We start from the raw sequence: 57185 nt of genomic DNA, 5'->3' as shown, positions 1-57185 counted from the left end.
CGAAAGTAGCAGCAGCAGGAGCGCGTGAGCCGCCACCGCAGCGGGTATGCCGCCGAACCGCTGAACGCGTGAGGGGAAGGCACCGCCATGCTCAGCAAAGAGGATCAGCGCAGGTTCGAACAGATCACCCGTCAGCTCCGGGAGAGCGACCCGGAGTTCTTCGCCCGCCTGGACCATCGGGCCCGGGCCCGTCGCGGCCGGTACCTGATGCTGTTGACCGTCGTGCTGTGGGCCTCGCTGCCGGCGGCGACCGTCCTGGCCGGCCGACCGGCCGGGGCGATCTTCGCGGCGGTGCTGCTGGCCAACGCCGCCGTCATGTGGCGGTTCCGCCGCCGCTGGTGGTAGCCGCCCCGTCGTCGGCGACCTCTGGGCGGTCGGCCTCTGGGCGGTCGGCCTCCGGACGGTCGGCCTCCGGACGGTCGGCCTCCGGACGGTCGGCCTCCGGACGGTCGGCCTCCGGACGGTCGGCCTCCGGACGGTCGGCCTCCGGACGGAACCGGCCGAACTCCCGGTACGCCCGGCCCAGCCGTTCGGTCAGGCCGGGGCCGCCGAGCCCGGCCGCCGGTGCGCCGAGCTGCCGCAGCAGCAGGTCCGGCGCGGCCGCCAGGCTCGGCGGCCGGTCCGGCAGCGGCACCGGCGCGACCCAGAACCGGTCGACCGCGTCGGCGAGCGGCGCGGCGGGCAGCGGGGCGAGCGCCCGCGCGGCGCCGACGGCCGGCACGGCCCGACCGTCGCCCGTGGACGGTGCGCCCGGGCCGTCGGACGTGCGCGCCGCGTCCAGGCCGTCCCCGGTGGACACCGGCGCGGCGGTCCCGCCGCTGCCGTCGTCCCGCCCCGGGTTGGAGTCGTCCCGTGCGGGGCCGGTGGCGGCGCGCAGGGCCCGCAGCCGGTCCAACAAATCGGCGCGGCGGCGGCCCCGCCAGTGCAGCAGCTCGAACGGGTCCGCGTCGAACGCCTCCGCGAGCAGGTAGAACGTCGCGGCCAGGTGCTTGCACGGCACCGCGTGGTCGGGGCAGGAGCAGTGCTGGTCCAGCTCGTCGACGCGGGCCGGGAACAGGGGCGCGCCGGTGGCCGCGAACACCTCCTCCAGCTCGGCCGGCAGGTCGCCGGCGAGCAGCCGGGCGGTGAAGAACGCCTGCGCCGCGAGCGCCGCCTCCAGCCGTTCCCAAAGCGCCGCCGGGAACGGCTCCACCGCGATCCGCACCTGGTAGGGCCGGGGACGCGAGCCCTGCACCCGGGCGGTCACCACGCCGGGGGCGACGTGGAGGTCGAGCACCTGGCCCGCCCGCGCGTACGACCGGCCCCGGGTGAGCCGGGTGCCCAGCGCGAAGGACTCCAGCACCTCCAGGAACCGGCGCGCCCACCAGGACCGGCCGATCGCGCCCCGGGTGCTGCGGGCGCGCAGCCCGCCCTCGACACGACGGGGCGGCCCGTAGTCGGCGAACGGGCCGGTCACTCGACCACCGCCCCGGACTCCAGGGCGAACAGCTCGCGCAGCCGCTCGGTGGACAGCTCGGTGACCCACTGCTCGCCGGTGCCCACCACGGACGCGGCGAGGCTCCGCTTCTCGGCGATCATCGCGGCGACCTTCTCCTCCACGGTGCCGGCGCAGACGAACTTGCGGACCTGCACCCGCCGCCGCTGGCCGATGCGGAACGCCCGGTCGGTGGCCTGGTCCTCCACCGCCGGGTTCCACCACCGGTCGACGTGCACGACGTGGTTGGCGGCGGTGAGGGTGAGCCCGGTGCCGCCGGCCTTGAGGGAGAGCACGAACAGCGGCGGCCCCGCAGCCGACTGGAACCGGGTCACCATCGCGTCCCGGTCGGCCTTGCCGACCCCGCCGTGCAGGAACAGCACCTCGCGGCCGAACCGGGCCGAGAGGTGGCCGCGCAGCATCCCGCCGAACTCGGCGTACTGGGTGAACAGCAGGGCCTTCTCCCCCGCCGCGAGCACCTCGTCGAGGATCTCCTCCAGCCGGGCCAGCTTGCCGGAGCGGCCGGGCAGGGCGGAGCCGTCGTGCAGGAGCTGGGCGGGATGGTTGCAGACCTGCTTGAGCCGGGTCATCGCCGCCAGCACCAGGCCGCGCCGCTCGATGCCGTCGGTGGACTCGATGCGGGCCAGCATGTCGTCCACCACCGCCCGGTAGAGCGCCGCCTGCTCGGCGGTGAGGTTGCACAGCACCTCCATCTCCAGCTTCTCGGGCAGGTCGGAGATGATCGAGGAGTCGGTCTTGAGCCGGCGCAGCACGAACGGGCCGGTCATCCGGCGCAGCCGCTCGGCGGCGTCGGCGTCGCCGTGCCGCTCGATCGGTTCGGCGTACGCCTTGCGGAAGCTGGCGGCCGGGCCGAGCAGGCCGGGGTTGGCGAACTGCATGATGGACCACAGGTCGGCGAGCCGGTTCTCCACCGGCGTGCCGGTGACCGCGATCCGGTGCCGGGCCGGCAGCGCCCGCACGGCCTCCGCCTGCCGGGTCGAGGCGTTCTTGATCGCCTGGGCCTCGTCGACGACGACCCGGTGCCAGTCGATGCCGGCGAGGTCGACCGCGTCGCGGGCGGCCACCGAGTAGGTGGTGAGGACCAGGTCCGCCGCGTGCACGGCCGCGGCGAAGTCGTCGCCGCGCGCCCGCTCGGCACCGTGATGCACGTGCACGCGCAGCTTCGGGGTGAACCGGGCGGCCTCCCGCTGCCAGTTGCCGACCAGCGACATCGGACAGACCAGCAGGGTCGGGCCGGCGTCCGGCGGGTCCCCGGCGAGCAGCGCGAGCAGCTGCACCGTCTTGCCCAGCCCCATGTCGTCGGCGAGCACCCCGCCCAGGCCGAGCGACTGGAGGAACGCCAGCCAGGCCAGCCCGCGCCGCTGGTACGGCCGCAGCGTCCCGGCGAAGGCCGGCGGCGGGTCCAGCGGGACGAGGCGGCGCTCGGCCTGCCCGGCGAGCAGCTCGCCCAGCGCGCCGTCGGCGACGACCTCCAGCACCGGCAGCGTGTCGGCGGAGTCGGCCTCGGCCAGCCCGAGCCGCAGCAGGTCGGCCACCGTCAGCTCGCCCGCCGAACGCAGCAGCCGCAGCCCGGCGGCCAACCGCCCCGGGTCCAGCTCGACCCAGCGCCCGCGCAGCCGCACCAGCGGGGTCTTCAGCTCCGCCAGCGCGGCCAGCTCGGCGGCGGAGATCGACTCGTCGCCGAGGGACACCTCCCACCGGTAGTCGACCAGGGCGTCCAGGCCGAACCCGCCGTCGGCGGCGGCGACCGTGCCGGGGGCCGTACGGCTGCGCGCCTGCAACCGCGCGCCCAACCGCGCCGACGGCCGCCGCCACCAGCCGGGCAGCAGCACCCCGAACCCGGCGGCGTGCAGCACCGGCGCGCCCTCGCGCAGGAACCGGTGCGCGCCCTCGACGTCCAGCTCCAGCGCCTCCGGCGTCGCAGTACGCAGAGCGGTGTCCAGCTCGGGCCAGAGCCGGCTGGCCCGGCCCAGCTCCGCGAGCAGGGTCTCCTGTGGCGAGTCGAGCCGGCCGGCGAGGCCGGGCGGGGTACGCGGGGACCGCCAGACGTCCCCGGCGTCCACGACCAGTCCCGGCTCGTCGGCGGCCTGGAGCCCGAACTCCACCCGCCAGCGCCCGGCGTCGGAGCCGGTCTCCGCGCCGCCGCCCGGACCACCGGCGTCGTCGCCGGCGGTGACAGCGGTGGCGGTGGCCGTGGCAGCGGCGGCGGTGGCAGCGGTGGTGACGACGGAGGTGGCGGTGGCAGCGGTCGGGTCCAGCGCGGCGGCCAGGGCGTCGGCGACCGGGTCGACGGCTGGCTCCACCAGGCGGAAGCTGGCCCGGACCGCGCCGCCGGCCGCGTCCCGCTGCCAGTCGTCCAGCTCGGCGCGGAGCGCGGCGAGGGCGGCCCGCTCGGCGGCGAACCCGCCGTCCGGCGCGGTGAGCGCCGCCAGCCAGGCCGGCACCGCGCCGCTTCGGCGGCCGCCCTGGGTCAGCACGGTCCGGGTCAGCGCCGCCCGCGCGGCGGCGTCGGTGAGCGCGTCGAGGGCGTCGGCGACCAGTTCCCCGGCCGGCACGTCGGCGGCAGCGGCCCGCCCGGCCGGGGGCAGGGCGAGGGCGAGCGACCGGGCCCAGGCGGCGTCGGCGCCGGTGAGCAGGGGCCGCCACACCGCCCGAGCCCCCACCTCGCCGGCCCGACCCGGGCCGGCGGCGCGCACCCCACCCGCCCCGGTTCCCGGATGCCGGGCGGCCCGACCGGCGAGCCGCGGCGCACCGGCGGTGTGCGGCGCGGCGGAGGCACCGTCGAGTGGGCGGAAGGCGGTCGGTCGGGGCTCGGGTGCTCCGGCCACGCCGGGCAGGACCCGGCCCCGGCGGACCAGGTCGACGGCGAACCCGGCCAGCTCCGCGAGGTGCCGCAGCGTCGCGCCGGGCACCCCGGCCCGGTCACCGGCACCGCGCAGCAGCGCGAGCGCGTCCGCCGGGGCGTACCGGAGGGCGGGAGCGCGCCAGCCGGCGAGGGTGACCGGCCCCCGGACCGGTTCGGCGACGGCCGGGCGGACCAGTTCCGGGGAGTCGGCCGGCGAGCCGGCCCGGGTGGGCAGGCGCAGCAGCACCGACCCGGGCTCGGCGGGAGCCGGGGCCTGCGGTCCCGTGCTCTGTGGCGGTGCGCTCGGCGACCCCGGGCGCTGTGGCCCGGCGCTCGCCGGGCGGGCCGAGGGGGTGCCGGTCCGCGGCACGGCGCTCGCCAGGGCGGCGGCGAGGGCCGCGTGGTCGGCGGCGAACGGGTGGGGGCGCTCGCGGGGGGCCCGGCCCGGCCGGCGGGGCGCCTGCGGGGGCAGGGCACTGTCCTCCGCCCAGACGACGAGCCCCGCGCCGGGCAGCCACGCCCCGTGGACGACCAGCACCGCTCCCCCTCCGCCGACGACCCCCGAGGATAGCCGGGCCCGGCGGTGCCACCGGGGCACCCGTGGTCAGATCGCGCCGGTGGCGCCGTCGGTCAGCTCGCGCAGGATGTCGGCGTGGCCGGCGTGCCGGGCCGTCTCCTCGATCATGTGGGTCAGGATCCAGCGCAGGGAGACCTCGCCGAGCTGCGGCTGCGGCACCACGTGGTCGAGGTCGAAGCGCGCCGCTACCTCCCGGGACCGGGCGCACGCCCGCTCGTAGTCGGCCACCAGGGACTCGACGGTGTCGGACCCGTCGAGGGTGAAGCTGTCCGCCGCATCCGCCTCGCCGGTGACGTGGACATCGCCCGGCCCGGGGGCGAGCAGGGCCGGGAACCAGTTCCGCTCCACCAGCGTCAGGTGCTTCACCAGGCCGGCGAGGGTGGTGCGGGAGGGCACCAGCCGGCGACGCGCGTCGGCGTCGGAGAGCCCGGCCACCTTGCGCAGCACGATGCCCCGGTGGAAGTCGAGGAAGGATTCGAGCACCGCGCGCTCGTCGCCGGTGCGCGCCAACACGGGGCCGAGGGTCGGGTCGATCTTGATCTCCGCCATCCCCGCACCCTACTTGTCCGATTCTGGTCGCGCTGTCCCGCGCACGCGGCCCCCGTCGGGCGTAGATCTCGGTACGAATGTGCCCCCAGAGGAGCCGAAATCACCAAGATCTCCGGGGGACGGCCCGGCGGGGCGTCCGGCGCCGGGGCAGGATGGGCCCATGGCAGCAACGGCAGAGATCCCGCTGACGGGCGGCACCGCCGACGGGCAGACGGTCAGGGTGGAGCTGGACAGCAACGGCCGGCCGCCGCTGACCCACCACCACCTCGGCGGGCACGGGCTGGCCGAGGCCGAGATCTACGAGTTGGAGTCGACCGTCGGCGGGGACCCGGGGTGGCTCTACCGGTGGCGGGGGCCGGCCGTCTGACCCGCCGGCCACCCCTGCGACGACGTCGCGGCGGGCCGACCCGGCCAGCCTCACCGTCAGGTCACGCGACTCGGGTCAGGCCGCCCCGGCGCGGGTCAGGGTCCGCGAGCGCAGGCTCTCCAGCACCGCACCCGTGACCTGGGAGGTGCCCCGGGCCTGCTCGCAGACCTCCGCCACCCGGCGGGCGGTCTCCGCGGCGCGCGCCTGCCGCTCGTCCCACAGGCGGTCGACCTCGGCCAGCAGCGGCCCCTCGACCTCGCGTTCCACGCCGCGCAGCGCGGGCACGCCGAGCCGCTGGGCGAGGTCGAAGACCTTCCCGGCGTACGGCAGGGGCAGGAACGGGGTGCCGACCATCGCCGAGAAGATCAGGAAGTGCAGTCGCATGCCGACGGCGAGGTCGAAGTGCCGCATCAGCCCCAGCACCTGCCGGGGCGAGTAGTCGCCGTGCAGGATGCGGCCCCGGTCGGCGGCCGTCATGTGCGACATCACGCCGTGCGAGTGCCGGATGTCGTCGCGTTCCATCGGCACGAAGAGCACGTGGGCGTCGATCCGGTGGATGAGGAAGTCGGCGATCTGGGCGATCAGCCGGTGGTAGCCGTCGACGTCGAGCCGCTCGGCGGCCCGGCCCGGCTCCCGCACGCTGAGCCCCACCAGCCGCTTGCCGTTCGGCACGCCCTCCTCGCGCAGGAGGTGCTCAGGGAACTCCTCTGGCTCCAGCAGGAACGCGGGGTCCGCGGTCACCGTGATCGGGTTGAGCAGTCCGGCCTCCTCCAGCACCATCCGGGACTCCTGGTCCCGCACGGTGACCTCGGTGGCGCCGGCCAGGGTCTCCCGCACCATGCCCGTGTCCACCCCGTCGCTGAGCGGACCCACCCCGACCGCGTACGTGAGCAGGGGCAGCCCCCGCTCCTGGGCGACCCGCACGACCCGCAGGTAGCGGCGCGCCTCCCGGTCGTAGAGGATGCCGCCGCCGCCGAGGATCAGCAGGTCCAGCTCGGCCAGCACCTCGGCCGAGTCGACCCGGCTGACCCCCTCCCACGGCACCGCCTCGACGTCCGGGTGGGCCCGGGCGGTGTGTGCCGGATTGCGGGAGAAGACGATGATCCGCGCGTCGGGCTCGTGCGAGCGCAGGTCGGCCAGCAGTCCGCTCAGGATCGCCTCGTCGCCGAGGTTGCGACCGCCGTACGAGCCGAGCACGCCGATCGTCGGTGCGGTGCGGTCCCTCATTGGTCTCGCTCCTCCCCGCAGGATGCGCGTTCCGGGTGGGTTTCCCGCTGGCTGCGGGGGCACACGTCCCGTTCCGCGAGGGGTCGGCGCGGTCCTGCGCGGGGTCAGCGCGGCGGTGGCAGCGGCTTGACCATCTGCTGGGCGGTGACCCGGAAGCCGAGGCTGTCGTAGAGCCGGATCGCCACGGTGTTGTGCCCGAACACGTTCAGCCCGAGCCGGTCGACGCCGAGCCGGGCGAGTTCGGCCTCGGCGAGCCCGATCATCCGCCGCGCGTGCCCTCGTCCCCGGTGGGCGGGGTGCACCTCGATGTTGTGGATCCAGGCCATCGTCGGCCGGTCGGCGTCGGGCAGGGTGAGCCAGATCCAGCCGACCTCCTCGCCGTCGACCAGGGCCACCCGCAGCAGGACGCCCGGGCTGGCCACCCCGGCGGGCAGCAGCCGGCCGATCTGGGCCAGCGCCTCGGCCCGGGCCGCCTCCAGCGACAGTCCCCGGGCCTCGGCGAGGTTCTCGGCGTACGACTGTTCGAGCCCGACCCGCAGGCGGGCGAGCTGGTCGTCGGTCATCGGGGCGAGGGTGAGCGGCACGCGGCTCCTTCGGTTTCTTCGGGACGGCCGGGGGCGCGCCGCCCGCCGGGCCCGGGCGGGCCGCCGTCAGTCGCCGGCGGCCCCGGGTCGCGGGGCGGCGCCGCCGACGAGGCGGGACACCAGGGCGGAGACCACCTCGTCGGCGTCGAAGCCGGCGTCGATCGACGTGGTGAGCAGGTCGAGCAGCAACCCGTCCACCGCATAGTGGAGCAGGGCGATCTCGAACGCGCCACCCGGTAACCCGGCGGCGGCGTGGAAGGCGACGTCGTCGGCGTACCCCCGGCGGAGCACCTCGGCCAGGCCCCGGCCCAGCTCGGGGTGGCGGGCCGCCTCCAGCCGCAGCTCGATCAGCGCCCGGGTGACGTACGGCTCGCGGGTGGTGCGCTCGACGATGTAGCGGACGTAGTCGGTGGTGAGGTCGACCGAGGGCTCGCGGGCGGCGAGCCGGGCGAGGACGGCCTCGTCGGGGGCGTACCGCTCGAAGACCCGCTCGCCGAGCGCGCCGAGCAGCGCGTCGCGGGTGGGGAAGTAGTTGGAGGCGGTGCCGGTGGGCACGCCCGCCTCGGCGTCGACGGCGCGGTGGGTGAGGCCCCGCGCTCCGGCGGCGGCGAGCACGCGCAGCCCGGCGTCGGCGAGCAGGGCGCGTCGTTGGGGGTTCCGGGCCATGGTGCACACGGTAGCAACATCCACGACAGGTGTAGTACGTTCCAACCACGACAACAGTAGTGGTTGATGGGAGTCCCCTTGCGCAAGCTCGTGTACTACGTGGCCAGCACCCTCGACGGCTTCATCGCGGCCCCCGACGGGTCCTACGACTTCCTCCCCCTGGAGCCGGACGTCGCCGCCCACCTCACCGCCGGATGGCCGCAGACCTTCCCCACGTTCAGCCACCCGCAGCTCGGCATCGACCGGCCCACCGGCCGCTTCGACACGGTGCTGATGGGCCGCGCCACCTACGATCCGGCGCTGCGCGCCGGCATCACCAGCCCGTACGCCCACCTGCGGCAGTACGTCTTCTCCCGGTCGCTGCCCCCGTCGGCCGGCACCGGGCCGGAGGTCGTCGCCGGCGACCCGGTGGCCTTCGTCCGCGAGCTGAAGGGGCGGCCCGGGGGCGACATCTGGCTCTGCGGCGGCGGGCAGCTCGCCGGCCAGCTCCTGCCCGAGGTGGACGAGCTCGTCGTCAAGCTGCACCCGGTCGTGGCCGGCAGCGGCATCTCGCTGGCCACCCGGGGCTTCGCGGCGCACCGGTTCACGCTGACCGGCACGCGGGCGTTCGACAGCGGCCTGGTCCTCCTGCACTACGCCGCCGCGCCGGCCCCCGCGCCCGTCCCCGCCCCGCCGTCCTCGGCCCCGTCGGCTTCGTCGGGCGTCACTGTGGAGGGCGCACCGGGGCGGTGAGGAACGGCAGCACGGCGGCGGGCAGCGCGGGCGAGTCGAGCATCTCGTAGTGGGTCAGGCCCGGCAGGACGGCCAGCCGCGACGCGGGACGACCGCTGCCGTCCCAGCCGGCGTCCCGGTGGCCGCCGCCGAGCAGCCCGAAGAACTCCGCCACGTGGCCGGTCGGGACCGAGTCGGCGTCGGCGAAGACCAGCAGGGTCGGCTTCGCCAGGGCGGCGACCTGCGCCGACCAGTCGTAGTCGCGGCGCAGCAGCTCCCCCGTCTTCGCCCACAGCGCCGGCCAGTCCTGCGGGCGGGGGGCTACCCGGGCGTACCGCTCGTGCGGCGGGGTGCCGCGCATCCGCTCCCCCGTCGCCGCGTCCTGGGCCGCCATCGCGGCCAGCACCTCCGGATACCATCCCCCGCTGCGGCACGGCGCGGAGACCACCACGAGGCGGCGCACCAGCGCGGGATGCTGGACCGCCATCCGCAGCGCCACCCCGCCGCCCAGCGAATAGCCCAGCACGTCGGCCTCGCCGAGGCCCAGGTGGCGGATCAGCGCGGCGACGTCGTCGGCCATCGTCTCGAACCGCAGGGGGCGGTCCACGTCGGCGGTGCGGCCGTGCCCCTGGAGGTCCACCGTCACCACCCGCCGCCGGCCGGCGAACGCCGGCAGGATCGGGCCGAACGACTCCGCCGTGCCGTAACCCCCGTGCAGCAGCACCAGCGGGCGGCCCGAGCCGCGCACCTCGTGCCACAGCCGCAGGCCGTTGACCTCCGCGTAGCTCACCCCGGCCACCTCCGGCTCCGTCCGCCCCTCCCGCTCCCGATCCGACCCCGGCGGCACGCCGGCCCGGCCCGGAAGAACTTCTCCGCGATTTTCTGTTGGCGTCCCGGCCCCTCGTGTCTCCCACCGGTGTCAACGCGCCAACCCTCGGCCGGACACCCGCCGCGCCGAGCTTTCCCGACAAGGGGTCAGACACATGCGAGAAGGATCGAACCGGAGCCGCTGGACGCGTCGCACGGCCGCCGTGGGCGGGGCGACGCTGAGCGCGCTCGTGCTCGGCCAGTTGGCCCTCACCGGGCCCGTGGCGGCGGTGCCCGGCCTGAGCCTCAGGACGACCACCGGGCCGAGCAACTCCGTCGCGAAGTCGCAGGCCGCCACCTGCCCGGCGGGCACCACCGTCATCGGGGGCGGCGGCGCGGTCACCGGCTCCGGCCTCGGGCAGGTCGGCATGGACATCATGCGTCCGCTGGTCGGCGGCGGCGCGTTCTCGGTGACCGGCCGCGAGGACGGCAACGGCGTCGCCGGCGACTGGGCGGTCACCGCCAGCGCGGTGTGCGCCCCGGCCCCCAGCGGCCTGGTCACCGTCTCCGGCAGCTCCGCGCCCAGCCTCGGCACGAGCAACTGGTTCGAGAAGTCCTGCCCCGCCGGCAAGCACGCCATCGGGGTCGGCGGCGCGGTCGTCGGGGCGTCGAACAGCGAGGTGATCCTGGAGGACCTGCGCATCCAGCAGAGCAGCGTCGTGGTCGCCGGCGCCGAGGACGACACCGGCTTCGCCGGCACCTGGTGGCTCGACGCCACCGCCATCTGCGCCGACCCGCTCCCCGGCGAGCAGCGCGTCGTCGACGACAGCGCCTACAGTTCCGCCGCCGTCCAGTCGGTGGTGGTTACCTGCCCCGCCGGCACGCGCGTGCACGGGGTGGGCGGCGAGATCGTCGGCGGCGAGGGCCAGGTGCGCCTGACCGAGATGCGGGCCACCTCCTCGACCACGGTGACCGTCCGGGCCATGGAGGACGAGAACGGGTTCAGCAGCAACTGGAAGGTGCGCGCGTACGCGGTCTGCGCGAACTGACCCGCCCGCGGCGGGCCGCCGGTCACCCCGGCGGCCCGCGCCGTCGTGGCGGCGGGCAGGTAAACCGCTTGCCGTACGCCGTGGTCGCGGCACGATGACGGGTGGACCCGCCGTCCGACGGCGTCGTGACTTCGTCCACCAACCGGGGAGCAGCACACCATGACGGGCAAGACGTACCAGGTCATCGTGCGCGGCAGGTTCGCGCCGCTCGACGCCGGGCAGCGGGCCGCGCTGCTCGCCCGGGCCGACGAGCACGACGTGTTCGCGGCGCGGTTCACCGAGGAGGGCACGGTGACCTACGAGCGTGCCCTCCTCGGGTTCACCTTCCGCTGCGTCGTCCGGGCCACGGCCGACGACGCCGAGGACGTGGTGACCGGCCGGGCGGAGGCCCTCGCCGCAGCCGCCGTCCGGGGGCTGGGCGCGGGCCACCGCGACCTCACGTCGGTGGCGACGGACCTCGACAGCATCAAGGTCCGCCAGCGGGGCCGCTGACCGCGACGACGGTCGTCACGACCCGGCCCGCTCCGAGGCGACCGGAGCGGCGAAGAACTCGGCGAGCGCGTCGACCAGGTGGCGCGGGGCACGGTTGAGCGCGTCGTGACCCGCGCGCGGCACCACCAGGGTGCGGGCGTGCGGCAGGGCCCCCGCCAGGGCCTCGTTGGTCGGCCGGTAGTAGGGCGGCCCGGCCCCGCCGCAGGCGAGCAGCACCTCGGCGTCGACGCCGGCCCACTGCTCGGGCGGGCCGTCGTGGCGGAAGATCAGCGTGGTCTCGTCGAGGGTGGTGGGCAGCAGCTCGGCCATGGTGCGCCCGATGGGCGTACGGATGAACAGCCGGCACATGGCGACCTGGAGGCCCAGCGGCAGGCGCGACGTGGCCGACTGGGTGTTGAGGCCGGCGCCGGTGAGGGCCATCGCGCGGGCGAGGTCGCCGGCCCGCGCGGCGTCCCGGGCGGCCGGCAGCCACGCGGCCGGGAACCGGCCGTCGACCTGGACCGCCGCGTCGTAGAGGGCGAGCCGGCCGATCGGCAGCCGCCGCGCGGCGGCGCGCAGGGCGATGAAGCCGCCGCCGCTGTGGCCGATGACGTTGCGGGCCCCGGTGTGGGTCAGCAGCGCCGCGAGGTCGTCGATGTCCTGCTCGCCGTCGTAGGGCTCGGCGCGGGCGGCCGCGTCGGCCCGGCCCCGGCGGTTGTAGAGGTGCACGGTGAAGCGGTCCGCCAGCCGGTCGGCCAGCCGTCGGTAGATCTCGATGGTGACACCGCCGCCGTGCACGACGACGATGCCCGGCCCGACGCCGGTGGAGTGGAGCACGATCTCGGCCCCGTCGGCTGCGGGCACCCGTTGCACGGTCCAACTCTGTTCCACGTCACCCTCCCCTAAACCGCGAACGTCGTTCGCAGTTTAGAGTGTAGCGGTGACCTCATCCGCCGAACCAGTGCGGCCGTCGATCTGGTCCCGCCCGACCCGGGGCACCCGGGGCCCGGCGCCGACGCACACCCGGGACGAGATCGTGGCCGCGGCGATCGCGGTGGCGGACGCCGTCGGCATCGGCGCGGTCTCGATGCGGGCCGTCGCCACCGCGCTCGACACCGGCGCGGGATCGCTCTACCGCTACCTGACCTCCCGCGACGACCTGCTCGACCTGATGGCCGACCGGGCGGCGGGCGAGCTGCGCCCCTACCCGGAGGCCACCGGCGACTGGCTGGACGCGATGCTGCGCATCGCCCGCCGGCAACTGGAGCTGTACCGCAGGCACCGGTGGCTGGTGGAGATCCTGCCCCGGCCGACCGCCTTCGGCCCGGAGAGCCTGGCCTTCTTCGATCACTGCCTGGCCGTCCTGCGACCGGTGCCGGCGGCGGCCACCACCAAGTTCGAGGCGATCGCCATGACGACCGGCGTGGTGTCGCTGTTCGCCCGCAGCGAAGCCGCCGGCCCGCCGGCCCGCCTCGACGGGATCGACCTGGCGGCGTTCCCCCACCTGGCCGCCGCCCTCACCGCGCCGCAGGCGCCGCCGGCACAGCGCGACCTCTTCGAGGCGACCGTACGCGGCGTCCTGCGCGGACTGCTCGGCCACGCCGGGGGGCCTGAGGGGCAGCCCGGAAGCTGAGCCGGGGCGCAGCGGGCCGCCGGCCCGTCGCCGGCCGGCCTCGGCTCGCACCGTTCAGCCCTGTCGCCGCCATCTTGCCGCGCCATCGACAACGCCCTATGGTTACCGGAAAGCGCTTTCCCCTACCGGTGCTCATGATTGAAAGGCGAATCAGATGAGAGGCAAAGTCGCTACCCGGTGGCTGGCCGGCGGTGCCGCTGCGGTCGCAGGTGCCGTCGCCGCGCTGGCGCTGCAGATCCCGCACGCCTCGGCCGCCACGAACCTGAGCATCGGCGCCGGCGCCGACGGCTCCAGCAAGGCCAGCGGCACCAGCTACGGCAACGTCATCGACGGCAACACCAGCACATTCTGGTCACCGAGCGGCTCGACCGGCACGATCTCGGTCAAGTGGGGCGGCGCCACCACGGTGTCCTCGGCCGTCATCGTGCAGGCCTCGGGCGGCGGCTCGATCAGCGGCTGGCAGCTCACGAACCACGACACGGGCACCGTCCTGGCCAGCGGCAGCAGCGCCCCGGGCACCGTCAACTTCTCCTCGACGTCGCTGAAGAAGATCTCCTTCGTCATCACCAGCGCGTCCGGCGCCCCGCGGATCGCCGAGTTCGAGACGTACGCCAGCGGCGGGTCGACCCCGACCACCAGCCCCACCACCAGCCCCACCAGCGGCCCGACATCCGGCCCGACCAGCAACCCCGGCACGCCGACCGGCGCGTGGCCGTCGTCGGCCGGCTCGGTGAGCATCTCGGGCACGGTCAACGTCTCCGGCACCTTCGACGGCGGGATGAAGACCTACTGCTGCATCGGTGACGGTGGGCAGGGCGAGTCGCAGGACCCGATGTTCAAGATCGCCAACGGCGGCACGTTGCAGAACGTCATCCTCGGTTCGCCCGCCGGCGACGGCGTGCACTGCGAGGGCACCTGCACGTTGCGCAACGTGTGGTGGAACGACATCGGCGAGGACGCCGCCACCTTCAAGCAGACCAACGGCGGCACCTCCTACGTCATCGGCGGCGGCGCGCGCAGCGGCAGCGACAAGACCTTCCAGCACAACGGCAACGGCACGGTCAACATCTCCGGCTTCTACCTCAAGGGGTCCGGCAAGCTGTACCGCGGCTGCGGCAACTGCACCACCTCGTACACCCGCCACGTGCGCATCGACAACGTCCTCGTCGACGACATCGACATGCTCGCCGGCATCAACAGCAACTGGAACGACACCGCGACGATCACCCGCGTGGTCGTCATCGGCTCGGCCACCATCTGCGGCAAGTACCAGGGCGTGCCCAAGGGCAGCGAACCCAGCTACCTCGGTGAGGGCTGGAACGACGCCAACTGCAAGGTCAACAGGAGCGACGTCACCTTCCGGTAGTCACTGCCGGCGGCCGGGTGCTCGATCCTCGGAAGAGTTCCCGCGCTGGTGGTGATGGGTGGGCGCGGCAGGTTTCGAACCTGCGACCCCTCGCTTGTAAGGCGAGTGCTCTCCCACTGAGCTACGCGCCCCGAACGCCCGCGCGGCGGGCCGGAGTCCGGCAAGCTTACCCTGCCGGTTCCGGTCCGCCGCGTCGGTGTGCCCGTGGTGGGATCAGGCGGCGACGGCGTCCGCCAGCGCCTTGCGCCAGCCCTGCTGGTCGCGCGCCTCGCCCGGCATGTTCATCTCGGCGAACCTGACGACGCCGGCCTTGTCGATCACGAACGTGCCGCGGTTGGCGATGCCGGCGACGTCGTTGAAGACGCCGTACGCCTGGGCGACCGCGCCGTGCGGCCAGAAGTCGGCCAGCAGCGGGAACTGGTAGCCCTCCTTCTCGGCCCAGATCTTGTGGGCGTAGACCGAGTCCACGCTCACGGTGAGCACCTGGACGTCGTCGTTGACGTACTCGTTGAGGTTGTCCCGCACCTCGCACAGCTCGCCCTGGCAGATGCCGGTGAAGGCGAGCGGGTAGAAGACCAGCAGCACGGTGCGCTTGCCGCGGAAGTCCGACAGCCGGACCTCCTGGTTGTTCTGGTCCTTGAGCACGAAGTCCGGCGCCTCGGCGCCAACCTCGATCGGCATGCGAGCTCCTTGGGTCGATTCTGGAGGTGGCATCAGCCTGCCACACCCGAGGGCCGGGGCCACCGAGTGTGGCCGGCCCCACGGGCGGGGGCAGGTTCGGCTACTTCTTGCCCTTGGCCCCCCGGCGCAGCACGAGGCGGGCGCCGCTCCAGTCCCGGCCGGCGTTGACCGTGGACGTCTGTTGCAGGCCGGCGGTGGGCGCGGACTCCGCGATCTCGCTCGGCTCGACGTGGCCCTCCCGCCCGGCCTTGGGGGTCAGCAGCCACACGACGCCGTTGTCGGCCAGCGGGCCGAGGGCGTCGACGAGCAGCTCGAAGAGGTCACCGTCGCCGTCTCGGTACCAGACCAGCACCGCGTCGACCACCTCGTCGGTGTCCTCGTCGACCAGCTCTCCACAGCGGTCGGTCAGGGCGTCCCGGAGATCCTGGTCGACGTCCTCGTCGTACCCCATCTCCATGACGACCATCCCCGGCTCGATACCGAACCGGTCCGCCAGGCTGCGTACCCCGTCGGCGGCCTGACCAGCGGTCGCGCTCACTGTCGCGTGCCTCCTCATCTCGTCCCTGCTCGCGGCGTCGCGGCGACGCCGTCAGGCAAAGTCCACACACTTGCAGCCCCCCGCGCAAGTGGCGCACCGGGTGGAACGGAATTTACCGTGCCAGCAGCGTACGGGCACCCTGGGTGATGGCATCCTCGGTGACCAGCACCGCACGCGTTGCCGGACCTAATGGTACAAACGAGTCAATTGCGGCCACCCGGCGCGCCGCACCGACGTATCCGCCGTCGACCAGCGCCGCGAGCACCCCCTCGCCGACCCCGCCGGAGCGGCGCGTCTCGTCCACGACCAGCACCCGGCCGGTCACCGACGCCTCCCGGACGATGTCGGCGACCGGCAGCGGGGCGAGCCAGCGCAGGTCGACGACGCGGCTGCCGACCCCCTCGTCGGCGAGGGTGGCGGCGGCGCGCAGCGACATCGGCACCCCGTTACCGAAAGTGACGATCGTGACGTCCTCGGCGGAGCCGACGCCGTACACCCGGGCCCGGCCGATCGGCGCGTGGCCGGCGGCCCACGCGCCCGGCTCGGCGTAGTCGGACAGCCACTCCCCGTCACCTTCGGCGTAGAGGTCGCGGGTGTGGTAGAGCGCGATCGGCTCCACCAGCACGCAGACGCTGCCGTCGACCGCCGCGCTCGCCAGGCAGGTACGCACCATCGCGGCGGCGTCGTCCGGCCGCGCCGGCACCGCGACCACCAGCCCGGGCACGTCCCGCAGCACGGCCAGGGAGTTGTCGTTGTGGAAGTGCCCGCCGAAGCCCTCCTGGTACGCCAGCCCCGGCACCCGCACCACCATCGGGTTGCGGAACGCCCCCGAGGAGAAGAACCGCATGGTCGCCGCCTCGCCGCGCAACTGGTCCTCGGCGTTGTGCAGGTACGCCAGGTACTGGATCTCCGGGACCGGCAGCAGCCCGGCCAGCCCCGCGCCCAGCCCGAGCCCGAGGATCGACGTCTCGTCGAGCAGCGTGTCGAAGACCCGGGCCGCGCCGTAGCGGTCCCGCAGCCCCTTCGTCACCCCGTACACCCCGCCCCTGGCGGCGACGTCCTCGCCGAAGACGACCATGCCGGGGTGGTCGAGCATGCCGTCGGCGAGGGCGGCGTTGATGCTCTGCGCCAGGGTGAGCGGGCCGGCCGCCTCGGGCAGCCGGCCGCCGAACGTGTCCGCGCGGACCGCCGCGCCGGGTCCGCCGGCCCGGACCGCCGCGTCGGCGACCGCGCGGGCCACCCGGGCCGGGCGGCGGGGCGCGAGCTCCGCGACCACCTCGGCCGCGGAGGCGAGCTTCGGTTCGCCGAGCACCTCCTCCGCGATGCGGCGCACCTGCCAGCCGCGCTCGTCGTAGCGGGCCAGCAGCTCGCCGGTCGTCGCGACGCCCGCCGCCACGAGCAGCCGGGCGGTGGCCAGCACCGGGTCCCGGTCCAGGTCCGCGGCGATCTCGCCGGCGCTGCGGTACGCCGTCTCGGCGTCCGCGCCGGCGTGCCCCATCAGCCGTACGGTGCTCAGGTGCAGCACCGCCGGCCGCCGGTGCCGGCGCACCCAGCCGGCCGCCTCCACCGCCGCCGCGTACGTCTGCACCGGATCGGTGCCGTCGGCGGAGAAGTAGCGGATGCCCGGCTTGGACCGCAGGGTCGCCTCCACCCACCCCTTCGGGGACCGGACGCTGATGCCGAGGCCGTTGTCCTCGCACACGAACAGCACCGGGATGCGCAGGCCGGTGTGGTCGTACCAGCCGGCGGTGTTGAACGCGGCGGTGGCGCTGGCGTGGTTGACCGAGGCGTCGCCGAACGAGCAGACCACGATGGCGTCCGGCGGCCACGGCGAGCGGGGCGGCTGCCCGACGTCGCCGAGCGGGTCGGCCCCGGCCCGCCGCCCGGCCGGGTCGCGGCGGCGCAGCCGTTCCAGGGCCAGCCCCGCGCCGACCGCCCGGGGCAGGTGCGAGGCGATGGTGGAGGTGGTCGGGACGATCGCGAGGTCGGCCCGGCCGAAGACCTTGTGCCGGCCCCCGGCGATCGGCTCCCGCGCCGAGGCGACCATCCCGCGCAGCACGTCCCGGGCGGCACCGGCGTACGCGTCCTCCCGGACGGCCTCGCCCTCCCCGGCGGACGCGTCCTGTCCGACGGCCGCGTCGTCCCCGACGGCCGGGTGGTCGCGGCCCGCCGCCGGGCCGCCAGCCGCACCGGCCCCGGCCCCGGCCTCCGCCCCGGCCCCGGGCTCGGCCCCGGGCGACGTGGTCCCGGTGCCGGACGGCGCTCCCTGCGCCCCGGGGGGCGGGGCCCCGAGCTCGGGCGTCCCGACCTCGGGCATCATGGCCCCGGGCATCCCGGCCCCGGGCTCCGACGGCGTGGACTCCGCCCCGGGCGGCGTGGACTCCGCCCCGGACGCCGGTGCGGCGGCCTCCTCCTCCGGCACGGGGAAGGCGACCTCCCCGGCGGCCTGGGCGGCGCGCAGGCAGTAGAACGCGCCCGAACGGTAGTGCAGCAGGGCCGGGTCGCCGGGACGCAGCGCGGCGGCCACCGCGGCGTTGCCCTCGTGGCCGGCGGAGCCGATCGTGTAGAAGCCCTCGCCGAAGCTGCGCAGCCACCGCCCGGCGAGGTCCAACTGCCGGCTGGTGACCTGGGCGTCGAAGAGGTCCAGCAACTGCGCCCCGGTCAGCGGCGCGTCGTCGTGGACCGGCTCGGCCGGATCACGTCGCCGGGGCGCGGCGGCGAGCCCGGCGAGGGCCTCCCGGAACCGGTCATCGAGATCTTGCGGGGTGGTCACGTCCGACAGCATTACCGACGCGGCGGCCGGTCGCCCACTCAGACACGGTCCGCCCGGGACCGGTCACCGCCGCCACCGGCCCCGGCGGCGCGTCAGCGCACGGCATGCTGCTCGGGGCAGCCGCCGTCGGCGACCTTCCACACCAGCTCGCGCAGGGTGGCCAGCTCGGCGTCGGTGAGCCCGTCGAGCAGTCGGGAGTCCGACATCACCCGCTGGACGCGGTCGCGCACCCGCCGGCCGTCCCCGGTGACCACGAGGGTCTTCTGCCGCCGGTCGGTCGGGTCGGCCCGGCGCTCCACGAGGCCCGCCTGCTCCAGCTTGTCGACCAGGGCGGTGACGTTGGAGCGGTCGCAGCGCAACCGCTCGGCCAGGTCGCGGGCCGGCAGCGGGCGGTCCGGGTCCAGCACGTGCAGCGCCCGGGCGACGGCCGGCGTGAGGCCCAGCCCGGCCACCCCGGCGTCCTGCCAGTGCCGGAGGGCCGAGGCGACGTGCAGGATCCGGCGCACGGCGTCCCCGGCCAGGTCGGCGCGGGCATCCGCGTGCGGCGTCGCCTCGGTGGGGATGCGCTGCGCCATGGCGCAATCGTACGCCGCCCCAACTGTTGACCACCTCCACCAGTTTGGGGAAGGAGGGGCCCCTTGTTAACGCCTTCGGTAGAGAGGGGTCCCCTTCTCACGCCCTTCCCCGCCGCGCCGCCCGGCCCGCGCCCGCCCGGCCCGCGCCCGCCCGGCCCGCGCCCGCCCGGCCCGCGCCCGCCCGGCCCGCGCCCGCCCGGCCCGCGCCGCAGGCCCGCTCAGCGGGTGTTAACAGGGGTCCCTTGTTCGACAAAAGGCGATAACAAGGGGCCCTTCCTTTCACCTGGCGGCCATCGGCGGACGCGACGCTCCCCGGAGTCGAACAACACGGACTCTGGGGAGGAAACCGTGACACTGTCCCGACGTACGATCCTGCTCTCCGGCGCGGCGGTCGGCGCGGCCGGCGCGCTGGCCGGGCTGCCCGTGGCGGCCGGCGCGGCGGCCGCCCGCCCGCTGCGGCAGGACCCGTTCACCCTCGGGGTGGCCTCGGGCGACCCCGACCACGAGGGTTTCGTGCTGTGGACGCGGCTGGCCCCGCAGCCCCTCGCGGAGGACGGCCTCGGCGGCATGCCGTCGCGGCCGGTGGCGGTGACCTGGGAGGTCGCCGCCGACGAGGGGATGCGGCACGTGGTACGCCGGGGCGTGGCGCAGGCCCGCCCCGAGGCGGCGCACTGCGTGCACGTGGAGCTGGGCGGGCTGCTGCCGGGCCGGGAGTACTTCTACCGGTTCCGGGCCGAGGGGTACGCGTCCGCGGTGGGGCGCACCCGCACCGCCCCGGCCCCGGAGAGCCTGCCGTCGGCCCTGGCGATGGGCTTCGTCTCCTGCTCGCAGTACGAGCACGGGTACTTCACCGCGTACCGGCGGCTGGCCGAGACCGAGCCGGAGCTGATCCTGCACCTGGGCGACTACCAGTACGAGTACGAGAAGGGCACCTACACGGTGCCGGGCGGGAACCCGCGCGACCACGAGGGCCCGGAGACCCGGACGCTGGCGAACTACCGGCAGCGGCACGCCCAGTACAAGACCGACGCGGACCTCCAGGCGGCGCACGCGGTGGCCCCCTGGGTGGTGGTCTTCGACGACCACGAGGTGGAGAACAACTGGGCCGACGAGGTGCCGGAGGCGCCCGACCCGGACTTCCTCGCCCGGCGGGCGGCGGCGTTCCAGGCGTACTACGAGAACATGCCGCTGCGGCGGACCTCCCTGCCGCGCGGCATCGACATGCAGCTGTACCGGCGGGTGCGCTGGGGCCGGCTGGCCACGTTCCACATGCTCGACACCCGGCAGTACCGCGACGACCAGGCGTGCGGCGACGGGTACCAGGAGTGCCCGGCGGCGGCCGACCCGGCCCGGTCGATCACGGGCGCGGAGCAGGAGGCGTGGCTGCTCGACGGGTTCCGCCGCTCCGACGCGCGCTGGGACATCCTCGGCCAGCAGGTCTTCTTCGCGCAGCGGGACAACAACTCGGGGCCGCTGACGGTCACCAGCATGGACGCCTGGGACGGGTACGTGGCCTCCCGGGACCGGATCACCCGGGGCTGGCTGGCCGCCGGGGTGCGCAATCCGGTGGTGCTCACCGGCGACGTGCACGCCCACTGGGCCAGCGACCTGAAGCTGGACTACGCCGACCCCACGTCGCGCACCGTCGGCAGCGAGCTGGTCTGTTCCTCGGTCACGTCGACCGGCGACGGCGCGGACTCGGCGACGGGCTCCCACCCGTGGTTCGCGTTCAACCCGCACCTGCGCTTCCAGAACAACCTCCGGGGGTACGTCCGCACGACGATCACCCCGGCGCAGCTGGCGGCGGACTTCGACGTGGTGCCGTACGTGAGCCGGCCGGATGCGCCGGCGTACACCCGGGCGACGTTCGTGATCGAGGACCGGGTGCCGGGCCTGCACCAGACGTACGACCGGCCGCCGGCACCGGGCGCGCGCACCGCACCGGGGGCCGGGGTGGACCTGGGCCGGCAGACGGTGGAGGCGGAGACCCTGCGGCCCTGAGCGGGCCCCGGGCGGTGGTGGCCGCCTCGCGCGGGCGGGCGGCGGTCAGCCGGGGAGGAACGAGAAGCGGACCTTGCGGGTGGGGTTGTCGCCGTTGGTGTCGACCAGGCAGATGGACTGCCAGGTGCCGAGCGCGAGCCGCCCGTCGATCACCGGCAGGGTCGCGTACGGGGGGACGAGGCCGGGCAGCACGTGGTCGCGCCCGTGGCCGGGCGAGCCGTGCCGGTGCCGCCAGCGGTCGTCGGTGGGCAGCACGTCGTCCAGCGCCCGGAGCAGGTCGTCGTCGGAGCCGGCCCCGGTCTCGATGACGGCGAGGCCGGCGGTGGCGTGCGGCACGAAGACGTGCAGCAGGCCGTCGCCGGCGCCGGAGACGAACCGTTCCGCCTCGGCGGTGATGTCCCGGACGGTCGGTCGGGAGCCGGTCTGGACGGTGATCACCTCGGTGCGCATACGCCGCATTCTGCCGCCGGGACCCGGGTCTGTCAGCCGGGGCCGGTCGTGTCGGCGGGCCCGCGCTAGCCGGGCCCTCGTCAGCCGGGGAGCCGGCAGGGCCCGCGTCAGCCGGGCCCCGGGTCGCCGGACCAGCCGGCGCCGGCGTCGCCGGTGTGGAAGTCGGCACCGGGCTGGCCGGCGCCCGCGCCGTACGCGCCGGAGCCGTACGAGGCGGCGGGGTCGCCGGTGGTGGTGGCGTAGCCGTAGCGGGCGCCCCGGCCGCCGGCGCGGTTGAGCAGCACCAGGCCCACGGCGAGCAGGGCCAGGCCGAACAGGCCCACGGGGGCGGCGTCCAGTCGGCCGCCGGCGAGGCCGAGCACCGACAGCAGGAGGGTGAGCGCTCCGGCCAGCACGAGTGCGCTCGCCACGGCTCGCAGCATCGTCATGGGTCGACGGTAGGGGGCGAGCGCAAACCACCAGAAGTTACCGGCCGGTACCTGTGTTGAGCGTCGCGTCTGGGGGAGCCAGACGTGACGAAAACCGTCGGTAGAAGGCAGGATGAACATCTAGAGACCTATCCCACACACAACCGAGGGAACGCCTGTGGCCACGGAACGCAAGCGCCCGGTGATCACCGCCGGTCTGCCGAGCCAGCTTCCGGACATCGACCCCGAAGAGACCGGCGAATGGGTCGAGTCGCTGGACGGTGTCATCGACGAGCGTGGAACCAAACGCGCCCGGTACGTGATGCTGCGCCTGCTGGAGCGCGCGCGGGAGCGCCAGGTCGGGGTGCCATCGCTGACGACCACCGACTACATCAACACCATCCCGCCGGAGCGCGAGCCGTGGTTCCCGGGTGACGAGCACATCGAGCGGCGGATCCGGGCGTACATCCGGTGGAACGCGGCGATGCTGGTGCACCGCGCGCAGCGCCCCGAGATCGGCGTCGGCGGGCACATCTCGACGTTCGCCAGCTCCGCGTCGCTCTACGAGGTGGGCTTCAACCACTTCTTCCGGGGCAAGGAGCACCCGGGCGGCGGCGACCACATCTTCTACCAGGGCCACGCCTCGCCGGGCATGTACGCGCGGGCGTTCCTGGAGGGGCGGCTGAGCGAGAACCAGCTCGACGGGTTCCGCCAGGAGCTGTCCCACCCGGGCGGCGGGCTGCCGTCGTATCCGCACCCGCGGCTGATGCCGGACTTCTGGGAGTTCCCGACCGTCTCGATGGGCCTCGGCCCGCTGAACGCGATCTACCAGGCCCGGTTCAACCGGTACCTGCACCACCGGGGCATCAAGGACACCTCGCAGCAGCACGTGTGGGCGTTCCTCGGCGACGGCGAGATGGACGAGGTCGAGTCGCTCGGCGCGATCGGCGTGGCCGCCCGCGAGGAGCTGGACAACCTCACCTTCGTGATCAACTGCAACCTCCAGCGGCTCGACGGGCCGGTCCGGGGCAACGGCAAGATCATGCAGGAGCTGGAGGCGTTCTTCCGGGGCGCCGGCTGGAACGTCATCAAGGTGGTCTGGGGCCGGGAGTGGGACCCGCTGCTCGCCGCCGACACCGACGGCGCGCTGGTCAACCTGATGAACAGCACGCCCGACGGTGACTACCAGACCTACAAGGCGGAGTCCGGGGCGTACGTGCGGGAGCACTTCTTCGGCCGCGACGCGCGCACCCGCAAGATGGTCGAGGGGCTCACCGACGACGAGATCTGGAACCTCAAGCGGGGCGGGCACGACTACCGCAAGCTCTACGCGGCCTACAAGGCGGCGATGGAGCACACCGGCCAGCCGACGGTGATCCTGGCCAAGACGATCAAGGGCTGGACGCTCGGCTCGCACTTCGAGGGCCGCAACGCCACGCACCAGATGAAGAAGCTGACGCTGGACGACCTGAAGCTGTTCCGCGACCGGCTCTACCTGGACATCTCGGACAAGACGCTGGAGGAGAACCCCTACCTCCCGCCGTACTTCACGCCGGGCGAGAAGTCCGAGGAGATCGCCTACCTGCGGGAGCGGCGGGAGCAGCTCGGCGGCTACCTTCCGTCGCGGCGGACCGCCGGCAGGGCGCTGGCGATCCCGGGCAGCGAGCGGTTCTCCGACGTCAAGCGCGGTTCGGGCAAGCAGAAGGTGGCCACCACGATGGCCTTCGTCCGCCTGCTCAAGGACATCATGAAGGACAAGGAGTTCGGCAAGCGCTGGGTGCCGATCATCCCGGACGAGGCCCGCACGTTCGGCATGGACTCGCTGTTCCCGACGGCGAAGATCTACTCGCCGCACGGCCAGCGCTACACCTCGGTCGACCGGGAGCTGTTCCTGTCGTACAAGGAGGCGACGACCGGGCAGATCCTGCACGAGGGGATCAACGAGGCGGGCTCGGTGGCCTCGTTCACCGCCGCCGGCACCGCGTACGCCACGCACGGCGAGCCGATGATCCCGCTCTACATCTTCTACTCGATGTTCGGCTTCCAGCGCACCGGCGACGGGTTCTGGGCGGCGGCCGACCAGATGGCGCGGGGCTTCGTGCTCGGCGCGACCGCCGGGCGGACCACGCTCAACGGCGAGGGCCTCCAGCACGAGGACGGCCACTCGCTGCTGCTCGCCGCCACCAACCCGGCGGTGGTGGCCTACGACGCGGCGTTCGCGTTCGAGCTGGCGCACATCATGGAGAACGGCCTGCACCGGATGTACGGCGAGCAGCCGGAGAACATCTTCTACTACCTGACCATCTACAACGAGCCGATCCACCAGCCGGCCGAGCCGGCCGACGTGGACGTCGAGGGGCTGCTCAAGGGCATCTACCGCTACTCCCCCGCCCCGAAGGTCGACGGCGACGGGCCGCGGGCCAACATCCTGGCCTCCGGCACCGGCATGCAGTGGGCGCTCAAGGCGCAGCAGCTCCTCGCCCAGGACTGGGGGGTGGCCGCCGACGTGTGGTCGGTGACCTCCTGGACGGAGCTGCGCCGCGACGCGGTGGAGTGCGAGGAGCACAACCTGCTCAACCCGGGCGCGGAGCAGCGGGTGCCGTACATCCAGCAGAAGCTCGCCGACGCCGACGGGCCGAAGGTCGCGGTCAGCGACTGGATGCGCGCCGTACCGGACCTGATCGCCCGCTGGGTACCGGGCGACTACACCTCGCTCGGCACCGACGGGTTCGGCATGTCCGACACCCGGCACGCGCTGCGCCGGCACTTCCACGTCGACGCCGAGTCGGTGACGGTCGCGACGCTGCGGCAGCTCGCCCTGCGCGGCACGGTGCCGGCGTCGACCCCGGCCGAGGCGGCGAAGAAGTACGCCATCGACGACGTGAACGCGGCGCCGGTCGGCGAGACCGGCGGCGACAGCTAGCCCACGGACACCGCCGAGGGGCCCGGTGCGCGGTGCGCACCGGGCCCCTCTCTGCGTATCCCCGGGTCCGCCCCGGATGGCGTGACGGCGGTGGCCCGGGCGTTCCTGGTGGGGACGCGGCGGGCCACCGCCGTCGCGGATGGCGCCGTGAGACGGGCCCCGCTCAGCCGACGGCGGCCAGGTCGGTCAGCCGGGCCAGCGAGTCCTCCAGGTCGGCGCCGACCCGCCGCAGACCGAGCCGGAGGAGGGCGGCCTTGACCGGGCCGGCGGGCCAGCGTACGACGATGAGCCGCACGATGGTCCCGCCCTCCTCCTCGTCCGCGGTGAGCTGGACGTAGATCTCGGTGCGGGCCTCGGCCCGGGCACCGGCGCCCTTGGCGCGTTCCCGCCAGCCGATCAGGGTCGGCTCCTGGTAGGCGATCACCTCGGCCTCGTGCGCCGACCCGCGCCCGGCCTGGACCAGTTGTCGCCGGCCGAAGCCCTCCCCCGAGAGGACCTCCGCCGCGCGAACTCCCGCCAGCCAGGCCGGCAACTGCTCGGCCCGCTGCACGACTTCCCAGACCGCTTCCACCGGCGCCATCACGTGCGCACTGCGTTCGACGAGGATCATTTCGTTCTTTCCCCCACTGAGGACATCCGCGATATTCGGCACTCTATGCGCTAAATCGGACGCAACCGGACAACTTTGGAAAAGACACGCCGAAAACCCTTGCGTCCCGATCGCAATCGACCTATGGCGCAAACTCCCACCGCGGCCTAGAGTCCGAACACGTTTCACGTTCGTCCGGCCGGACGGCCGCACGAACGTCGGACGTCGCGCGTCCCGCGCCCGCGGACGCCGCCGGCCCCTGCCGCCTGGAGAGCGCATGACCACCGAGCCGCTGCCCGAGTTCCCGGCCGGATTCCGCTGGGGAGTCTCCACCTCCGCATACCAGATCGAGGGCGGGGCGACCGCCGCCGGCCGGGGGCCCTCCATCTGGGACACCTTCGCGCACACCCCCGGGCTGATCGCCGACGGCAGCACCGGCGACGTCGCCTGCGACCACTGGCACCGGCACGCCGAGGACGTCGCGCTGATGGCCGGGCTCGGGGTGTCGGCGTACCGCTTCTCGGTGGCCTGGCCCCGGGTCCAGCCCGGCGGGTCCGGGCCCGCCCACGCCGCCGGCCTCGACTTCTACGACCGGCTCGTGGACGACCTGGCCGCCGCCGGGATCGACCCGGTCGCCACCCTCTACCACTGGGACCTGCCGCAGCCCCTCCAGGACGCCGGGGGCTGGCTGCACCGGGACACCGCCGCCCGGTTCGCCGAGTACGCCGACCTGGTCGCCGCCCGCCTCGGCGACCGGGTGAAGCTGTGGATCACCCTCAACGAGCCGTTCATCCACATGAGTCTCGGCTACGGCACCGGCGAGCACGCCCCCGGCCAGACGCTGCTGTTCGACGCGTTCCCGGCGGCCCACCACCAGCTCCTCGGGCACGGGCTGGCCGTCGCCGCGCTGCGCGCCCGCACCGCCGGCCCGGTCGCCATCGCCAACAACTACTCGCCGGTGCGCCCGGCCGGCGACACCGACGCCGACCTGGCCGCCGCCGCCGCGTACGACGCGCTGCACAACCGGCTGTTCACCGATCCGCTGCTCGGCCTCGGCTACCCCGACCTGCTCGACCTCGACCCGGGGCTCGTGCGCGGCGACGACCTGGCCGTCATCGCCGCGCCGCTCGACGTGCTCGGCGTGAACTACTACAACCCCTCGGGGGTACGCGCGCCCGAGCCCGGCTCGCCGCTGCCGTTCGAGCTGGTGGAACTCGCCGGGTACCCGCGCACCGCGTTCGGCTGGCCGGTCGCCCCCGACGGGCTGCGCGAGCTGCTCACCGGCCTGCGCGACCGGTACGGCGACCGGCTGCCCCCGATCCAGGTCACCGAGAACGGCTGCGCCTACGACGACGTACCCGATGCCGAGGGCCGGGTCCACGACCCGGACCGGATCGCCTACCTCGACGCCCACCTGCGCGCCCTGCGGGCCGCGATCGACGACGGCGTGGACGTCACGGGCTACTTCGTCTGGTCGCTGCTGGACAACTGGGAGTGGGCGGAGGGCTTCACCAAGCGGTTCGGCCTCGTGCACGTCGACTTCGGCACGGGGGCGCGCACGCCGAAGTCGTCGTACGCCTGGCTGCGCGACACCGCGATCCTGCCCGGCGGCGCGCGCGACGAGCGCACCGCGACCGCGCCTGCCGACGCCGCGCCCGCCGCCCGCCGCGCCACAGCCGACGCGGAGTAGCGCCGTGACCACCGTCGACCCGACGCCGGCGGCGCTGCCCGCCGCGCTCGCCGAGCCGACCGTCCCGGTGCGGCGGAGCTGGATCGCGCTGATCTTCGCGGCGAACCTCGGCGTCTGGATGGCCTTCTTCACCCCGATCCAGGTGCTGCTGCCCCAGCAGATCGAGCGGATCGCCCCGGGCGACAAGGAGGCCATGTTCGCCGTGGTCACCGGCCTCGGCGCGCTCGCCGCGGTGCTGGCCAACCCGCTCGCCGGGGCGCTGTCGGACCGCACCTGCCTGCGGCTGGGCGGCCGGGAGCTGGGCCGCCGGCACGTCTGGACGGCCGGCGGGGCGGTGCTCGGCGCGCTCGCCCTGGTGCTGCTGGCCCGGCAGGACACCATCGCCGGGGTGGCGGTCGGCTGGGTCGCCGCCCAGGTCTGCTTCAACGCGATGCTGGCCAGCCTCACCGCCGGCATCCCCGACCGGGTGCCGGTGCTCCAGCGCGGCGGCGTCTCCGGCTGGGTGGGCATCCCGCAGTCGCTCGGCCTGGTGCTGGGCGCGGTGCTGGTGACCGCCGTGGTCACCGGCAACGCCGCCGGGTACGCCGCCGTCGCGCTGGCCGTGCTGCTGCTGGCGCTGCCGTTCGCGCTGCTCACCGCCGACGACCCGCTGCCCCGGACGCACCGGCCGCCGCTGCGGGTGGGCGCGCTGCTCGCCTCGATGTGGATCAGCCCGCGCCGGCACCCGGACTTCGCCTGGGCCTGGCTCACCCGGTTCCTGGTGCAGCTCGGCAACGCGCTGGGCACCCTGTACCTGCTGTACTTCCTCGCCGACGGGGTGCGCTACCCCGACCCCGAGGGCGGGCTGCTGGTGCTGATCCTGCTCTACACGCTCGGGATGATCCTCACCGCCGTGGTCTCCGGCCGGCTCTCCGACCGCTCCGGCCGGCGCAAGATCTACGTGATCGTCTCCGGGCTGGTGATGGCCGTGGCCGCGCTGCTGCTGGCCGTCGCGCCGGTCTGGCCGATGGCGATGGTCGCGGCGGTGCTGCTCGGCGCGGGCTACGGCGTCTACCTGTCGGTGGACGCGGCGCTGATCACCGAGGTGCTGCCGGCGGCCACGAACCGGGCCAAGGACCTCGGGGTGATCAACATCGCGAACTCCGCGCCGCAGGTGCTCGGCCCGGCGCTGTCCGCCCCGATCGTGGTGCACCTGGGCGGCTACCCGACCCTGTACGCGGTCACCGCGGTGGTCACCGTCCTCGGCAGCGCCCTCGTCGTCAGGATCCGTGGCGTGGCGTGACGGATGATTGCAGGGGGCCCTTCCGATACGGAAAGCGTTAACAAGGGGCCCCTCCTTAAACCTCTTCCTGGCGGCCGTAGGCTGGGGACGTGACGGTACGTGTACGCTTCGCCCCCTCTCCGACCGGAATGTTCCACGTCGGCGGCGCCCGCTCGGCCCTACAGAACTGGATCTACGCCAGGCAGCAGGGCGGGGTGTTCGTGCTCCGCGTCGAGGACACCGACGCCGCGCGCAACAGGCCCGAGTGGACCGAGGGCATCCTGTCGGCGCTGGACTGGATCGGCATCGCCCGGGGCAGCTACGAGGGCCCGTACTTCCAGTCCTCGTACGCCGCCGAGCACCGGGCCGCCGCGCAGCGGCTGCACGAGGGCGGCCGGGCGTACTACTGCGACTGCACCCGCGAGGCCGTACAGGCGCGCACCGGCTCGCAGTACACCGGCTACGACGGCTTCTGCCGCGACCGGGGCCTGGCGGCCGGCGAGGGGCGCGCGCTGCGCTTCCGCACCCCGGACACCGGCGAGACCGTGGTGGTCGACCTGATCCGGGGCGAGCCGACGTTCGAGAACAGGCTGATCGAGGACTTCGTCATCGCCCGGGGCGACGGGTCGCCGGTGTTCCTGCTGGCCAACGTGGTCGACGACATGACCATGGGGATCACCCACGTGATCCGCGCCGAGGAGCACCTACCCAACACGCCCAAGCAGCAGCTCCTGTGGGACGCGCTGGGCGTCAAGCCGCCGGTCTGGGCGCACGTGCCGGTGGTGGTCAACGAGAAGCGGCAGAAGCTGTCCAAGCGGCGGGACAAGGTCGCCCTGGAGGCGTACCGGGACGAGGGCTACCTCGCCGCCGCGATGCGCAACTACCTGATGCTGCTGGGCTGGGCGCCGTCGGGCGACCGGGAGATCGTGCCCTGGTCGGTGATCGAGGAGGAGTTCCGGCTGGAGGAGGTCAACCCCTCCCCCGCGTTCTTCGACGAGAAGAAGCTGCGCGCGTTCAACGGCGACTACATCCGGGCGCTGCCGGTCGACGAGTTCGTGGCCGCGTGCCGGCCGTGGCTGACCGGCACCGACACCGTCGCGCCGCCGCCGTGGCAGCCGGAGGAGTTCGACGAGGCCGCGTTCGCCGCCGTGGCACCGCTGGCGCAGACCCGCATCGCGGTGCTCAGCGAGATCGTGCCGAACGTCGACTTCCTCTTCCTCGCCTCGCCAGTCGTCGACGAGGCGGCGTGGGCGAAGGCCATGAAGGAGGGCGCGGCCGAGCTGCTCGACGCGGCGATCGTCGCGTACGACGGGCTCGCGTCGTGGGACGCCGAGTCGCTGAAGGCAACGCTGGAGGCGGTCGGCGCGGAGCGCGGCCTCAAGCTCGGCAAGGCCCAGGCGCCCGTCCGGGTGGCGGTCACCGGCCGCACCGTCGGGCTGCCGCTGTTCGAGTCGCTGGAGGTCCTGGGCCGCGAGCGCACCCTCGCCCGGTTGCGCGCCGCCCGCCTGCGCCTGCCCTGAGCGGCTACACGACGCGCAGGGGCCCGCCGGTGTACCGGCGGGCCCCTGCGCGTCGTGCGCGGCGGCGGGCGGGCGTCGACGCGAACGGCTGCCGACGGGTGTGCGGCCGGCTGCGGGCGGGGCCGGAGCGGCCGGCTACGGACGGCGGCTGCCGACGGGTGCCGGAGCCGGCGGCGCTCAGGTGCCGGCGCGGCGGCGGCGCACGGTGAACCCGACGGCAGCGGCGACGAGCAGCAGCACGCCGCCGCCCAGCGCCCAGAGCCAGCCGGGCGGGCCCCCGTCGGTCGACTCGCTGGCGGCCGGCACGGCGCTGCCGCCACCGTCCGTGGCCGGGGCGGCCGACGACGGCGCGGCGGCCGACGGCGCATCCGACGGCGGCACGGGCTCGGGCGCGGTGGCCGACGGCGACGGGGGCTCGGCCGGGGTGCCGGTGGTGAGGGTGAACCGCACCTCGCCCTTGATCGGGTGGCCGTCGGCGGAGCCGAGCTGGTAGCCGACGATGTAGAGGCCGGCCTTGCCGGGCGCGAACGGGATGCGCACCCGCGTCCCGGAGAAGGTCGGCTCACCGTCGAGGGCGGCCACGTTGTCCGGCCCGGTGATTGTGATCTTCGTCGTACCCGGGTTGGGTTTCGCCAGGAAACGGAGCTCGACCCGCTCCGGCGCGGTGGCGATCCGCGCGCCGTTGGCCGGGTCGCTGCCGGTCAGCGAGTTGTGCGCGGCGGCCGGCGCGGCCGGGAGCGCGAGCGACACACCGAGCGACACACCGAGCACGACCAAACAGGTACGCGCCACTCGTGGGAACCTGCCCCCCATGTACACCTCCGTAAAGGTACTATCCGCCCGCTGATCTACGGCTGCCTGATTAGTCGAGCCGAGATCGCAGATAGTTCCAATTCCCGATCCAACAGCTGCAACCGATCGACGTTCTGCGCAGTCTTTCAGGTGGGCGCCCCGCCCTGTGGGCATGGTCACCGCCATCGACCGACCAACGCGTGACCTGCAGCGAAGCCATCCAAATCGAACGGGGCGAGGAGGCGGCGATGGTCCGACAGGTACGGCGGTCGTGCCGGGCGGCGGCGGGAGCGCTGCTGGTGACGGCACTGGTCACGACGCTGGCGGGGCCGGTGCGGGCGGCCGGCACGGCCACGGGTCCGGCGACGACGGGCCAGGCGACGACGGGCGCGGCGCTGGCCGACGCGGCCGCCGCCGCCAGCACGGCGCTGGCCCGCAAGGTGCCCAGGAAGACCCTGCCGGCCGGGGTGGACATCACCGGCGTGGGCCTGGCCGAGCCGCTGCGGCTGCGGGCCACCACCCACCCCGTCGAGGTGGTCGCGGTCGTCGACCAGGTGAGCTGGCTGGGCCGCACCGGGGCCGACAAGGGGCCGAAGGCCGCCGACCTCGGGCCGAAGTTCACCGTGGTGGTGCTGGTCGGGGAGATCGCCACCCAGACCTACGACCTCTATCCGCTGGCCAAGGGCGGCCCCCGGGTCTACCGGCCGGCAAAGCAGCCGGACCCGGCCCGCAAGGACAAGGCCGGCTGGTTCCTCGGCCGGCTCAGCATGTCCGAGACGCTGCGGACGGTCGGGGTGCCGCTGGAGCGGCAGCTCGACACGGTCAGCGGCGGCGTCGGGGGCGGCGAGCGGGTGCTGCCCGACGACTCGCTGAACCCGGCCGGCGACATCGACGAGGCGCTCGCCGAGTTGCAGCGGCTGCTGCTGCTCAACGTCGGCGTGATGCTGGTGATCACCCTCGGGCTGGCCGGGATCGCGCTGCTGATCCGCCGCCGCACCCGCTGACGGGCCCGGCCCCGTGCCACTCGGCGCGGGGCCGACGTGCCGTCGGCACCAGCGGCGAGGTCTCAGCAGCGGCGTGCCGTCAGCACCAGCGGCGCGGCGGGCGTTCCCGGCGCAGGGCCCGGTGCCGGGGGCGGACCGGGCCGTGCCGGTGCGCGCCGGCCCAGCCCGGCAGGTCGCTGCGGCAGGCCCCGGCGCGGCCCGACTCGTCGTCGGCGGGCGGCTCGGCGGCACGCTGGCGCGGCACCGGGGCGTCCTCGTCGGCCGGCGCGGCGCCCCGGCCGCAGGTCGGCTCCGCGGCCCACCCGTAGGGTGCCTCCGCGGCCCGGCCGTAGTTCGGCTCCGCGGCCCGGCCGCAGGCCGGCTCGGCAGGATGGGGCGGCCCGGTGAGCCGGCGGGGATGCTTCGCCGCCGGCTCGTGGTGGCCCGGCCTGCCGGACTCCCCCTGGGCGCAGCCCGGCTCGGCCTCCCCGTGCGCCATCGGCGGTCTCCTCACGCTCTTCCTCGCCCGCCGGCCGGTCCCTGGCCCGCGTGCCCTGTCACCGTACTGGGGCGGGCGGACGCGTCGTGCGGCGCGTACCCCACCTCAGCGGCGGGGGCGGCTCGGAAAGATCGTCTCCCAGACCGGGAACGCGACCAGCCAGATCAGCAGGGCGACGGTGAGCGTGCGGGCGAAGTCCCACAGGGCGCGGGTGCGTTCGGCGTCACCGACGAAGGCGATCCCCGCCACCAGCAACGCGCAGGCCACGGCCCAGCCGAGCAGGGCCTTGGCCCACTCCCGCCACTCGTGCCGGGCGCGGGCCCAGCCGTGGCGCGGCGGCCGGACCGGGGGCGGCCCGCCGGCGAACCGGTGGGCGAAGCGCTGGTCGGCCCAGCGGATCATCGAGTGGCCGAAGGCGACCGAGAACCCGAGGTAGGCGGCGGCCAGGCCGTGCGTGACGTCCGCGGTGGCCCCGCGCCGCAGGTCCAGCGCGGCCGCCGCGAGCAGCGCCAGGTCGACCAGGGGTACGCAGAGCAGCAGGGCCGCGCCGAGGCGGGGGCGGCGCAGCGGGTAGCGGGCCACGAGCCCCGCCACCAGCAGCACCCAGAACCCGATCTCGCACCCGACGATGACCGCGACCAGCACGACGACCTCCCCCTGTCCGTGGCCTCCAGCGTGCCGCCCGCCGCGCGCCCCGCCCTCGACCCGGGCGACGAGATCCGCGTACGCCGAACGATGGACCGCGTCGGGGCGTACCTCCTTCGGGGGACACGGCCTCGTGCCCTGGTCGGAGCCGGTGCGGCGGCGGGTGTGGTGGGATCGGGGAATGCGACTGCCGCCCTGGCTCCGGCCCGGCGCCACGGGCCGGGACCTGGCGCTGGCCGGAGTCGCCCTCGCGGGCGGGCTGGCGCTGCTCGGCCTCGGCACGCACCTGGCGATCACCCCGCGGCCCGGCGTGCCCACGGTGGCCTTCCTGCCGTCACTGGTGGCCGTGTCGGCGGCGGTGGCCCTGCGGCGGGTGGCCACCCGCACGGGGCTGGCCCTCGGCACGGCGGCGCTCGGCGTCGACGTCGCCCTCGGCACCACCCTCGGCACCGCGCTGATCTACACGCAGGTGCTCTACGACTCCTGCGTGTACGGCCCGCCCCGGCTGCGGCGCTGGCTCCTGCGGGTCACCGTGGCGCTGAGCCTGCTCGCCGCCGTCGGCGGGGTGCTGGTGTTCGGCCACTGGCGCGGGGTCGCGCTGGGCGTGCCGGTGGTGCTGGTCGGCGTCGTACCGGTGCTGACCGGGATCAGCGTGCGGCAGTACCGGGACCAGGCGGCGGCGGAGCGGGCGCGGGCCGCGGAGGAACGGGCCCGGGCCGAGCAGACCGCCCGGCTCGCCGAGCTGGACCGGCGCGAGGCGGTCCACGCCGAGCGGTCCCGGATGGCCCGGGAACTGCACGACGTGGTCGCCAACCACCTCAGCGCGGTGGCCATCCACGCCACCGCCGCGCTCTCCGTCCCCGGGCTGGACCGGGAGCAGGTGGCCTCGTCGCTGCGGGTCATCCGGGAGAACAGCGTGCAGGGCCTGGCGGAGATGCGGCAGCTCATCGGGCTGCTGCGGGAGCCCACGACGGGCGACGGGCCCGCACCGGGCGACGCCGGGAAGGCAGCCGAGGAGGCCACCCGGGTACGCCTCGCCGAGCTGGACCGGCTCGTGGGCCGGATGCGCTCCGCCGGGCTGGACGTGCGGACCGAGGTGACCGGCGGGGCGCGTCCGCTGCCGGTGGGGGTGGACCTGGCGGCGTACCGGATCGTGCAGGAGTCGCTGACCAACGCGCTCAAGCACGGCGCGGGCGAGGCGGAGCTGGTCGTGACGTACGGGCCGACGGAGGTGGTGGTGGCCGTGACGAATCCGCTGCGGGCGGGCGGCGCGGCGGCGCCCGGCGCGGGCGCCGGGCTGGTCGGGATGCGCGAGCGCGCGGTGCTGCTGGGCGGCGGCTTCACGGCGGGCCCGGCGGACGGGCGGTGGCGGGTCCGGGCGCGGCTGCCCACCGGGGAGCCGGCGTGACCGGCCGGACCAGCCCCGGGCGGGCGGCGGACGGGACGGACCCGGCGGACCCGGTTGGGCCGGTGGGTGCCGCCGTACCGTCGGCGGAGGCGGCGGACCCGGCGGAGACGGCGGGTGCCGCGCGGCGGGGCGGCGCGGCGGGGCGGCCCGTGCGGGTGGTGCTCGCCGACGACCAGCCGGCGGTGCGGGCCGGGCTGGCGCTGATCCTGGCCGCCGCGCCCGGCGTCGAGGTGGCCGGCGAGGCCGCCGACGGCGAGGAGGCGGTGCGACTCTGCGCCGACCTGCGCCCCGACGTCGCCGTGCTGGACGTCCGGATGCCGCGGCTCGACGGCATCTCCGCCACCCGGGAAATCGTCGCCGGCGGGCTCGCCGACGTGCTCGTGCTGACCACCTTCGACCTCGACGAGTACGTCTTCGGCGCGCTGCGCGCCGGCGCGGCCGGCTTCCTGCTGAAGGACACCGACGCCGACGCCCTGGTCGCCGCCGTGCGCACCGTGGCCCGGGGCGAGGGGATCATCGCCCCGGCGGTGACCCGGCGGCTGATCAGCGCGTTCGCCGCCACCGCACCGGGGCCGCCGGCCGCCACCCGGGACGCGGTCGCCACGCTCACCGCGCGGGAACGCGACGTGCTGGCCTGCCTCGGGCTGGGCCTGTCCAACCAGCAGCTCGCCGACCGGCTGGCGATGGCGGAGAGCACCGCGAAGACCCACGTCAGCCGGGTCCTGGCGAAGCTCGACCTGCGCAGCCGCGTACAGGCGGCGATCCTGGCCCAGGAGCTCGCCCTGCCCCCGCCGCAGGCCTCGCCTCCCGTCCCGCCGCCGACCCCGCCGGTGGGGCCGCCCGCGCCGCCGCCGGGTGGGGCGGGGTGAGCGGGGCACCCCTCGCTACCGGGGGCGTTGACAGGGGACCCCTCCTTCTCTGCAAGGCTGGTGGGGTGAGCGAGCCGGGCGGGATCGAGCTGTCGGCCACGCTGCGCCGCATCGAGCGGGCGGCGGGGGCCCTGGCCACCGCCAGCGTGGCCCGGATGGACGAGACGCTGCCCTGGTTCCGGGCGCTGCCGGCCGACCAGCGGTCCTGGGTGATGCTGGTGGCCCAGGCCGGCGCGCGGTCGCTGGTGCAGTGGCTGCGCGACGGCGGCGGCACGGCGGACAGCACCCAGGAGGTCTCCGACGAGGTCTTCGCGACCGCCCCGCTGGCCCTGGCCCGCTCGATCAGCCTCCAGCAGACCGTGGCGTTGATCAAGGTGACGATCGACGTGGTCGAGGAGCAGGTGGGCACCCTCGCCGCCGAGGGCGAGGAGCAGCAGTTGCGGGAGGCGGTGCTGCGCTTCTCCCGGGAGATCGCCTTCGCCGCCGCCCGGGTCTACGCGCGGGCCGCCGAGTCGCGCGGCTCCTGGGACGCCCGGTTGCAGGCCCTGCTGGTCGACGCGCTGCTGCGCGGTGACTCCCCGGACGTGCTGGCCAGCCGGGGCGCGGCGCTGGGCTGGTCGGACGCGCCGCCGGTGGCGGTGGCGGTGGGCCGGTCCCCGGGCGGCGAGGTGGCCGCGGTGCTGCACACGGTCCACCGGCTCGCGCGGCGCGTCGGCGTCGAGGTGATCGGCGGGGTGCACGGCGACCGGCTGGTGATCGTGCTCGGCGGCGCGGCCGACCCGATGGCGGCGACGGGGAAGCTGCTGCCCGCGTTCGGGGAGGGGCCGGTGGTGGTCGGGCCGGCGGTGCCGAGCCTCGACGAGGCGACGGACTCGGCCCGCGCCGCGCTCGCCGGCTACCGCGCGGCCCCCGCCTGGCCGACCGCGCCTCGCCCGGTGCCGGCCGGTGACCTGCTGCCCGAGCGGGCCCTCGCCGGCGACGCCGAGGCCCGCCGCCGGCTGCGCCACGACGTGTACGCGACGCTGGCCCGGGCGGGCGGCGAGCTGCTGGAGACCCTGGACGCCTTCTTCGCGGCCGGTGGCACGTTGGAGAGCGCGGCGCGGGCGCTGTTCGTGCACCCCAACACGGTGCGCTACCGGCTGCGGCGGATCGCCGACGTGACGGGGCTGTCGCCGCTGATCCCCCGGGACGCGTTCGCGTTGCAGGTGGCGCTGACCGTGGGGCGGCTCGACCCGGTGGTGCCCGTCGTGACACCTCCCCCCATAACGCCACCAAACCGGCAAATCTCCACAAAGAGATGATCACGGTCACCTATTTCTGTAGGGTTCCTCCAAAGGTTCTAGTGCGGTTTGGTGGCGGCCGGTAACACCGTGACTGGCGAGTATCCGGAAGAGTCATAGGCGTGCTCGCCGTACTCTCACCGGGGCAGGGTTCGCAGAAACCCGGCTTCCTGACACCGTGGCTCGACCTGACCGGCGCCGAGGCACGGCTGCGCTGGTGGTCGGCGCTGGCCGGCGTCGACCTGATCCACCTGGGCACCTCGGCCGGCGCGGAGGAGATCCAGGACACCGCCCGGACCCAGCCGCTGCTGGTCGCCGCGGCCCTGCTCGCCGCCGAGCACCTGCCGCTGCACGACGTCACCCTCACGGCCGGGCACAGCGTCGGCGAGCTGGGTGCGGCGGCGCTGGCCGGGGTCCTGCCGGCCGAGACCGCGATCACCCTCGCCGGGGTGCGCGGCCGCGAGATGGCCGCCGCCTGCGCGATCGAGCCGACCGGCATGGCCGCCGTGCTGGGCGGCGACACCGACGAGGTGCTCGCCACCCTCGACCGGCACGGGCTGCACGCGGCCAACCGCAACGGGGCCGGCCAGATCGTCGCCGCCGGGTCGACCACCGGCATCGACGCGCTCGTCGCCGAGCCGCCCACGAAGGCCCGGGTCGTCCGGCTGAAGGTGGCCGGCGCGTTCCACACCCCCTACATGGCCCCCGCCGAGGTCGCCCTGGCCGGCGTGGCCGCCGGGATCACCCCGGCCCGCCCGGCCCGGATCCTGCTGTCCAACCTCGACGGCACGGTCGTCGACCACGGCCCGGAGCTGGTGCAGCGGCTGGTCCGCCAGGTCACCTCCCCGGTGCGGTGGGACCTGTGCATGCGCACCCTGGCCGACCTCGGCGTGACCGGGGTCGTCGAGCTGCCGCCGGCCGGCACCCTCGCCGGCCTGATCAAGCGGGAGCTCGCCGGCTCGCTGCCCGAGATCGTCACCCTGAAGACGCCGGACGACCTGCCCGCCGCCCGCGACCTGATCGCCCGGCACGGCTCGGCCGCCCGCCCCGCGCCGACCGCCCGGTTCCGGGTCGTGACGGCCCCCGCGCCGGGCGTCTTCCAGCCCACGCAGGGGCTGACCGAGGGCCAGGCGCTCAAGGTCGGCCAGGTCATCGGCCACGTCGTCACCGGGCAGGGCCCGGTCGAGGTGACCGCGCACGACGGCGGCCCGCTCACCGAGTGGCTCGCCCACCACGACGCCCCGGTCGCCCCGGGTCAACCGCTCGCCCGGATCGGGGGTCACTCATGACAGGTAGCCGGATTCTCGCCCTGGGGCACTACCAGCCCTCCCGCATCGTCACCAACGACGACATCGCGCAGTTCGTCGAGACCAACGACGAGTGGATCAGGGACCGCGTCGGCATCGCCAGCCGCCGCATCGCCGGCGACGAGACGGTGTCCGACATGGCGGCGGCCGCCGCCGGCAAGGCGCTGGCCAACTCCGGCCTCACCGCCGCCGACATCGACCTCGTCGTCGTCGCCACCTGCACGTCCATCGACCGCAGCCCGAACGTCGCCTGCCGGGTCGCCGCCAAGCTCGGCATCACCGCGCCCGGCGCGTACGACATCAACACCGCGTGCTCGGGCTTCGCGTACGCGCTGGGCACCGTCGACCACGCCATCCGGGCCGGGGCGTCGCGCAACGCGATCGTCATCGGCGCGGAGAAGCTCTCCGACTTCACCGACTGGACCGACCGCTCCACCTGCATCATCTTCGGCGACGGCGCCGGCGCCGCGGTGGTCACCGCCACCGCCGAGGGCGAGCCGGCCGGGGTCGGCCCGGTCGTCTGGGGCTCGGTGCCGGACAAGAGCGACGCCGTACGCATCGAGGGCTGGCGGCCGTACGTGAAGCAGGAGGGCCAGACGGTCTTCCGCTGGGCCACCACCGCGCTGGCCCCGCTGGCCCTCCAGGCCTGCGAGCGGGCCGGGGTCGCCCCGTCCGAGCTGGCCGCGTTCGTGCCGCACCAGGCCAACTCCCGGATCATCGACGGCATCGCCAAGCGGCTCGGCATCCCCGACGCGATCATCGCGAAGGACATCGTCGAGTCCGGCAACACCTCGGCGGCGAGCGTGCCGCTGGCCCTGTCCAAGCTCATCGAGCGGCGGGAGGTGCCCTCGGGCGCCCCGGTGCTGCTCTTCGGCTTCGGCGGCGGCCTGACCTACGCCGGTCAGGTCGTCCGCTGCCCCTGAGACGTCCGGCCCCAGCGGGGCCGTTCGCACGCCGCGCGGCGCGCGCCGCCGGCGATTCCACACCCAGGAGAGGAACGCACCAACCATGACCCGTGACGAGATCACCTCCGGCCTCGCCGAGATCCTCGAAGAGGTCGCCGGGGTGAACCCGGACGACGTGGCCGAGGGCAAGTCCTTCACCGACGACCTCGACGTCGACTCGCTCTCGATGGTGGAGGTCGTGGTCGCCGCCGAGGAGAAGTTCGGCGTCAAGATCCCCGACAACGAGGTGCAGAACCTGAAGACCGTGGGCGACGCCGTCAGCTACATCGAGGCGCAGTCCTGACATGAGTCGTTCCGACGTCGTCGTCACAGGGCTCGGCGCGACCACCCCGTTGGGCGGGGACGTCGCATCGACCTGGGACGCCATGCTCGCCGGCCGCTCCGGGGTGGGTCCGCTCACCCAGGAGTGGGCGGCGCAGCTCCCGGTGCGCATCGCCGCGCAGCTCGCCGTCGACCCGTCCGAGGTGCTGGACAGGGTGAAGATGCGCCGGCTCGACCGCTCCGAGGCCATCGCGATCATCGCCGCCCGGCAGGCCTGGGCGGACGCGGGCCTCGCCGGCTCCGGGCTGGATGGGGAGCGGCTGGCCGTCAGCGTCGGCTCCGGCATCGGCGGGGCCACCACCCTGCTCGCCCAGGACGACATCCTGGAGGCGTCCGGTCCCCGCCGGGTGTCCCCGCACACCATCCCGATGCTGATGCCGAACGGCCCCGCCGCCTGGGTGGGGCTGGAGCTGGGCGCGAAGGCCGGCGTGCACACGGTGGCGAGCGCCTGCGCCACCGGCGCGGAGGCCATCGCCCTCGGGCTGGACATCATCCGCTCCGGCCGGGCCGACGTGGTGGTGGCCGGCGGCACCGAGGCGGTCATCCACGCGCTGCCGATCGCCGGGTTCGCCTCGATGCGGGCCATGTCCACCCGCAACGACGAGCCCGAGCGGGCCTCCCGCCCGTGGGACACCGGCCGCGACGGCTTCGTCCTCGGCGAGGGCGCGGGCGTGCTGGTCCTGGAACGCGCCGAGCACGCCGCCGCCCGGGGCGCCCGGGTGTACGCGCGGCTGGCCGGCGCGGGGATCACCTCCGACGCGTACGACATCGTGCAGCCGCACGCGGAGGGCGAGGGCGCGATCCGGGCGATCAAGAAGGCCATCGCGGACGCCGACATCGCACGTGAGGACATCGTGCACGTCAACGCGCACGCCACCTCGACGCCGGTCGGCGACATGCTGGAGATCGGCGCGCTGCGCGCCGCGCTCGGCGACCACCCGGTGCTCACCGCCACCAAGTCGATGACCGGTCACCTGCTCGGCGCGGCCGGCGCGCTGGAGTCCATCGCCACCATCCTGTCGATCCGCGACGGCGTCGTCCCGCCGACGATCAACCTGGACGACCCGGACGCCGGGCTGGACATGGACGTGGCCGCGCACAAGGCACGGCACCTGGAGATCCCCGCCGCGCTGAACAACGCCTTCGGCTTCGGCGGCCACAACGTGGCCCTGGTCTTCACCCGCCCCTGAGGCGCAAGGAAGGGCCCCCTGTTAACGCTTTCCGCATAGCAGGGGGCCCTTCTCAACACCCGCACCCGGGGTGACGGTCGGCAGCGGGGTCGCGTCGCTGCGTCCCGGTCGGCGACGGTCTTCCCGGCATGCGGTCGCGACCAGCGGGTTCACGCGATGCTAGCCAGCCGGCAATGAGCGGGAAATCGGTGCTACCTAGCTTTCCCGCATGCCCCCCACAACAGATCCACCGTCGACGTCGGAAAACGGCGACGACCACACAGCGACAGTTTTCGACGACTGCGGACGGCCCGTTCCCGCGCATTCGGTCGGCCGCCGCGCGCTGCTCGCCGCCGCCGGCGCCGCCGCCATCGCCCCGCTCGCGTTCGGCGCTCCGGCCGCCGCCTCCTCCCCCGGCCCGCACGCCCCCAGCGGGAAGCCCGGCCGACGCCCGCAACGCGGGCACTACCTGATCAAGGGTGCCGCGCTGGTCTCCGTCGACCCGGCCATCGGCAACCAGGCCAAGGCCGACATCGAGGTGTGTGACGGGCGGATCGTCCAGGTCGGCCCGAACCTGAAGGCACGCGGCGCGCGGGTCATCGACGCGTCGAAAATGATTGCGATGCCCGGTTTCGTCGAAACCCACTATCACATGTGGAGCGCCCTCGGCCGCAATTTCGTCTCCACCGGATTCGAGTACTTCGCGGCGAAGTCGGCAACCGTCGCCGCGTATCAGCCGGACGATTTCTACCACAGCGTGCTGCTCGGCCTCGTCGAGTGCGCGAGCACGGGCATCACCACGGTCAACAACTGGTCGCACAACGTACGCGGACCGGAGTACGCCGACGCGGAGCTGCACGCCCACGCCGACGGCCTCGTGCGGGCGCGCTACTCGTACGGCCACCGGGACGGCCAGCCGGCCACCCAGCCGATCGACTTCGCGGACATCGACCGGGTCTCGGCCACGTGGTTCGGCAAGAAGTCGCCGTTCGACGGCCTGGTGCACCTCGGGGTGAACCTGCGCGGGCCCGGCCAGCTGCCGACGTTCCTGGCGGAGATGGCGGAGGTCAGCAAGCGGAAGCTGCCGATCTCGGTGCACTCCGGGCAGGGACCGACCACGGCGGTGCACGCCGCCGACCTGGAGAAGATGGGCTTCCTCGGCCCGGACTTCCTGCTCTGCCACGCACTGCCGTTCGACGAGGCGGACCGGCAGGCGATGGTGCGGACGAACGCGCCGGTCAGCTTCTCCGTCCACTCCGAACTGCGCCTCGGCACCGCCGGTGGGTTCCACGGGCAGCTGCTGCGGATGCTGGCCGCCGGGGTCACCGTCTCGCTGTCGTTCGACGCCAGCTCGCTCGCCCCGATCAACATGTTCGAGTCGATGAACGTGGCCTGGAACCTGGGCATCCCGTGGGTGGGCACGGACACCGCCGACCTGCCGCCGGTGGTGTTCCGGCAGGCGATCGAGATGGCCACGATCAACGGCGCGAAGGCGCTCGGCCTTCACGCGGTGACCGGTTCGATCACCCCCGGCAAGCGGGCCGACATCGTCCTGATCCGGGCGGACGACCTGAACATCGCCCCGATCGGCGACCTGGAGTCGACCGTCGTGCGGTCGGCCACCCCAGCCAACATCGACACCGTGCTGATCGACGGCCGGATCGTGAAGCGGAACCGGGAGATGGTCAGCCACGACGCCGGCGCGATCGTGCGCAACGCGGCGGCTGCGGCGCACGCCGTCCGTACGCGGGCCGGCGGCGTCCTCACCCCGGCCAGCCCCACCCCGCCCCGGTTCTGAGCCCCGCCGCCGTGCACCCGACCGTGACCGGGTGCGCGGCGGCACCGGCTTCGCATCCGGGCGCAACCGGGAGCGCTAGGGGCGGTTGCGAGGGTGCCGGCGCGCCTGCCGTTCGTTGCCCCGGCGGTAGTTGCCCGTCCACCTGGCCATCACCAGCTGCGGGTCGTCGCCGACCTCGGCGAGGAACTGCGCCGCCCGGCCGCCCCGCAGCGTCCCGGCGACCCGCCCGTGGTGCGTGATCACCACCGTGCCGTCCGCCCGTTCGGCGTACGCGAATCCCTGCGCCTCTGCCACGCCCGGCACCCTCCCACCCCCCGCCTGCGCCGCGCATCCGATTTCGGCGGCGCAGGCGTTGGCAGACGGCGCTGCTGAGGGGGGCGGTGATCGCGCCGGTGCTGCCGGAGCCGGACGGTGCGCGGGGCGGCGCGCATCCCTCTACCGATCCAGCTTCGTCCTCATCGCCGCCATCATCTGGCTCCGATGGCCCCGATGACTCGCCTCAAGCAACGGCCTGCGCAGAGCTGACGAACCAGGAACCGTCTCGCCGCGTATCCGGTTGGCCGGCGAGCCAGTCCCGCGACGTTCGGCGACTGCATCGGCACCGCCCCGAACGGGTCCAGCCGCTGCCCCGCCCAGAAGCGCCCGGCACCGTAGCGCCCCGCCACGCCCCGAATGCGAACGCGCTGCTCGCGTTGCCGCCCCGACCCACCCGAGGCAGGTCGGCACAGACCGGGAGCCGAGAGTCGACCCAAACACACGAACCCGATCCGCCCCCAACCGGAGCACCTCCGACACGGCGCGCCGCTCCAGGACACCCGGGCAACAGAACGGGCAGGATCCCCCACCACCGACCATGATCGTCTGCTGACTGCGGAGACGGCCGGCGGCGTGTCGTCTCCGAAAACGACAGACGATCACGGCACTCTTCCCCCGCCCCAGCCGCGCCGCACCGGACACGCCCCCGGGAAGGAGACGCTGGCCGACGGGCGGGGCGCCTCCCCGCGCCGATCTTGCAGTTGCGGCCCCGACCAATGGGGCGAAACGCCCATTCGTGGGGCCCAAAGTGCAAGATCGGCGCGCGCGGCGGGCGGGCACGGGGCAGCGCGGGCGCGGGGCAGCACGGCGCGGGGCGGGGCAGCACGGCGCGGGGCGGGGCGGGCCGGCGCGGGGCGGGGCGGGTGCGGGGCGGGGCGGGTGCGGGGCGTTGGGTTCTGGGTTCGGGGGTGCTCGTCTAGGGTGAGGTTCGCCGAGATCGCGCTAGGAGCATGCCGTGGAAGCGACCGAGATCCGCAAGCTCGCCGCTCTGGAGGACACCCACTGGTGGTACCGGGAGCGGCGGGTCCTGCTGGCCCGGGCGCTGCGCCGGTTGGCCGCCGCCGGCCACGTCCCCGGGCGGGCGCTCGACGTCGGCGCGGCGGGCGGCGGCAACACGCGGGTGCTGCGGGCACACGGTTGGCGGCCGGTGGCGCTGGAATACAGCGCGGAGGGCGCCGGGGTGGCCCGGGAACGCGGGCTCGACGTGATCCGGGCCGACGCCCGGCATCTGCCGCTGCCGTCGGCGAGCCTGGGCCTGGTCACCGCGTTCGACATCCTGGAGCACTTCGACGAGGACCACCTGGCCGCCGCCGAGATCCGCCGCACGCTGCGGCCCGGGGGCGTGGCGCTGATCGCCGTGCCGGCCGACATGGCGCTGTGGTCGGCGCACGACGTGGCGGTCGGCCACGTCCGCCGCTACGACCGGGCGTCGCTACGGGCCGTGGTGGAGAAGGCCGGGCTGGTCGTCGACGAGCTGTGGAGCTGGAACGTGCTGCTGCGCCCGGTCGCGGCGTGGCGGCGGCGCTCGTCCACCGGCAGCGACTTGAACGAGCTGAACCCGCTGGTCAACCTGGGGTTGCGGGCTGTCGTCACCGCCGAGCGGCACCTGCCGGTACGGGCGCTGCCGGGGGTGTCGCTGATGCTGCGCGCCCACCGCCCCGCCACCGCCTGACCGCCGACACACCGCACCGCCACCGCCAAGCCGCCGACCACAGCACCACACCGCTACCGCCTGACCGCCGACCACGCCACACCGACACCGCCAAGCCGCCGGCCCCGCCGAGACGACTCACCGTCACGCGCGCCGCCCCGCCACCGACCAGCCTGACCACCCACCGTTACCATCCATCGGCCCGTCCGGGGTGGACCGGGCGGTGTGGACGACCACGGGGGATGTGCGAGCGGTGTTGCGACGGATCGGGGCGGCCCTGCTGGCCGTCCTCTGCACGGTGCCGGCGGCGGGCTGCGCCGACGACGGGACGCGGGCGGCGGCGGGCGGCGGCCCGTCGCCGGTGGTGACGGGCCCGCCCTGGTACGACGAGGTGGCCCCCGCCGAGGCCGGCGTCACCGTCGGCGCGCCGGGCAGCCCGTGCGAGCTGCCGGTCACGTTCGCGCTGCCGGCCGGGTGGACCCCCGAGGCGGTGGCGGAGGAGGCCACGATCACGCTGGGCGGGGCCCGGCTGCGCTGCGAGGTCGACGCGAAGCCCGCCGGCAGTGTGGGCTTCCTGCGGGTGTGGGCGGCCGACGGGTCCACCGGGGACGGCCGCGCCACGCTGGAGGGGTTCCTCGCCGACTACGGCCGGGTCAGCGAGATCGAGTACCGGCGGGTGCCGGGCGGCCCGCTGGACCTGACGGAGGCGACGTTCCTGCAACGCAGCGAGCTCAGCGGCCCGAACCGCCAGCGGGCGCTGGTGGCGGACACCCCGGCCGGCGGGCCGGTGCTGCTGACCCTCGGCGGGATGGACACCGACGAGTTCGAGGCGATGTTCCCGGCCTACCAGCTGGCGACGCGGACGCTCCAGGTCAACTGACCGCCGGGGCCGTCGGGACCGCCGGGTTCCCCGGGACCGCAGGAGCCGCCGGGACCGCCGGGTTCCCCGGGACCGCAGGAGCCGCCGGGACCGCAGGAGCCGCCGGGACCGCAGGAGCCGCCGGGCTCCCCGGGATCACCGGGACCGCCTCGCGGGCCAGCACGACCGCGCCGAGCAGCGCGGCGTCGTCGGCGAAGCCGGAGAGCACCACCTCGGGCCGGTACGGCAGCACGGCGGCGAGCCGCTCGACGAGCAGGCCACGGATCAGGTCGCTGCCGGCCACCCCGCCGACCAGCACCACCCGCTGCGGGTCGACCAGCAGGCAGCAGGTGACCAGGTGGCGGGCCAGCTCGTCGACGCGGGCGGTCAGCGCGTCCCGGGCCGGGCCGGGCGAGGCGGCGGCGGCGGCCAGCCCGGCGGCGGCCCCGGGCACGCCGAGGTCGTCGGCGAGCCGGTCCAGCGCCCGGCCGGAGAAGTCCAGCTCCAGCATGGTGCCGGGCCAGGGGCCACCGGCCACGGCGTACCCGATCTCGCCGGCCGCCCCGTGGTGGCCGGGCAGCACGGCCCCGCGCACGGTGAGCGCCGCCGCGACGCCGGTGCCGATGCCGACGACCAGGCCGGGGTCGGCGTCGCGGAGCGCGCCGAGGCGCAACTCGGCCAGGGCGGCGGCGTTCAGGTCGTTGTCGACGGCGACGACGGGCGCGCCGAGCCGGTCGCGCACCGCGTCGGCCAGCCGCAGCCGGTCCCAGCCGGGCACGTTCGGGGCCAGGTCGATGCCGTCGGGCCGGACCACCCCGGGCGAGGCGACGCCCGCCGCCACGAGCGGCCCACCGGCCTGCCCCACCAGCTTCGCGGCCAGCTCCAGGGCGCGGTCCAGGGCCTGCGGGGCACCCCGTTCGGCGTACGTGGGCACCCGCTCGCGGGCCAGCAGCCGGCCCGCCGCGTCGGCGACCCCGACGGCCATCTTGGTGCCGCCGAAGTCGATGCCGAGCAGCACGCCGTCGTCGCCGGTCACCCGCGCACCGTCGGTCACCTCCGCGTCGCCGGTCAGCGGGGCGAGCGGGGTGGCGGGGCCGTCCAGTCGCAGGTTCACGGGCCGGTCCCCTCGGTCGTGGTGGCGCGCGCGCTCACCGGGCGGCCCGTTCGGCGGCGACGGCGTCGAGCGCCTCGTCGGCGGTGGCGAGCCGGGCCCGTACGGCGGCGAGCCGGCCGGCGACGGTGTCGAACCGGCTGCGCAGCGCGGCCACCTGGTTGCGGACGGCGCACCGGCCGGGGCCGTCGACCTGCGCCCGGTCGAGCACCAGCTCGGGGCGGACGGCGGCGGCGAGCAGGTCGGCGACCGCGTCGTCGTCGAGCCGGTCGGTGATGCCCTGCGCCGCCGCCCGGACCCCCTCGGCGGTCCAGGTGTCGGGCGCGCCGGCGCGGACCAGCCGGCCGACGACGGAGTGGGCCGCGCGGAACGGCACGCCGTGCCGGGTCAGCGCGTCCGCGGCGGCGGTGGTGGTGGCCCCGGAGGCGACGATCTCCTCCGCCGACGGGGGCTCCAGCGGCTCGATCTCGGCGAGGAAGCCGCCGAGCAGGGCGAAGAACCGGTCGGCGCGGTCGTTGCTCTCCCAGAGCCGCACCTGCACGTCGGTGGTGGCGTTGTTGGAGTCCTCCCACCAGGCCGCGCCGACGTTGTTGAGCACGCTCGCGGCGTCGGCGGCGGTGGCCCCGGCGTACGAGACGAGGTGTTCCAGCACCACCGGGTTGCGCTTCTGCGGCATGATGCTGCTGCCCTGGGTGAAGTCGCCGGGGGTGGTCACCCAGCGCCAGCTCAGCCAGTCCATCAGGGTGCGGGCCAGCCGCGCCCCGGTGGCGAGGGCCTGCGCGTTGAGGGTGCCGACCCGCACCAGGTGGTCCGCGCCGGCCACCGCCTCGTACGAGTTGGTGACCAGGCCGGCGAAGCCGAGCAGCTCGGCCACCCGGGCCGGGTCGATGTCCAGGTCGGTGCCGGCGAACGCGCAGGAGCCCAGCGGCGACACGTTGAGCGCGTCGATCAGGTCGGCGTAGGCGGCGGCCTCGCCGGCGAGGGCCTCGGCGTACCCGGCGAGGGCGTGGCCGATCGTGGTGGGCTGGGCGGGCCGGCGGTGGGTGTAGCCGGTGATCACCACCTCGGCGTACCGGTCGGCGGCGGCCAGGGCGGTGGCCCCGGTGGCGAGCACCCGGTCGAGGACGCCGACGAGCTGGTCGCGCAGCAGGATCCGGAACACCCCGGCGTCGAGGTCGTTGCGGCTGCGGGCCATCTGCACGTCCAGCTCGGACGCCGGCACGCCGCACGCGGCGGCCAGCCGCTTCTCCAGCAGGTAGTACGTGTCCTCGAAGGTGCCGTCGAACGGCGGCGCGGCGCTGGTGTCGGCGCGCAGCTCCGCCAGCCCGCGCAGCAGCCGGGCGCCCCGCTCGGCGGGGATCAGCCCCTGCTCGGTCAGCATCACCACGTGCGCCTGGCTGGCCCGCACCATCGCCGGGAAGAGCCGCCCGACGTGGTGGTCGTACGTGGGCCGCAGGTGGTGCCGCTGGTAGGTGGTCAGCGCGGGTGTGCTCATCAGGGTCTCTGCTTCCTTCCGGTGCCGGGCGCGAACGTGGGCCGGGCGCGACGCCGCTCGCCGCGCCCGGGACGTCAGCCGGTCGTGGTGTCCAGGCCGAGCAGGCGCTCGGCGTTGCCGGCGAAGATCGCGCGCAGGTGGTCGTCGGGCAGGCCCAGCTCGTGGCAGACGCGGAGCTGGTCGTCGAGGTAGCGGGTGACGTAGCCGCGCGGGAACCACGACGAGTCGCTGCCGTAGACGATGCGGTGCGGGCCGATGGTCTCGTAGCAGCGCCGGAACAGGTCCTCCAGCGTCAGCTTGTAGGGCATCCAGCGCACCCACTGGTTGGAGCCGGACGTGTCGACGTGGATGTTCGGGCACCCCCAGGCGGCGAAGAGGAGGTCCTGCACGTGCTGGACGCCGAAGTGCGGCACCACCACGGCCAGCTCGGGGAAGCGCCGGGCCATCCGGGCCAGCTCGTCGGGGCCGCCGTGCCGGCCGAAGCTCAGCCCGCCCGCGCTGCCGTAGTGCCCGATGTGGATCAGCACGGGCACGCCGAGGCGCTGGGCGGTCGCCCACAGCGGGTCGAGGTCGGCGTGGTCGAGGGGGCCGCGCAGCAGCGGGGCGAACAGCTTCAGCCCGCGCAGGCCGCGTTCGGTGACGGCGCGCTCCAGCTCGGCGGCGGCCCCCGGGGAGTAGGGGTCGTGGTGGGCGAGGCCGAGCAGCAGGTCGGGGTGGCGGTCGACGACGTCGGCGACGGTGTCGTTGCCGCCGCCGGTGACGAACACGGCCCGCCGCACGTTCACCCGGCGCAGCTCCTCGGCCCACCGGTCCGCCTCGTCCTCCCAGCGCGGCGCCGGGGGCTCCGGGTCGGCGAAGGCCCACGCCCGCCGCCACTGCGCCGCGTACGGGGCGGAGCCGGCGGCGCGGACGGCCCGCTCGTGCTCCCCGCCGGGGTGCATCCCGGCGGCGTGCTCGCACGCCTGGATCGTCGGGTCGGCGGCGATGCGGAAGTGCAGGTGGAAGTCGACGATGTCGAGTCCCCGGTCGACGGTCACGACGACTCCCCCTCGGCGGGCGGCGGGTCGGGCAGCCGGCCGACGCCGGCCGACGAGTCCGGCAGCGGGTCGGCGGTGGGCGGGGCGGGCGGGGCGGCGGCCACCCAGGCGGCGACGACCTCCCGCAGCCGCGCCCCGGCCAGCTCGCGTACCCGCCGGCCGGCGGGCTCGTCGGCCAGCGACACGTGCCCGGACCAGCCCTGCCACGGGTCGGGCCGGGACTCCACCAGCACGTACGGGTGGGTCACCGGCAGCTTCGGCTTCGGCGGAAGGTCGTCGACCGCGCCGAGCCGGACCGCGCCAGGGTCGAACCCGAGCACCCCGGACGTCTCGTACGCGCCGCCGTGGCCGCGGGAGACCTGCGGCCCGTACAGCTCGGTGGTCTCGGCGGGGGTGACGAGCTGGAACCAGTTGACCAGCAGCAGGCTCGCGGTGCGCCGGCCGGACACCCACTCCATCGCGGCCCGGACGGTGGACATGTTGGCGTCGTGCCCGTTGACGATCAGCAGCCGGGGGAAGCCGGCCGCCACGATGCCCTCGATCACGTCGGCGAGGTAGCCGACGGCGACCTCCGGGCGGATCGCCACGGTGCCGGGCCACGGCCGGGTCTGGCCGGGGCAGGCGGCGTACGCGACGGCGGGGAAGAGCACCCCGCGCGGGCCCGCCGCCGGGGGCGCGGCCCCGTCCGGGGTCCCGCCGCCGGACGGGGCCGCGCCGTCTGCGGAGGCCTGCGCGCTCTCGGCGGCGAAGCCCTCGGCGAGGATCAGGTCGGTGCCCAGCGGCAGGTGCGGGCCGTGCCATTCGACCGCGCCGACCGGCAGCACCGCGAAGTCGGCCGCGGCGGCGACCGCCGCCAGCTCCCCGCCGGGGACCCGGGCGACCGGGACCAGCCCGCCGTGGGCGAGCCACTCGGCCACGTGGCCGCCGGCCGGTGTCGTCGTCACGCCGTCCATCGCGCTGCCTCCCGGGTCGAGCGCCGGCCGCCCTCCAGGCGGCCGGAGACCACCATCACCACGAAGATCAGGACCACCTGGAGCATGCCGTACGCGGCGGCCGTGCCGACCTCGAACGAGTACATCCGGTTGTTGATCTCCACGGAGATGGGCGCGGTCTCCGAGGTGTAGATGAGCACCGAGGCGACGAACTCGCCGACCCCGTGCACGAAGGCGAGCAGCGCGCCGGCCAGCACGCCCGGCAGCATCAGCCGCAGGGTGACCGTGCGGAACGCCCGCCACCAGGACGCCCCGAGGTTGCGGGCGGCCTCCTCCAGCGACGGGTCGAGCTGCGCCAGGGCGGCCGAGCTGGAGCGGAACACCAGCGGCAGGAACCGCACGAAGTACGCCAGCGGCATGATCCAGAAGGTGCCGATGAGCACCTGCCCGAAGCTGAACGCGTTGCCGGTGCTGAACGCCGAGATCAGGTTGATCGCCACCACCGTGCCGGGCAGCGCCCAGGCCAGCATGACCGCCACGTCCAGCAGGCCCCGGCCGCGGAAGTCCAGCCGGCGCACCGCGTACGCGATGAGCACGCCGACCACGACGCAGGCGACGGTGGCGATGAGGCTCATCTTGAGCGAGTTGAGGATCGGCTGGAACGCCCTCGGCTCCGCGAAGATCGTGACGAAGTTCTGCGTCGTGTACCGCGCCGGGATGACCTCGGTGGTCCACGAGCCGTCCCGGGAGAACGCCACCAGGGCGATCGTCGCCACCGGCGCGAGCAGCACGGCCGTGGCCAGCAGGGACGCCGCCAGGGCGAGCCAGCGGCCGAGCGGATTGGTGATCTCCCGCCGGTGGGCGGCGACGCCCTTGGACTGGGAGCGGTAGCTGCGCCGCCCCTCGTACCAGCGCATGCCGAGCAGGAACAGCACCGAGACGACGCCGAGCACGGAGGCGTAGGTCGACGCCATCGGCAGGTCGCCGTTGGTGCGGTTGATGTAGATCTGCATGGTCATCGTCTGGTCCACCCCGAACAGCAGCGGGGCGGTGTACGACGCCAGCGACGTCATGAACACCAGCAGCGACGCCGACACCAGCGCCGGGGTGAGCATCGGCAGCAGCACGGTGCGCCACACCCGCACCCGCCCGGCGCCCAGGTTGTACGCGGCCTCCTCCACCGACGGGTCCATCCCGCCGAGGGCGGCGGAGGCGGAGAGGTAGAAGTACGGGTACATGGTGAACGTGTGCACCACCAGCACCCCGGCGATGCCGCTGAACGGCAGCACCGGGTTCTCCGCGCCGAAGAGCTGTTGCAGGCCGCGCGGCAGGATGCCGGTCTCGCTGTAGAGGAGCTGGAACGAGATCGCCCCGATCAGCGGCGGCAGGGCCGCCGGCACCAGGATGATCGCCTCGATCAGCTTGCGGCCGGGGAACGAGAAGCGCTTGAGCAGGAACGCCATCGCCACGCCGACGATCCCGCAGAGCAGCACGCTGGCCGCCGAGATGATCAGCGAGGTGACCAGCGACGACCGGGCCACCCCGGCGCCGGTGAGGAAGCTGCCGTAGTTCTCCACCCCGTCCACGCCGACGCTCTCGGCGAAGGTGGCGAACATGGGCTGCACGACGTACCCGAAGAGGACCAGCGCGAGCGGGAAGACCAGCACGTACGGGAACCAGCGGGAGCCGGTGCCCCCCGCGAACCGGGCGGCCAGCCGGCGGCGCGGGCCCGGCGGCGGCGTCGGCTCCTTGGTGACCGGGGCGACGGTGGCCGGGCCCGGGGCGGCGGGGATGGTGGTCACGGACGCACCACCCACATCCGGTCCCGGTTGAGCCGCAGCCCGACCTGGTCGCCGACGGCGATGCCGGCCGGCACGTCGACGGCGGCCACCTGCATCCGCTCGCCGGCGGTGTCGACCACCAGGTTGGTGGCCATCCCGGTGAACTCCAGCTCGGCGATGCGGCCGGGCAGCGCGCCCGCCTCCGTGGTGGAGGTCAGGCCGATGTGCTCGGGGCGCACCGACACCTGGGCGGTCCCGCCCTGGCGCAGCCCGTGGCCGGCCGGGGCCGGCACGTCGATCTCGCCGCCGCCGGGCAGCCCCACCGTCACGGCCCGCTCCGTGGCCCCCAGCACGGGCAGGGTGAGCACGTTGCTGCGCCCGATGAACCGGGCGACGAAGCTGGTCGCCGGGCGGTGGTAGATCTCCTGCGGCGCGCCGATCTGCTGCACCCGGCCCGCCTGCATGACCGCGATCCGGTCCGACATGGCCATCGCCTCGGCCTGGTCGTGGGTGACGTAGATGCCGGTGGTGCCGGCCTCCTGCTGGATGCGGCGGATCTCCGTGCGGGTCTCCTCGCGCAGCTTCGCGTCGAGGTTGGACAGCGGCTCGTCGAGCAGCAGCGTCTTCGGCCGGATCACCAGAGCGCGGGCCAGGGCCACCCGCTGCTGCTGGCCGCCGGAGAGCTCGTCGATGCGCCGGTCGCCGTACCCGGCGAGGTGCACCTGGCCGAGGGCCTCCTCGACGCGCCGCTTCGACTCGGCGCGGCCGACCTTGCGGATCTTCAGCCCGTACGCGACGTTCTGCGCGACGGACAGGTGCGGGAAGAGCGCGTAGTTCTGGAACACCATGCCGGTGTCGCGCTTGTTCGGCGGACGCCGGGTGACGTCCTCCGTGCCGAACCGGATCCGGCCGGAGGTGGGGAAGTAGAACCCGGCCACCATGCGCAGGGTGGTGGTCTTGCCGCAGCCGCTCGGGCCGAGCAGGGTGAAGAACTCCCCGGCGGCGATGGTGATGTCGACGTCGGCCACGGCGGCGGTGTCGCCGCCGCGCGCGAAGCGCTTGCTCACCGACTCCAGCGTGACATCGATCATGGCGTCCTCTCCTGTGGTGGCTGGGTGGTTCCGGGGCGGGCACTGCGCAAGGAAGGGCCCCTTGTTAACGCCTGCGGTAGAGAAGGGTCCCCTTCTCACCCCGCTGGGCAGGGCCCAGGGCGCAGCGGGCCCGCCCCGGTGCCGCCGTGGTCAGCCCTTGTTCTTGATCTGGCTGTTCCAGTGGTTGATCCACTCGGTCTCGTTCTTGCCGATCACGTCCCAGTCGACGTCCAGCGGCTTGAGGTTGAGCTCGGCCAGCCACTGCGGCTTCTCGGCGATCTCCACGGCCGGGATCTGGTAGTAGTCCTTGGCCAGGTCGGCGCGGAGCGCGTCGTCGAAGAGGAACTCCATGAACTTCTGCGCGCCGGTGGTGTTGCCGCCCTTGACCGCGGCGATGCCGTCGACGAGCACCGGTGCGCCGGAGGCCGGCATCACGTAGCCGAACGGCATGTTCGACTGGTTGGCCTGGAGCAGGATGTCCTGGAGGTTCCAGGCGCTGAGCACGCCCTGCTGGCGGGAGAGCTTGAGGTAGAGGTCGGCGGGGTTGGCCGCGTACGAGCCGGTGTTGGCGTCCAGCTTCTTCAGCCAGTCGTAGCCGGGCTGCGGGTTGCTGCCGTCCGGGGACTGCCGCATGATCATCGCCGCGTAGATCGACCGCATGGTGCCGGACGCGGCGACGTCACGGATGACGATCTTGTCCTTCCACTCCGGCTTCAGCAGGTCGTCCCAGTCCTTCGGGGCCTGCTCCGGGGTGAGCGCCTTGTTGTTGTACATGATGACCTCGGGCAGCAGGATCTCCCCGAACCAGCGGCCCTCGGCGTCCTTGTACTTCGCGTCCATCTTGGCGGCGAACGCCGGCTGCCAGCCGGTCAGCAGGTCCTCGGACGCGCCCGCGGAGAGCCCCTGCTGGGTGCCGCCCCACCAGACGTCGGCCTGCGGGTTGGCCTTCTCGGCCCGGACCCGCTCCAGGATCTCCTGCGCGCCCAGGTTGAGGATCTCCACCTTGCCCTTGTACTCGGGGTACTTGGCGGTGAACTGGTCCACCACGAACGTGGAGACCTTCTTGTCGCGGGCCGTGTAGATGGTGAGCTTCTCGGCGCCCGCATCGCCGGACGCGTCGTCGCCACCGCCGCCGCAGGCGGTGCCTGCGGCGAGGACTGTGGCCAGCGCACCGGCGAGGAGAAGGCGACGTCTCATGGGGTACCTCCGAGGGGTTCGGGTCGGGCGGAGCTAGGGGGTGGGAAGCAGGGTCGGCAGCCCGGTGGCCGCCGCGGAGAGGGCGTAGCTGACCGCGCCGTGCAGCACGGCCCGGTCGCCGAGCACGGCCCGGCGTACCTCGGTGGTGCTCGGCGCGGCGGCGGCGACCAGGGCCTGGAGCCGGTCGACGGCCGGGTCGTCGAGCTGGGCGGCCGCGCCGCTGAGCAGCACCCGGCCGGGGTCGATGACGCAGACGCAGGAGACGATCAGCCGGGACCACGCGGTCAGCACCTCGTCGAGGTACGCGGCGGCGCGGCCGTCGGCGCGCGCCAGCTCGACCAGGGCGGCCACCGGGGCCTCGGGCCGCCGGCCGGGGGCCAGGGCCACCACCCGCTCGGCCACGGCGTTCTCCGACCAGCGGGCCTCGAACGGGCCGACCCCGTCGTGCCCCCGGTCGGCCGGGTCCAACGGCAGGAAGCCGACCTCGCCGGCCGCCCCGCCCGCGCCCCGGCGGACCTGGCCGTCGAGCACCAGCCCCGCGCCGATGCCGTCGGCGACGTGCAGCAGCAGCAGGTCGGCGACGTCGCTGCCCGCGCCGGCCGCGTGCTCGCCGGCCGCCATGAGGTTGACGTCGTTGTCGACCACCACCGGCACGCCGAGGTGCCGCTGCACCGCCTCCCCTATCGGCCGGCCCTCCACGAGGCCGACCGAGGGGGCGAGCCGGACGGCCCCGCCGGAGGAGACGCCGGGCGCGGCGATGGCGACCCCGCGCAGCGCCGGCAGGCCGTCGCCGGCCAGCTCGGGCACCGACCGGCAGATGGTGTCGATGATGTCGCCGGCGAGGCGGACGGTGCGGTGGGCGACGACCGTGCCGTCGCTGTCGGCGATCTCGCAGCTCAGCCGGGACGGCTCCAGGGAGACGGCGGCGACCAGCTCGGCGCGCGGGTTGAACTCCAGCATCGCCCGGGGGCGGCCGGCGCGGGACGCCCCGGGCCCCCGCTCGATGAGGTAGCCCTCGGCGATCAGCTCGCGCACGAGGGGGGTGAGCGTGGCGGGGCTCAGGCCGGTGAGCTCGGTCAGCTCGGCGCGGGAGAGCACCCGCACCTGGCGGGCGGTGGAGATCACGGACAACCGCTTGATCTCCTTCGACCGCTCCCGGCTCACCGGGCTCGTTGGTGGCGTCACCACGTCAGTCACACTTCCTTCCTACGGCGAACGAACTATCGAGTCAAGTAACGAAAACGTCTCGGCCCGCCCGAGGCACCCTCACGAACAGGGGAAACGTCCCGCTTCGACACCGGTGTCGGAGCGCGGGCGCGCGGCGGTCGGGTGGCCGGGAGAGGTGGACCGACCTGGATTTATTTCTTCCGCAAAGGAAGAAAGACCTTGCAAAGCATTGACGGGCCGCCGCGCCGGTCCCTAGCGTCACCGGGCGAAGGCCTTCCAGTGTGTACGGACACCCGCGTCGCCGCTGTACCCGGTGACGGAGTCCGCGCCGCTGCCGTACCGCCGGTGACGGCAACCCGCCGCCGCCGTGACCCCGGTGACGGCGACCCGCCGCCGCCGTACCGCGATGTTCCCTGCCGCCGCCCACCGTGGCCCGGCACCGCCGGTGGCCACCGTCTCCGCCCCACCGTCCCGCCGCCCGACCGGCGACCCCGCGTCGACGCCCCGCGTCCGACGGCGATGGCCGCTGCCCGGACCCGGGACAGTTCCGGAAGGATCCGCATGCGCATCAAGGCGTTCCTGCTACCCACGGCGCTCGCCCTGGCCCTGTCCGGGGTGCCCGCCGCCGCCCTCGCCTCCCCCGCCGACGCAGCCGCCGACCGCCACGGCGGCCGGGCGGGCGACGCCGTCGACCTCGACGTCCTCTTCGTCAGCGCCCACCCCGACGACGAGGCCGGCAGCCTCGCCACCCTCGGGCAGTGGAAGGAGAAGCACGGCGCCAAGGCCGGCGTCGTCACCATCACCCGTGGCGAGGGCGGCGGCAACGCCGTCGGCCTCGAAGAGGGCCCCCCGCTCGGCATCATCCGCGAACGCGAGGAGCGCACCGCGATCGGCCGGGCCGGGGTGGAGAACCTCTACAACCTCGACCGGGTCGACTTCTGGTACACGGCGTCCGCGCCGCTGTCCGAGCAGATCTGGGGGCACGACGACACGCTCGCCCAGATCGTCCGGGTGATCCGGCAGACCCGGCCCGAAATCGTCATGACCATGAACCCCTCGCCGACCCCGGGCAACCACGGCAACCACCAGCAGGCCGCCCGGTTCGCCGCCGAGGCGTTCCACGCCGCCGCCGACCCGGCCGCGTTCCCCGAGCAGCTCCGCAAGGAGGGGCTCAAGCCGTTCCGGGCCGCGAAGTTCCTGCGTACGGGCGGCACCGGCACCTCGGCCACCGGGCCCGAGTGCGCGACGAGCTTCGTGCCGACCGTCCCCACCGACCAGGTCTTCGGGGTCTGGGAGGGCACGCCGAGCGTCACCGGCAAGACGTGGGCCGAGATCGAGGTCGACGCCCGCCGGGAGTACGTCACCCAGGGCTGGGCCGGCACCGCCGCCGCCCCCACCGACCCGACGAAGATGCGCTGCGACTTCTACACCCTGGTCGACAGCCGCGTCCCGTACGACCCGGCGGACACCTCGCCCGAGGCGATCCTGCGCGGCTCCGTGCTGCCGAACGCGGCCGGCGGGCTGCCCCGGGGCACCGAGCTGTACCTCACCACCGACCGGTTCGACCTCGCCCCCGGCGAGACCGCCAAGGTCACCGCGCACGTGCGAGCGCCCCGGGACCGGGCACTGGCCGCGCCGCGGATCGACCTGCGGCTGCCGCAGGGCTGGACCGCCAAGGGCACCGGCGCGCTGCGCGGCAGCGTACCGGCGGGCAAGGAACGGACCGCGACCTTCACCGTCACCGTCCCCGCCGGCGCCGACACCAACCAGCAGCAGCTCGTCGGCGCGACCCTGACCACCCGCCAGGGCGTCGGGCGCACCGACCGGGCCGTGCGGGTCGTCGCCGACGTGCGCGGCACCCTGGAGCCGCTGCCCGAGGTGGGCGTGTTCCGCGAGTGGGCCGGCGAGGGCGGGTACCCCCAGCTCGACACGCTGATCAAGCCGGTGCTCACCATCGGCTCCGGCAAGAGCCGGTCGGTCCGCGTCGACCTGCGCAACCACGGCAAGGCCACCCGCAGCGGCACCGTGACCCTCGGGCTGCCCGCCGGCTTCACCGCCGACGCGGCGACCAAGAGCTACACCCGCCTGGCCCCCGGCGCGACCGGGGCGGTCACCTTCACCGTCACCAACACCGACGCCACCCTGCCCACCGCCAACGAGGGCGGCACGGACGGCGACTACGGCATCACCATCACCACCACCAGCGCCGCCGGCAGCACCGTCGAGACCGGCGCGCTGGAGATCGTGCCGACCACCGAGGTCCCGCAGGCCGGCGCCGGCCACGCCGTCGACGGGGTGGCCTCGGCCGGCGAGTACCCCGGCGAGGAGCTGGACTTCTCCCGCATCTGGGAGGGGCAGGCCACCACGCCGCAGGACGCCTCCGCGACGGGCCGCATCGCCTGGACCGCCGACGCCCTGAAGGTGTTCGTCCAGGTCACCGACGACGTGCTCGGCCGCAAGGTCGTGCCGCAGGACTGCAAGCGGCAGCGGCGCACCGACAGCGTCGAGATCATCGTCGACCCGAAGGGGAACTCGACCGACACCTCCACGGTGTTCAAGGCCGGCATCTTCCCCGTCACCGACGACCCGGCCAACGGTGACCCGCCGTGCTGGCAGCGCGACGCCGACAACCGGCAGGGCCCGGGGGCGACGACCGCGCCGGGCATGACCGTGGTCAGCAAGGTGACCAGCCCGTACGCCGGCTACACCATCGAGGCCAGCATCCCGTTCGCGGTGCTGCCCGACGCGGTGGACCCGA

At 74.8% G+C, this 57185-nt stretch carries 51 protein-coding genes and 1 tRNA gene (1 of these 52 only partly in view); 24 read left to right on the top strand and 28 right to left on the bottom strand.

The features are described 5' to 3' along the window. Positions 1–87: 87 nt before the first annotated feature. On the top strand, positions 88–345 hold the full coding sequence (locus HDA31_RS06240; RefSeq protein WP_043967006.1) for a DUF3040 domain-containing protein: 258 nt from the start codon (positions 88–90) through the stop codon (positions 343–345). Here HDA31_RS06240 and HDA31_RS06235 read toward each other — a convergent pair. The 3 genes from HDA31_RS06235 to HDA31_RS06225 form a co-directional block, all read right to left on the bottom strand. Next, positions 314–1456 (bottom strand): SWIM zinc finger family protein, encoded by a 1143-nt coding sequence (locus tag HDA31_RS06235; protein WP_219824944.1) that lies wholly within the window; start codon positions 1454–1456, stop codon positions 314–316. The genes HDA31_RS06240 and HDA31_RS06235 overlap by 32 nt on opposite strands. After that, positions 1453–4878, bottom strand: coding sequence for a DEAD/DEAH box helicase (locus tag HDA31_RS06230; RefSeq protein ID WP_178065971.1), 3426 nt, complete (start codon positions 4876–4878; stop codon positions 1453–1455). The genes HDA31_RS06235 and HDA31_RS06230 overlap by 4 nt, the downstream gene beginning before the upstream one ends. Before the next feature lie 66 nt (positions 4879–4944). After that, on the bottom strand, positions 4945–5466 hold the full coding sequence (locus HDA31_RS06225; RefSeq protein WP_178065972.1) for a DinB family protein: 522 nt from the start codon (positions 5464–5466) through the stop codon (positions 4945–4947). A gap of 160 nt (positions 5467–5626) precedes the next feature. On the opposite strand from HDA31_RS06225, the gene HDA31_RS06220 reads away from it, so the two are divergent. Next, entirely contained in the window at positions 5627–5833 is a 207-nt protein-coding gene (locus tag HDA31_RS06220; protein WP_178065973.1) for a DUF8847 domain-containing protein, read from the top strand. A gap of 75 nt (positions 5834–5908) precedes the next feature. On the opposite strand, the gene HDA31_RS06215 is transcribed toward HDA31_RS06220, so the two are convergent. From HDA31_RS06215 to HDA31_RS06205, 3 genes are all read right to left on the bottom strand, one after another. Then, positions 5909–7060 carry a polysaccharide pyruvyl transferase family protein gene (locus HDA31_RS06215; RefSeq protein WP_178065974.1) on the bottom strand — a complete coding sequence of 384 codons (1152 nt, stop codon included), beginning with the start codon at positions 7058–7060 and terminating at the stop codon, positions 5909–5911. 104 nt (positions 7061–7164) lie between these two features. Then, a complete protein-coding gene (locus tag HDA31_RS06210; protein WP_178065975.1) occupies positions 7165–7644 on the bottom strand; it encodes a GNAT family N-acetyltransferase in 480 nt (159 codons plus the stop codon). A gap of 66 nt (positions 7645–7710) precedes the next feature. Next, complete coding sequence (locus tag HDA31_RS06205; RefSeq protein ID WP_074474713.1) at positions 7711–8310, bottom strand: TetR/AcrR family transcriptional regulator; 600 nt, start codon at positions 8308–8310, stop codon at positions 7711–7713. Positions 8311–8376: 66 nt separating this feature from the next. Here HDA31_RS06205 and HDA31_RS06200 point away from each other — a divergent pair, with 66 nt between their 5' ends. After that, positions 8377–9042, top strand: a complete 666-nt coding sequence (locus HDA31_RS06200) for a dihydrofolate reductase family protein (protein WP_178065976.1) — start codon at positions 8377–8379, stop codon at positions 9040–9042. Here HDA31_RS06200 and HDA31_RS06195 read toward each other — a convergent pair. Then, positions 9014–9811 carry an alpha/beta fold hydrolase gene (locus HDA31_RS06195; protein WP_178065977.1) on the bottom strand — a complete coding sequence of 266 codons (798 nt, stop codon included), beginning with the start codon at positions 9809–9811 and terminating at the stop codon, positions 9014–9016. The genes HDA31_RS06200 and HDA31_RS06195 overlap by 29 nt on opposite strands. Positions 9812–10004: 193 nt before the next feature. Between HDA31_RS06195 and HDA31_RS06190 the strand changes: the two genes are divergently transcribed. Then, positions 10005–10877 (top strand): hypothetical protein, encoded by an 873-nt coding sequence (locus HDA31_RS06190; protein ID WP_178065978.1) that lies wholly within the window; start codon positions 10005–10007, stop codon positions 10875–10877. 159 nt (positions 10878–11036) lie between these two features. Next, positions 11037–11369, top strand: a complete 333-nt coding sequence (locus HDA31_RS06185; RefSeq protein WP_178065979.1) for a DUF6204 family protein — start codon at positions 11037–11039, stop codon at positions 11367–11369. Positions 11370–11384: 15 nt separating this feature from the next. On the opposite strand, the gene HDA31_RS06180 is transcribed toward HDA31_RS06185, so the two are convergent. Further along, positions 11385–12239, bottom strand: coding sequence for an alpha/beta fold hydrolase (locus HDA31_RS06180; RefSeq protein ID WP_178065980.1), 855 nt, complete (start codon positions 12237–12239; stop codon positions 11385–11387). Positions 12240–12288: 49 nt separating this feature from the next. Here HDA31_RS06180 and HDA31_RS06175 point away from each other — a divergent pair, with 49 nt between their 5' ends. Together HDA31_RS06175 and HDA31_RS06170 are read left to right on the top strand one after the other, a co-directional pair. Further along, entirely contained in the window at positions 12289–12981 is a 693-nt protein-coding gene (locus tag HDA31_RS06175; protein ID WP_178065981.1) for a TetR/AcrR family transcriptional regulator, read from the top strand. Between the two features lie 154 nt (positions 12982–13135). Then, a complete protein-coding gene (locus HDA31_RS06170) occupies positions 13136–14347 on the top strand; it encodes a pectate lyase (protein WP_178065982.1) in 1212 nt (403 codons plus the stop codon). Between the two features lie 59 nt (positions 14348–14406). Here the strand turns inward: HDA31_RS06170 and HDA31_RS06165 are convergent. The 5 genes from HDA31_RS06165 to HDA31_RS06145 form a co-directional block, all read right to left on the bottom strand. Continuing rightward, positions 14407–14478, bottom strand: a tRNA-Val gene (locus tag HDA31_RS06165). A gap of 82 nt (positions 14479–14560) precedes the next feature. Further along, positions 14561–15028, bottom strand: a complete 468-nt coding sequence (locus HDA31_RS06160; RefSeq protein ID WP_007072327.1) for a peroxiredoxin — start codon at positions 15026–15028, stop codon at positions 14561–14563. Positions 15029–15128: 100 nt separating this feature from the next. Next, on the bottom strand, positions 15129–15566 hold the full coding sequence (locus tag HDA31_RS06155) for a DUF3052 domain-containing protein (protein ID WP_074474706.1): 438 nt from the start codon (positions 15564–15566) through the stop codon (positions 15129–15131). A 112-nt stretch (positions 15567–15678) separates the two neighbouring features. After that, positions 15679–18351 (bottom strand): transketolase C-terminal domain-containing protein, encoded by a 2673-nt coding sequence (locus HDA31_RS06150; RefSeq protein ID WP_178065983.1) that lies wholly within the window; start codon positions 18349–18351, stop codon positions 15679–15681. Positions 18352–18431: 80 nt separating this feature from the next. Next, positions 18432–18914 carry a MarR family winged helix-turn-helix transcriptional regulator gene (locus tag HDA31_RS06145; RefSeq protein WP_178065984.1) on the bottom strand — a complete coding sequence of 161 codons (483 nt, stop codon included), beginning with the start codon at positions 18912–18914 and terminating at the stop codon, positions 18432–18434. Positions 18915–19262: 348 nt separating this feature from the next. Between HDA31_RS06145 and HDA31_RS06140 the strand changes: the two genes are divergently transcribed. Then, positions 19263–20915 (top strand): alkaline phosphatase D family protein, encoded by a 1653-nt coding sequence (locus HDA31_RS06140; RefSeq protein WP_178065985.1) that lies wholly within the window; start codon positions 19263–19265, stop codon positions 20913–20915. 45 nt (positions 20916–20960) lie between these two features. Here HDA31_RS06140 and HDA31_RS06135 read toward each other — a convergent pair whose 3' ends face one another. Together HDA31_RS06135 and HDA31_RS06130 are read right to left on the bottom strand one after the other, a co-directional pair. Beyond that, on the bottom strand, positions 20961–21365 hold the full coding sequence (locus HDA31_RS06135; protein WP_178065986.1) for a secondary thiamine-phosphate synthase enzyme YjbQ: 405 nt from the start codon (positions 21363–21365) through the stop codon (positions 20961–20963). A gap of 107 nt (positions 21366–21472) precedes the next feature. Continuing rightward, entirely contained in the window at positions 21473–21793 is a 321-nt protein-coding gene (locus HDA31_RS06130; protein ID WP_074474701.1) for a hypothetical protein, read from the bottom strand. A gap of 157 nt (positions 21794–21950) precedes the next feature. On the opposite strand from HDA31_RS06130, the gene aceE reads away from it, so the two are divergent. Then, a complete protein-coding gene (gene aceE, locus HDA31_RS06125; protein ID WP_178065987.1) occupies positions 21951–24695 on the top strand; it encodes a pyruvate dehydrogenase (acetyl-transferring), homodimeric type in 2745 nt (914 codons plus the stop codon). Between the two features lie 163 nt (positions 24696–24858). Here aceE and HDA31_RS06120 read toward each other — a convergent pair whose 3' ends face one another. After that, positions 24859–25305, bottom strand: coding sequence for an SRPBCC family protein (locus HDA31_RS06120; protein WP_007072337.1), 447 nt, complete (start codon positions 25303–25305; stop codon positions 24859–24861). A 256-nt stretch (positions 25306–25561) separates the two neighbouring features. Between HDA31_RS06120 and HDA31_RS06115 the strand changes: the two genes are divergently transcribed. The 3 genes from HDA31_RS06115 (at position 25562) to gltX (ending at position 29755) form a co-directional block, all read left to right on the top strand. Continuing rightward, a complete protein-coding gene (locus tag HDA31_RS06115) occupies positions 25562–26974 on the top strand; it encodes a GH1 family beta-glucosidase (RefSeq protein WP_178065988.1) in 1413 nt (470 codons plus the stop codon). A gap of 4 nt (positions 26975–26978) precedes the next feature. Next, positions 26979–28256 carry an MFS transporter gene (locus tag HDA31_RS06110; protein WP_074474699.1) on the top strand — a complete coding sequence of 426 codons (1278 nt, stop codon included), beginning with the start codon at positions 26979–26981 and terminating at the stop codon, positions 28254–28256. A gap of 89 nt (positions 28257–28345) precedes the next feature. Then, positions 28346–29755, top strand: a complete 1410-nt coding sequence (gene gltX / locus HDA31_RS06105; protein ID WP_178065989.1) for a glutamate--tRNA ligase — start codon at positions 28346–28348, stop codon at positions 29753–29755. A gap of 177 nt (positions 29756–29932) precedes the next feature. Here gltX and HDA31_RS06100 read toward each other — a convergent pair whose 3' ends face one another. Then, positions 29933–30547, bottom strand: coding sequence for a copper resistance CopC family protein (locus HDA31_RS06100; RefSeq protein ID WP_246384069.1), 615 nt, complete (start codon positions 30545–30547; stop codon positions 29933–29935). 248 nt (positions 30548–30795) lie between these two features. Here HDA31_RS06100 and HDA31_RS06095 point away from each other — a divergent pair, with 248 nt between their 5' ends. Further along, positions 30796–31551: a hypothetical protein gene (locus tag HDA31_RS06095; protein ID WP_178065991.1), complete on the top strand. Its 756-nt coding sequence runs from the start codon at positions 30796–30798 to the stop codon at positions 31549–31551. A 79-nt stretch (positions 31552–31630) separates the two neighbouring features. Here the strand turns inward: HDA31_RS06095 and HDA31_RS06090 are convergent, their stop codons facing one another. Further along, positions 31631–32029, bottom strand: a complete 399-nt coding sequence (locus HDA31_RS06090) for a hypothetical protein (protein WP_178065992.1) — start codon at positions 32027–32029, stop codon at positions 31631–31633. Between the two features lie 105 nt (positions 32030–32134). Next, positions 32135–32674 carry a hypothetical protein gene (locus HDA31_RS06085; RefSeq protein WP_178065993.1) on the bottom strand — a complete coding sequence of 180 codons (540 nt, stop codon included), beginning with the start codon at positions 32672–32674 and terminating at the stop codon, positions 32135–32137. A 181-nt stretch (positions 32675–32855) separates the two neighbouring features. Between HDA31_RS06085 and HDA31_RS06080 the strand changes: the two genes are divergently transcribed. The 8 genes from HDA31_RS06080 to HDA31_RS06045 all read left to right on the top strand — a co-directional run bounded on the left by HDA31_RS06080 (position 32856) and on the right by HDA31_RS06045 (position 41791). Further along, a complete protein-coding gene (locus HDA31_RS06080) occupies positions 32856–34082 on the top strand; it encodes a sensor histidine kinase (protein WP_178065994.1) in 1227 nt (408 codons plus the stop codon). A gap of 149 nt (positions 34083–34231) precedes the next feature. Next, the gene (locus tag HDA31_RS06075) at positions 34232–34951 is read left to right on the top strand and encodes a response regulator (RefSeq protein WP_178067707.1); all 720 of its coding nucleotides are present in this window, start codon (positions 34232–34234) and stop codon (positions 34949–34951) included. After that, a complete protein-coding gene (locus HDA31_RS06070) occupies positions 34948–36252 on the top strand; it encodes a PucR family transcriptional regulator (RefSeq protein ID WP_376701363.1) in 1305 nt (434 codons plus the stop codon). Before HDA31_RS06075 ends, HDA31_RS06070 begins: the two co-directional genes overlap by 4 nt. Before the next feature lie 101 nt (positions 36253–36353). Next, the gene (locus HDA31_RS06065; protein WP_178065996.1) at positions 36354–37520 is read left to right on the top strand and encodes an acyltransferase domain-containing protein; all 1167 of its coding nucleotides are present in this window, start codon (positions 36354–36356) and stop codon (positions 37518–37520) included. Continuing rightward, positions 37517–38461 (top strand): beta-ketoacyl-ACP synthase III, encoded by a 945-nt coding sequence (locus HDA31_RS06060; protein ID WP_043966966.1) that lies wholly within the window; start codon positions 37517–37519, stop codon positions 38459–38461. Before HDA31_RS06065 ends, HDA31_RS06060 begins: the two co-directional genes overlap by 4 nt. Positions 38462–38546: 85 nt before the next feature. Further along, positions 38547–38786, top strand: coding sequence for an acyl carrier protein (locus HDA31_RS06055; protein ID WP_074474691.1), 240 nt, complete (start codon positions 38547–38549; stop codon positions 38784–38786). Position 38787: 1 nt separating this feature from the next. Next, positions 38788–40014 (top strand): beta-ketoacyl-ACP synthase II, encoded by a 1227-nt coding sequence (gene fabF, locus HDA31_RS06050; protein ID WP_178065997.1) that lies wholly within the window; start codon positions 38788–38790, stop codon positions 40012–40014. Positions 40015–40222: 208 nt separating this feature from the next. Next, a complete protein-coding gene (locus tag HDA31_RS06045) occupies positions 40223–41791 on the top strand; it encodes an amidohydrolase family protein (RefSeq protein WP_219824945.1) in 1569 nt (522 codons plus the stop codon). Positions 41792–41866: 75 nt separating this feature from the next. Here HDA31_RS06045 and HDA31_RS06040 read toward each other — a convergent pair whose 3' ends face one another. Beyond that, positions 41867–42085, bottom strand: coding sequence for a hypothetical protein (locus tag HDA31_RS06040; protein ID WP_178065998.1), 219 nt, complete (start codon positions 42083–42085; stop codon positions 41867–41869). A gap of 976 nt (positions 42086–43061) precedes the next feature. On the opposite strand from HDA31_RS06040, the gene HDA31_RS06035 reads away from it, so the two are divergent. Then, positions 43062–43778: a class I SAM-dependent methyltransferase gene (locus HDA31_RS06035; protein ID WP_074474688.1), complete on the top strand. Its 717-nt coding sequence runs from the start codon at positions 43062–43064 to the stop codon at positions 43776–43778. A gap of 232 nt (positions 43779–44010) precedes the next feature. Next, positions 44011–44637, top strand: coding sequence for a lipoprotein (locus tag HDA31_RS06030; protein ID WP_178065999.1), 627 nt, complete (start codon positions 44011–44013; stop codon positions 44635–44637). Here HDA31_RS06030 and HDA31_RS06025 read toward each other — a convergent pair. The 8 genes from HDA31_RS06025 to HDA31_RS05990 form a co-directional block, all read right to left on the bottom strand. Then, complete coding sequence (locus HDA31_RS06025) at positions 44630–45730, bottom strand: ROK family protein (protein WP_246384071.1); 1101 nt, start codon at positions 45728–45730, stop codon at positions 44630–44632. The two genes, HDA31_RS06030 and HDA31_RS06025, sit on opposite strands and share 8 nt — an antisense overlap. Before the next feature lie 34 nt (positions 45731–45764). Continuing rightward, entirely contained in the window at positions 45765–47222 is a 1458-nt protein-coding gene (locus HDA31_RS06020; RefSeq protein WP_178066000.1) for a lyase family protein, read from the bottom strand. Between the two features lie 74 nt (positions 47223–47296). Further along, on the bottom strand, positions 47297–48259 hold the full coding sequence (locus HDA31_RS06015; RefSeq protein ID WP_219824946.1) for an amidohydrolase family protein: 963 nt from the start codon (positions 48257–48259) through the stop codon (positions 47297–47299). Next, complete coding sequence (locus HDA31_RS06010; protein WP_246384073.1) at positions 48256–49203, bottom strand: creatininase family protein; 948 nt, start codon at positions 49201–49203, stop codon at positions 48256–48258. Before HDA31_RS06010 ends, HDA31_RS06015 begins: the two co-directional genes overlap by 4 nt. Continuing rightward, positions 49200–50993 (bottom strand): ABC transporter permease, encoded by a 1794-nt coding sequence (locus tag HDA31_RS06005; protein ID WP_246384075.1) that lies wholly within the window; start codon positions 50991–50993, stop codon positions 49200–49202. The genes HDA31_RS06010 and HDA31_RS06005 overlap by 4 nt, the downstream gene beginning before the upstream one ends. Then, complete coding sequence (locus tag HDA31_RS06000) at positions 50990–52063, bottom strand: ABC transporter ATP-binding protein (protein ID WP_178066003.1); 1074 nt, start codon at positions 52061–52063, stop codon at positions 50990–50992. Before HDA31_RS06000 ends, HDA31_RS06005 begins: the two co-directional genes overlap by 4 nt. Before the next feature lie 150 nt (positions 52064–52213). After that, positions 52214–53260 carry an extracellular solute-binding protein gene (locus tag HDA31_RS05995; RefSeq protein ID WP_178066004.1) on the bottom strand — a complete coding sequence of 349 codons (1047 nt, stop codon included), beginning with the start codon at positions 53258–53260 and terminating at the stop codon, positions 52214–52216. Positions 53261–53293: 33 nt separating this feature from the next. Then, positions 53294–54457 carry an ROK family protein gene (locus HDA31_RS05990; RefSeq protein WP_178066005.1) on the bottom strand — a complete coding sequence of 388 codons (1164 nt, stop codon included), beginning with the start codon at positions 54455–54457 and terminating at the stop codon, positions 53294–53296. 531 nt (positions 54458–54988) lie between these two features. Between HDA31_RS05990 and HDA31_RS05985 the strand changes: the two genes are divergently transcribed. Next, positions 54989–57185, top strand: partial view of a sugar-binding protein gene (locus HDA31_RS05985; RefSeq protein ID WP_178066006.1) — the 5' portion only. 521 nt of this gene lie beyond the right edge of the window; the window shows 2197 of its 2718 coding nt (coding positions 1–2197); its start codon is at positions 54989–54991; the stop codon falls past the right edge of the window.

The sequence above is a fragment of the Micromonospora carbonacea genome, assembly GCF_014205165.1.
GTDB classification, from domain to species: domain Bacteria; phylum Actinomycetota; class Actinomycetes; order Mycobacteriales; family Micromonosporaceae; genus Micromonospora; species Micromonospora carbonacea.
The sequence above is the reverse complement of the archived record's forward strand: the minus strand, read 5'-3'. Positions and strand labels throughout refer to the sequence as shown.

Bases quoted from the DNA above. Each gene is read 5' to 3' on its own strand.
- HDA31_RS06240 (WP_043967006.1), top strand. From the start codon at position 88: ATGCTCAGCAAAGAGGATCAGCGCAGGTTCGAACAGATCACCCGTCAG.
- HDA31_RS06225 (WP_178065972.1), bottom strand. From the start codon at position 5,466: ATGGCGGAGATCAAGATCGACCCGACCCTCGGCCCCGTGTTGGCGCGC.
- HDA31_RS06220 (WP_178065973.1), top strand. From the start codon at position 5,627: ATGGCAGCAACGGCAGAGATCCCGCTGACGGGCGGCACCGCCGACGGG.
- HDA31_RS06215 (WP_178065974.1), bottom strand. From the start codon at position 7,060: ATGAGGGACCGCACCGCACCGACGATCGGCGTGCTCGGCTCGTACGGC.
- HDA31_RS06205 (WP_074474713.1), bottom strand. From the start codon at position 8,310: ATGGCCCGGAACCCCCAACGACGCGCCCTGCTCGCCGACGCCGGGCTG.
- HDA31_RS06200 (WP_178065976.1), top strand. From the start codon at position 8,377: ATGGGAGTCCCCTTGCGCAAGCTCGTGTACTACGTGGCCAGCACCCTC.
- HDA31_RS06190 (WP_178065978.1), top strand. From the start codon at position 10,005: ATGCGAGAAGGATCGAACCGGAGCCGCTGGACGCGTCGCACGGCCGCC.
- HDA31_RS06185 (WP_178065979.1), top strand. From the start codon at position 11,037: ATGACGGGCAAGACGTACCAGGTCATCGTGCGCGGCAGGTTCGCGCCG.
- HDA31_RS06170 (WP_178065982.1), top strand. From the start codon at position 13,136: ATGAGAGGCAAAGTCGCTACCCGGTGGCTGGCCGGCGGTGCCGCTGCG.
- HDA31_RS06160 (WP_007072327.1), bottom strand. From the start codon at position 15,028: ATGCCGATCGAGGTTGGCGCCGAGGCGCCGGACTTCGTGCTCAAGGAC.
- HDA31_RS06150 (WP_178065983.1), bottom strand. From the start codon at position 18,351: ATGCTGTCGGACGTGACCACCCCGCAAGATCTCGATGACCGGTTCCGG.
- HDA31_RS06145 (WP_178065984.1), bottom strand. From the start codon at position 18,914: ATGGCGCAGCGCATCCCCACCGAGGCGACGCCGCACGCGGATGCCCGC.
- HDA31_RS06135 (WP_178065986.1), bottom strand. From the start codon at position 21,365: ATGCGCACCGAGGTGATCACCGTCCAGACCGGCTCCCGACCGACCGTC.
- HDA31_RS06130 (WP_074474701.1), bottom strand. From the start codon at position 21,793: ATGACGATGCTGCGAGCCGTGGCGAGCGCACTCGTGCTGGCCGGAGCG.
- HDA31_RS06120 (WP_007072337.1), bottom strand. From the start codon at position 25,305: ATGATCCTCGTCGAACGCAGTGCGCACGTGATGGCGCCGGTGGAAGCG.
- HDA31_RS06115 (WP_178065988.1), top strand. From the start codon at position 25,562: ATGACCACCGAGCCGCTGCCCGAGTTCCCGGCCGGATTCCGCTGGGGA.
- HDA31_RS06095 (WP_178065991.1), top strand. From the start codon at position 30,796: ATGGTCCGACAGGTACGGCGGTCGTGCCGGGCGGCGGCGGGAGCGCTG.
- HDA31_RS06090 (WP_178065992.1), bottom strand. From the start codon at position 32,029: ATGGCGCACGGGGAGGCCGAGCCGGGCTGCGCCCAGGGGGAGTCCGGC.
- HDA31_RS06080 (WP_178065994.1), top strand. From the start codon at position 32,856: ATGCGACTGCCGCCCTGGCTCCGGCCCGGCGCCACGGGCCGGGACCTG.
- HDA31_RS06060 (WP_043966966.1), top strand. From the start codon at position 37,517: ATGACAGGTAGCCGGATTCTCGCCCTGGGGCACTACCAGCCCTCCCGC.
- HDA31_RS06055 (WP_074474691.1), top strand. From the start codon at position 38,547: ATGACCCGTGACGAGATCACCTCCGGCCTCGCCGAGATCCTCGAAGAG.
- fabF (WP_178065997.1), top strand. From the start codon at position 38,788: ATGAGTCGTTCCGACGTCGTCGTCACAGGGCTCGGCGCGACCACCCCG.
- HDA31_RS06045 (WP_219824945.1), top strand. From the start codon at position 40,223: ATGCCCCCCACAACAGATCCACCGTCGACGTCGGAAAACGGCGACGAC.
- HDA31_RS06020 (WP_178066000.1), bottom strand. From the start codon at position 47,222: ATGAGCACACCCGCGCTGACCACCTACCAGCGGCACCACCTGCGGCCC.
- HDA31_RS06000 (WP_178066003.1), bottom strand. From the start codon at position 52,063: ATGATCGATGTCACGCTGGAGTCGGTGAGCAAGCGCTTCGCGCGCGGC.
- HDA31_RS05995 (WP_178066004.1), bottom strand. From the start codon at position 53,260: ATGAGACGTCGCCTTCTCCTCGCCGGTGCGCTGGCCACAGTCCTCGCC.